Source organism: Streptomyces sp. NPDC002754, assembly GCF_053592315.1.
In genome coordinates, this window is record NZ_JBSFVM010000041.1 from 1 (window position 1) to 48,072 (window position 48,072).

The following is a 48,072-nucleotide window of genomic DNA, read 5'->3' on the forward strand; positions in this document are numbered from 1 at the left end:
ATGGTACTGCAGGGGGGACCCTGTGGGAGAGTAGGACGCCGCCGAACTAATTTTAAAAGGAAAGCCCGGGCCGGGATACGGTCCGGGCTTTTCTGTGTTTAGGGTGTCGTCGTGCACTGCGTTACGACGCCCCCGTAGGTCAGGCCTCCCGACACTGAGGGTAAAGTCAGGGGGCATCGTTGGTTCGTTCCCCACAGGAGGCCCCCGGGTGGAGGTCCAGGAGACCCGTGTTCAGACGGACAGGGTCCTCACCATCCCGAACATCCTCAGCATGGCGCGTCTCGTCGGCGTGCCCCTCTTCCTGTGGCTCATCCTGCGCCCTGAGTTCGGGGGCCCCAAGAGTGACGGCTGGGCGCTGCTCGTGCTGGCTCTCAGCGGCATCAGCGACTATCTCGACGGGAAGCTCGCGCGGCGCTGGAATCAGATCAGCAGCCTCGGCCGGCTGCTCGACCCGGCCGCTGACCGGCTCTACATTTTGTCCACGTTGGTGGGTTTGACGTGGCGTGACATTCTGCCCATTTGGTTGACCTCCGTACTTTTGGCCCGTGAACTGCTTCTTCTGGTGATGGTGGGGATCCTCAGGCGTCATGGCTATCCGCCGCCTCAGGTGAACTTCCTCGGGAAGGCGGCGACCTTCAACCTGATGTACGCGTTCCCCTTGCTGCTTCTCAGTGACGGAACGGGCTGGATCCACGAACTCGCTGCTATTTTCGGATGGGCGTTCGCCGGATGGGGTACGACGCTGTACTGGTGGGCAGGGATCCTCTACGTGGTTCAAGTCCGCCGGCTTGTCCGGGCGGACTCCATGGCCGATTGAGCTCGCCATTGCGTTGGCAGAGGCCAGATGGCCCGCCGTGACAAGCGCGGGCCATTCCCGGCGGGCGAAGTCGGCCAGACCGTCGTCTCTTCAAGGAGGACGCTTCCGACATGAAGGCCGTCGTGATGGCCGGAGGCGAAGGCACACGCCTTCGCCCCATGACCTCGAGTATGCCCAAGCCGCTCCTGCCTGTGGCCAACCGGCCGATCATGGAGCATGTGCTCAGGCTGCTCAAGCGGCATGGGCTCAGCGAGACCGTGGTCACCGTGCAGTTCCTGGCTTCACTCGTCAGGAACTACTTCGGGGACGGCGAAGAGCTGGGAATGGAGCTCACCTATGCCAATGAGGAGAAGCCACTCGGCACTGCCGGCAGCGTGAAAAACGCTGAGGAAGCGCTGAAGGACGACTCTTTCCTTGTCATCTCGGGTGACGCCCTTACCGATTTCGACCTCACCGATCTCATCGAATTCCACAAGGAGAAGGGCGCACTCGTCACCGTCTGTCTGACGCGTGTGCCCAATCCGCTGGAATTCGGCATCACCATCGTCGACGAGGAAGGGAAGGTCGAGCGCTTCCTCGAGAAGCCGACCTGGGGACAGGTCTTCTCGGACACGGTGAACACGGGCATCTACGTGATGGAACCCGAAGTCTTCGACTACGTGGAAGCCGATGTCCCGGTGGACTGGTCCGGGGATGTCTTCCCGCAGCTGATGAAGGAAGGCAAGCCCATCTACGGCTACGTGGCCGAGGGCTACTGGGAGGACGTCGGCACACACGAGAGCTATGTGAAGGCCCAGGCCGACGTCCTCGAAGGAAAGGTGGACGTCGAACTCGACGGGTTCGAGATCTCTCCCGGTGTGTGGGTGGCCGAGGGTGCTGAGGTGCACCCGGACGCCGTGCTGCGGGGACCGCTCTACATCGGCGACTACGCCAAGGTCGAAGCGGACGTGGAGATCCGGGAGCACACGGTCGTCGGTTCGAACGTCGTCGTGAAGAGCGGGGCCTTCCTGCACAAGGCGGTCCTGCACGACAACGTCTACATCGGGCGGCACTGCAATCTGCGGGGCTGCGTGGTCGGCAAGAACACCGACATCATGCGGGCCGCGCGGATCGAGGACGGCGCCGTCATCGGCGATGAGTGCCTCGTCGGTGAGGAATCGATCGTCCAGGGCAATGTGCGGGTCTACCCGTTCAAGACCGTCGAGGCCGGCGCCTTCGTCAACACGTCGGTCATCTGGGAGTCGCGCGGGCAGGCCCATCTGTTCGGGGCGCGGGGCGTCTCCGGGATCCTGAACGTCGAGATCACCCCGGAGCTGGCCGTGCGGCTCGCGGGGGCGTACGCGACGACGCTCAAGAAGGGGTCGACCGTCACGACCGCGCGCGACCACTCCCGTGGTGCGCGTGCGCTGAAGCGGGCCGTCATCTCCGCGCTCCAGGCCAGCGCCATGGACGTACGGGATCTGGAGAATGTGCCGCTGCCCGTGGCGCGGCAGCAGACGGCTCGGGGCAGTGCCGGCGGGATCATGATCCGTACGACGCCCGGGGTGCCGGACTCCGTCGACATCATGTTCTTCGACGAGCGTGGGGCGGATCTTTCCCAGGGCAGTCAGCGCAAGCTGGACCGGGTGTACGCGCGGCAGGAGTACCGCAGGGCGTTCCCAGGGGAGATCGGCGACCTGCACTTCCCGTCGAGCGTCTTCGACTCGTACACGGGGTCGCTGCTGCGGAACGTCGATACGACGGGAGTCGCGGAGGCCGGGCTGAAGGTCGTCGTCGATGCGTCGAACGGGAGTGCGGGGCTCGTGCTGCCCAGCCTGCTCGGGCGTCTCGGCGTCGACGCCCTGACGATCAACCCCGGGCTCGACGAGTCGCGGCCCACGGAGACCTCGGACGCCCGAAGGTCCGGGCTCGTACGCCTCGGGGAGATCGTGGCCTCGGCGCGGGCCGCGTTCGGGGTGCGGTTCGACCCGGTCGGTGAGCGGCTTTCGCTCGTCGACGAGAAGGGGCGGATCGTCGAGGACGACCGGGCGCTGCTCGTGATGCTCGATCTTGTCGCCGCGGAGCGCAGGAGCGGGCGGGTGGCGCTGCCCGTGACCACCACACGTATCGCCGAGCAGGTGGCCGCGTATCACGGGACGCAGGTCGAGTGGACGACGACGTCTCCCGACGACCTGACGCGCGTGGGGCGTGAGGACGGGACGATCTTCGGCGGGGACGGGCGGGCCGGGTTCATCATTCCCGAGTTCAGCAGTGTGTTCGATGGGGCCGCGGCCTTTGTGCGGCTCATCGGGCTCGTCGCCCGTACGCAGTTGACCCTCAGCCAGATCGACGCGCGGATTCCGAGGGCGCATGTGCTCAAGCGGGACCTCGCGACGCCGTGGGCCGTCAAGGGGCTCGTCATGCGCCGCGTCGTGGAGGAGGCGGGCGAGCGGTCCGTGGACACGACCGATGGCGTGCGGGTCGTCGAGGCCGACGGACGTTGGGTGATGGTGCTGCCCGACCCGGCCGAGGCCGTCACCCACCTGTGGGCCGAAGGGCCGGACGACGCCTCGGCGCAGCAGCTGCTCGACGAGTGGTCGGCGGTCGTGGACAGCGCCGGGCGCTGACCCGGACACCTGTTGCTCGACGTCCAATTCGGGCGTCGGGCGGCAGGTCAGTGGGGTCGTTGGGTGGCAGGGGCCACGACGTGCGACGATGTGCGGCATGCCGCAGCAGCCCCCCGAACGGAGCACTCCAGAGCGTCCTTCGCGCCTCGATGCCTCCATGTCGCTGCTGACCAACGTGATGGATCACAGCCTGGACGACGGGTACGCGGAGGCCACCGCGCGCAAAGAGGCGCTGGGGCAGAGTGGTTTGCCGAAGACGCTGCGGGCGAAGCTGGGGCTCGCCGCGGGTCTCGTGCTCGCCGCGCTCGTGGTGACGGTGGGTGCGGCGCAGGCCCGGGTCACCGCTCCGGTGGTGGCCAAGGAGCGCGAGGAGCTCATCGACCGCATCGACCAGGAGACCGAGTCCGCCGGCCAACTGGAGGACCAGGTCGACTCGCTGCGCGGGCGCGTGGGGGAGATGCAGCGCGAGGCGTTGAAGAAGCACGGGGGCGAGCAAGGGGAGTTGGCGGGGGTGCTCTCCGGTGCTGTCGCCGTGCACGGCCCCGGTGTGAAGCTCGTCGTCGACGACGCCAAGTCGGCCACTACCGGCGACGGGAGCGGGCCGCGCGAGAGCAACGGTTTCTCCGACACGGGCCGCGTACGCGACCGGGACATGCAGCGCGTCATGAACGGGCTGTGGCAGTCCGGCGCCGAGGCCATCAGCATCAACGGGCAGCGCCTCACCTCGCTGTCCGCGATCAGGGCCGCGGGTGACGCGATACTGGTCGACAACAAGCCGCTGGTGCCGCCGTACACGGTGCTGGCGGTGGGGGACGGGCAACGGCTGAGCACCCGGTTCCAGAACAGCCCTGATGGTCTCTATCTGCACGCGCTGCAGGAGAACTTCGGGGTCAGGACCAGTATTTCGGCTCAGGACGACATCGAGCTTCCTGCCGCACCCAGCGTGATCGTACGTACAGCACAGCCGAGAGCAGAGCAGAAGGGCACATCGTGATCGCCGTACTGGGCCTCGTCGTGGGAGTCGTGGTCGGTCTTTTCGTCCGGCCCGAGGTTCCGGCGGTCGTCGAGCCTTACCTTCCCATCGCCGTCGTCGCGGCGCTCGACGCGGTGTTCGGCGCGCTGCGCGCCATGTTGGACGGGATCTTCGACGACAAGGTGTTCGTCGTCTCGTTCCTGTCGAACGTCGTCGTGGCCGCGCTGATCGTCTTCCTGGGCGACAAGTTGGGCGTCGGCGCGCAGCTGTCGACCGGTGTCGTCGTGGTGCTGGGCATCCGCATCTTCTCCAACGCCGCCGCGATCCGGCGGCATGTGTTCCGGGCGTGAGGCCGATGAGCAACGACGAGAGCGCCGAGAACGCTGAGAGCGCCGAGAACCGCAAGCGCGTGCAACCGGACGACGAAGCCGAGCAGTTGCGCAAGGAACTGCCTGCCGAACTGCCCGCCGAGGTGCCGGCCAAGAAGCCGGACGACACGACGAAGGCGGAGGCGGAGCCCGAACCCGTAGAGCCGGAGCCGGTCGAAGCGGATGCCGGCGAGCCCGAACTGACCGGTCGGCAGCGGCTCGTGAAGGGTCTGTGGCCGCCGCGCGCGTCGCGTGCCCAACTCATCATGGCTGTGTTGCTGTGCGTCCTGGGGCTCGGGCTCGCCATCCAGGTGCGGTCCACCAGTGACAACAGCGCCCTGCGCGGTGCGCGTCAGGAAGATCTTGTTCGCATTCTCGATGAACTGGACGATCGAACTCAGCGTCTTGAGGATGAGAAGCAAGGACTCGTGGACCAGCGCACCGAGCTGGAGAGCAGTTCGGACCAGGCAAACGAGGCCCGCAAGCAGACGGCCGAGAAGCAGAAGCAGCTCGGCATTCTGGCGGGCACGACGGCCGCGCAGGGCCCCGGGATCACCATGACCGTCACCGACACGAAGGGGGCCGTGGAGCCGGACATGCTGCTCGACGCGGTCCAGGAGCTGCGCGCCGCAGGCGCGGAGGCGATCCAGGTGAATGATGTCCGCGTCGTGGCCAACACGTATCTGACGGACGGCAGTGGAGGGAAGGGGATCAGCGTGGACGGGCACGAGATCAGCCGGCCCTACCGGTTCAAGGTCATCGGCAAGCCGCAGGACCTGGAGCCGGCCCTGAACATTCCCGGGGGTGTGGTGCAGACGCTGGAGAAGGAGCAGGCCACGGTGGCCGTGAGCCGCTCGAACAACATCGTTGTGGATGCCTTGCGATCGGCGCAACGGCCTGATTACGCTCGGTCGTCCTCGGAGTGAAGCCGGGGGTGCATGGTGAATACCGTGCGAGGGCATGAGGTTGCGGGGGGTCGCCGCAGCAAGGGTGGTGTGCGTGGTGGAAACTGTTTGGCGGATACGGACGTTGTGAGGGTGTCCGTGTCATTGATGTACGCGATGTACGCCGATGTGTGCAGTCAGGGTTCGTCCTGCCCCACGGGCGGGTCTGTTTCGGTCAAGGGGAATCGCCCGTGAAGTTGTTTGGGAAGTTGTTCGGCAAGAGCGCGCGTGAGGACAACCGTCATCGCGCGTCGCGCCAGGGAGATGTGCCCGAGACCCAGGTGGGTGAGCGCCCCCTGTTCCGGGACGAGGTCGCCGGAGGCAATTCGGGCGAACAGGGCGCGTCGTCTGTTGACCCTGCCGGTTCCGGCCCCATAGGTTTCGGAGAACCGTCAACCTCAAGTACGGGTGGAGGGTTGACCCCCGATCCGTACGCGTCCCACGCCCCCGCGGGGCAGCCGCGGCAGGAGGATCCGTCCATGTCGGCCCTGGTGTGTACGAGGTGCGGAAACCGGAACGGCGAGAACAGCCGGTTCTGTTCCAACTGCGGTGCGCCGCTGCGTGGCGGTGCGGCGCCGGAGGGGCCGTCCGAGACGACGTCCACGATCTCCATCTCCGGCCTCGAGTCCTACGACCCGGAGGCGACGGGCCAGACGCAGCTTCCGGCGCTCTCGCCCGAGGCACAGGCGGCGGTCGACGCGCTGCCGCTGGGCTCGGCGCTCCTGGTGGTGCGGCGCGGTCCGAACTCGGGCAGCCGCTTCCTCCTGGACGGCGAACTGACCACCGCGGGGCGGCACCCGCAGAGCGACATCTTCCTGGACGACGTGACCGTCTCGCGTCGCCACGTGGAGTTCCGTCGCCTGCAGGACGGCTCGTTCACCGTCGCCGACGTCGGCAGCCTCAACGGCACGTATGTGAACCGTGAGCGCATCGACTCGGTGACGTTGAACAACGGTGACGAGGTGCAGATCGGCAAGTACCGGCTGGTGTTCTACGCGAGCCAGCGCGGTATCTGAACCGTCCGCGATCCTTCAGGAAGGTCCATGCTGCACACGACGAGTGGCGGTGCCCCAGGGGGCACCGCCACCACGGACAGTCGGCTGATGAGCATCGGCACCGTACTGAACGTGCTCCGAGAAGAGTTTCCCGAAGTCACCATCTCCAAGATCAGGTTCCTGGAGTCCGAAGGGCTCGTCGAGCCCCGGCGCACGCCGTCGGGCTACCGGAAGTTCAGCCCGGACGACGTCGAGCGGCTGGCCCATGTGCTGCGTATGCAGCGGGACCACTACCTGCCGCTGAAGGTCATCAAGGAGCAGCTCGACTCCCTGGAGCCGGGCGAGACGCTGTCCGTGCCCGCACCCGGGCGCTCCGGCGACGCGGAGGACGGTATCGACGTGCCGACGGCCGCGCGGATCGGCCGGGACGAATTGCTGGCCGCCGTCGGTGCCGAGGAGCAGGAGCTCGACGAATGGGAGTCCTACGGGCTCCTCACCCCGCTGCCCGATGGTGGCTACGACGCCTCCGCCGTGTCGGTCGCCGAGCTCATCGGCGAGCTGGCCCGGTTCGGGATCGGGCCGCGGCACCTGCGGGTCATGCGGGCCGCCGCCGACCGGGAGGCGGGCCTGGTGGACCAGGTGGTGGCCCCGCTGAAAGTGCACCGCAACCCGCAGACGCGGGCGCATGCCGAGGCCCGTGCCAAGGAGCTGGCGGGCCTCACCGTGAGGCTGCACTCGGCACTTGTGCAGACCGCTCTCGGGGTCCGTCTGCCCTGATCGTGGGCGCGGGTGAGTGCCGATGGCCCGGTCCTCGGTGGCTGCCCGACTACCCAAACCGACCGGGCACGTCCTAGGGTTGCTGTGTGAACGAGCTCGACGTCGTAGGTGTCCGGGTCGAAATGCCCTCCAACCAGCCGATCGTGCTCCTGCGTGAAGTGGGAGGCGACCGGTACCTCCCCATCTGGATCGGACCGGGGGAGGCGACCGCGATCGCCTTTGCCCAGCAGGGCATGGCGCCCGCGCGTCCGCTGACGCACGACCTTTTCAAGGATGTCCTTGAGGCGGTCGGCCAGGAGCTCACGGAAGTGCGCATCACGGACCTGCGCGAAGGCGTCTTCTACGCGGAGCTCGTGTTCGCGAGCGGGGTCGAGGTCAGCGCCCGCCCGTCGGACGCCATAGCCCTGGCGCTGCGCACCGGTACGCCGATCTTCGGCAGTGACGGGGTCCTGGATGACGCGGGGATCGCGATCCCCGACGAGCAGGAGGACGAGGTGGAGAAGTTCCGCGAGTTCCTCGACCAGATCTCTCCCGAGGACTTCGGCACCAACAGTCAGTGACCGCCTGTCCGGCGGCCGGCCTCGGTCGTCGAGCGGCGGCGCCCTCGGGACATTCGGCTAGCCTTTCCCGGCGGTGGGTCACGGGAAACCACTCTTAGGGTGATTATCACTCGGCGTGCCTAGTGTGGCGTTCGTTGACGCACCCCCCGTGACTGCCTACCGTCGACAAGGCAGGTCAATGAGGAGGTCGGCGTGAGAAGCAGCGGCGACGGTACGGCGACGGGCGGTCCGTACCTGTTTCACGGCAGCGCGGCCGATCACACTCCGCAGCGCCCGCAGGCCGTGCCTGCGGTGGCGGGGGAGAGCGGCTCGGCCGCTTCCGAGCAGTTGGGATACCGGGGGCCGACGGCATGTGCGGCGGCCGGCATCACCTACCGGCAGCTCGACTACTGGGCCAGGACCGGCCTTGTCGAACCCAGTGTGCGCTCCGCGTACGGATCGGGGACACAGCGGCTCTACAGCTTCCGGGACGTCGTCGTCCTCAAGGTCGTCAAGCGGTTCCTGGACACGGGCGTCTCGTTGCAGAACATCCGGGCGGCCGTGCAGCACCTGCGCGAGAGCGGAGTCCGGGATCTGGAGCGGATGACGCTGATGAGCGACGGCGCGACGGTGTACGAGTGCACGTCGCCGGACGAGGTGCACGATCTGCTCCAGGGCGGCCAGGGGGTCTTCGGGATCGCCGTGGGCGTGGTCTGGCGGGACGTGGACGCCGCGCTCTCGCAGCTGCACGGGGAGCGTGTGGACACCGGCGAGACGATCGTGCCGCCGAACGCCACGGACGAGCTCGCGAGGCGGCGGGGCAGGGCTGTGTGAGGTCCGTACCGCCGCGTTGTCAGTGGCGTAGGGCAGCATCGGTGATGTGAGAACCGCGCCCACGATCCTGCATCTCGACATGGATGCCTTCTACGCCTCTGCGGAGCAGGCGGCGAAGCCGAGCCTGCGCGGGAAAGCGGTCGTCGTGGGCGGGCTCGGTCCGCGCGGTGTGGTGGCCACGGCGTCGTACGAGGCGCGGAAGTTCGGGGTGCACTCGGCGATGCCGATGGGGCAGGCGCGCAGGCTCGCCCCGCATGCCGCCTATCTGGTGCCGCGTTTCCGGCTCTACCGGGAGATCAGCGAGCAGGTGATGGGGCTCCTCGGCGCCCTTTCGCCCCTCGTGGAGCCGCTGAGCCTGGACGAGGCGTTCGTCGATCTGGAGGCCGGTGAGGCGGCCTGGGACGCCGCTTCGGCGGAGGCCGTGGGGCACCGGCTGCGGGCCGACATCCGGCGCGTGACCGGTCTGACCGGGTCCGTGGGGATCGCCGCGTCCAAGATGCTCGCGAAGATCGGTTCCGAGGAGGCCAAGCCGGACGGTCTTGTGCTGATACGCCCAGGTACCGAGCGCGCGCTGCTCGGGCCGCAGTCCGTGCGGATCCTGCCCGGCGTCGGGCCCGCGACGGCGGATCATCTGCGGCGGGCCGGGATCCAGACCGTGGAGGAGATCGCGGGGGCCGGTGAGGACGAGCTGGTGCGACTCCTCGGCAAGGCGCACGGCAGCCACCTGTACGAGATGGCGCTCGCCCGCGACGAGCGGCCCGTCGTCGCCGAGCGGGACTCCAAGTCCGTATCGGTCGAGGACACGTACGACGTGGACATCCATGACCGGGTGCGGGTCCGGATGGAGGTGCGCAGGCTCGCGGGCCGGTGCGTGGAGCGGCTGAGAGCGGCCGATCGTTCGGGCCGGACCGTGGTGCTCAAGGTGCGGCGCTACGACTTCTCGACGCTGACGCGCTCCGAGACGCTGCGGGGGCCGACGGATGATCCCGGGGTGGTGCGGGAGGCCGCGGCGCGGCTGCTGGAGAGCGTCGACACGACCGGTGGCGTGCGCTTGCTGGGGGTCGGGGTCAGTGGGCTCGCCGACTTCACGCAGGAGGACTTGTTCGCGCAGTTCGCCGCCGCGGAGGAGGCCGCTGCCGAGGAGGCCGCCGCCGGAGAGCCAGAAGGGGACGCGGGGCCCGTCGAGTCCGTGGAGGCGGTCGAGCCCGAGCCGGTGCCTGTGGAGCGGAAGTGGCTGGCCGGGCACGATGTGCGGCATACCGAGTTCGGGCACGGGTGGGTGCAGGGGAGCGGGCTGGGGCGGGTGACCGTGCGGTTCGAGACGCCGTATGCGCGGGTGCGGGGGCGGGTGCGGACGTTCCGGGTCGACGATCCCGAGCTGGAGTCGGCGGATCCGTTGCCGCTCGTCGAAGCGGTCGAAGCCGTGGAAGGGGCCGAAGCCGTCGAAGAGGCCGAGGATCAGGTCGGGTCGTCCTCCGCGCCCGCGATCTTGCCGAACGTGACGTCGGGCGACTGAGGAGCCGTGATCTCCAGGCCGTAGTGGTGGTAGAGCTGGAGCTCCTGCTCCGGGGAGAGGTGGCGGCCCACGCCGAAGTCGGGGGAGTCCTTGATGAGTGAGCGCTCGAAGGGCACGTTCAGCGTGCCGTCCGTGAAGTCGCTGGGCTCGAGCGGTACGAAGGCGTCGCGGCTGAACAGGCCGGTTCGTATCGCGGCCCACTCCGGCACGCCCGTGGCGTCGTCCAGGTACACCTCGTCGATGGTGCCGATCTTGGCCCCGCTGCGGTCGAATGCCTTGCGGCCGATCAGATTGCGCGGATCGACATCGGTCTGCACGGGCCCTCCAACTGATCGCGATGATCGCAACTCGTCTGTAAACACTACGAAAGAGCACATTGTGGAAGGCGGCCACTCGGGGGCTCCGGCCACGTAGCCGCTGGTAGGCTGGCAGGCGGCTGCTGACCCCGTGCGGGAGAGTCTTCCGACGGTCGTCGGGGGCGCCGAAGGAGCAACTCCTCCCCGGAATCTCTCAGGCCCCTGTACCGCACGGACGAGGTCACTCTGGAAAGCAGAGCGGGGTGCACGGTTTCCGCTCTCACCGACGGTGCAAGCCGGTGTGTTCCGTGTTCTCGCGGGGTGGGCCGGTGAAGCTCTCAGGTTGAGATGACAGAGGGGGAGGCCGACCGGGTACCCGCGCCGTGGTGCCCCTCGCAGGTCGCAATGACCAGGAGGCCTCCGCCAATGACCGCCAACCGTATTCCGCTCTCCCAGTTGGAGCGAGGAATCCCCTTCGAGCAGCGCCACATCGGCCCCGATGACGCCGCTCAGGCCAAGATGCTCGCGCAGGTCGGCTACGGCTCGCTGGACGAGCTGACCGCGGCCGCGGTGCCCGATGTGATCAAGAGCGCCGAGGCGCTCGACCTTCCGGCCGCCCGCAGCGAGGCCGAGGTGCTCACCGAGCTGAAGTCCCTTGCGGAGCGCAATCAGGTGCTCGGCTCGATGATCGGCCTCGGCTACTACGGGACGTTCACACCGCCCGTCATCCTGCGCAACGTGATGGAGAACCCGTCCTGGTACACGGCGTACACGCCCTACCAGCCGGAGATCTCGCAGGGCCGCCTCGAGGCGCTGCTCAACTTCCAGACCATGGTCGCCGAGCTGACCGGCCTGCCCACCTCGGGCTCCTCGCTGCTCGACGAGGGCACCGCGGCCGCCGAGGCGATGGCCCTGTCGCGCCGCGTCGGCAAGGTCAAGAACGGTGTCTACGTCATCGACGCCGACGCCCTGCCGCAGACCATCGCCGTCATCGAGACGCGCGCCGAGCCGACCGGTGTCGAGATCGTCGTCGCCGACCTCGGGGAGGGCATTCCGGCCGAGGTCGCCGAGCGCGGCGTCGTGGGCGTGCTCGTGCAGTACCCCGGGGCCTCCGGCGCCGTGCGGGACATCAAGCCCGTGATCGACCAGGCGCACGAGCTGGGCGCCATCGTCACCGTCGCCGCCGACCTCCTCGCTCTGACATTGCTGACCTCGCCCGGTGACCTCGGCGCGGACATCGCCATCGGCACGACGCAGCGCTTCGGTGTGCCGATGGGCTTCGGCGGTCCGCACGCCGGATACATGGCCGTACGCGAGAAGTTCGCACGCTCCCTGCCGGGCCGCCTCGTCGGTGTCTCCGTCGACGCCGACGGCAACAAGGCGTACCGCCTCGCCCTGCAGACCCGCGAGCAGCACATCCGCCGCGAGAAGGCGACCAGCAACATCTGCACCGCGCAGGTGCTGCTCGCCGTCATGGCCGGCATGTACGCCGTGTACCACGGGCCCGAGGGCCTCAAGTCCATCGCACGGCGCACCCACCGATACGCCACCGTGCTCGCGGCGGGGCTCACCGCGGGCGGCGTCGAGGTCGTGCACGGCGCGTACTTCGACACCCTCACCGTGCGGGTGCCGGGCAAGGCAGCCGAGGTCGTCTCCGCCGCGCGCGAAGGCGGCGTGAACCTGCGCCTCGTGGACGCCGATCACACCTCGCTCGCCTGCGACGAGACCACCACGCGGGCCCAACTGGGCGCCGTATGGAGTGCATTCGGTGTCGAGGCGGACGTCGAGGCCCTGGACGCCGAGGCCGCGGACACGCTGCCGGGCGGCCTGCTGCGCGAGGACGACTACCTGACGCACCCCGTCTTCCACCAGTACCGCTCCGAGACGGCGATGCTGCGCTACCTGCGGGCGCTCGCCGACCGCGACTACGCGCTGGACCGCGGCATGATCCCGCTGGGCTCCTGCACGATGAAGCTCAACGCGACGACGGAGATGGAGCCGGTCACCTGGCCCGAGTTCGGCCAGCTGCACCCCTTCGCGCCCGCCGAGCAGGCGCAGGGCTACCTGACGCTCATCCGTGAGCTGGAGGAGCGGCTCGCCGAGGTCACCGGCTACGACAAGGTGTCGCTGCAACCGAACGCCGGTTCGCAGGGCGAGCTCGCCGGCCTGCTCGCCGTCCGCGGCTATCACCGGGCGAACGGCGACGAGCAGCGGACCGTCTGCCTCATCCCGTCCTCCGCGCACGGCACGAACGCGGCGAGCGCCGTGATGGCCGGCATGAAGGTCGTCGTCGTGAAGACCGCCGACGACGGCGAGGTCGACATCGAGGACCTGCGCACCAAGATTGAGCAGTACGCCGAGCAGCTCTCCGTCCTCATGATCACGTACCCGTCGACGCACGGCGTCTTCGAGGAGCACGTCGCCGACATCTGCGCCGCCGTGCACGACGCGGGCGGCCAGGTCTACGTCGACGGCGCCAACCTCAACGCGCTGGTGGGCCTCGCCAAGCCGGGCCGCTTCGGTGGCGACGTCTCGCACCTGAACCTGCACAAGACGTTCTGCATCCCGCACGGCGGCGGTGGTCCTGGCGTCGGCCCGGTGGGTGTGCGCGAGCACCTCGCGCCGTACCTGCCGAACCACCCGCTGCAGCCGGCCGCGGGCCCTGAGACGGGTGTCGGCCCGATCTCCGCGGCGCCCTGGGGCTCCGCCGGGATCCTGCCGATCTCCTGGGCGTACGTGCGGCTCATGGGTGGCGAGGGGCTGAAGCGGGCCACGCAGGTGGCGGTGCTTTCCGCGAACTACATTGCCAAGCGGCTCGAGCCGCACTTCCCGGTGCTCTACAACGGTCCGGGCGGGCTCGTCGCGCACGAGTGCATCATCGACCTGCGGCCGCTCAGCAAGGCGACGGGCGTGAGCATCGACGATGTCGCCAAGCGGCTCATCGACTACGGGTTCCACGCGCCGACCATGTCGTTCCCGGTCGCCGGGACGTTCATGATCGAGCCCACCGAGAGCGAGGACATCGGGGAACTCGACCGGTTCTGCGACGCGATGATCGCGATTCGCGGCGAGATCGAGCGGGTCGCCTCCGGCGAGTGGGCGGCCGAGGACAACCCGCTGCGGAACGCTCCGCACACGGCCGGGATGCTCGGCGGTGACTGGGAGCACGCGTACAGCCGGGAAGAAGGTGTCTTCCCGGCCGGGGTGGTCGCTTCGGAGAAGTACTGGCCGCCGGTGCGGCGCATCGACCAGGCGTTCGGCGACCGGAACCTCGTGTGTTCCTGCCCGCCGCTCGACGCCTACGAGGGCTGATCCACTCGGGACTGCGCGGCCGTCGGTCGCGCAGTCCTGCTCAGCCGATCCCTACGCCGCCGTCACCACGGTGCTCAGTGGGCGGTGCGGGGCGATGATCCTGCCACTGGGCAGCAGCTCGCCGGTGTCCTCGAAGAGCAGGACCCCGTTGCAGAGGAGGCTCCACCCCTGCTCGGGATGGTGAGCCACGGGGAACGCGGCTTCCCTGTCCTCGGATTCCGCTGTCGGGCAGGCTGGCTGGTGCTGGCACATGGATGGGATCTTTCGCTGCGAAGTGATCTCGATGACGTGGGCTGTACTGGCGGTGCTGGTGGTGCCTGTCGTGCTGCGGCTTGAAGGCTTGTTCATGGCCGCCCCCCGATTTCGTGAGTTCTGGAGCCCAGTGTTGCCCTGTGGGCGTCAATCCGCAGGGATTTCGTTGCAGCGGTCCTTATGGATTGGAGACGCATCACCCGTGCGGACGGTTCAGTCCAACTCCACTCTCCCTTCGGGTGGTTAGGAGTGGTCGGTACGGGCTAGTCCGCTCGGGCAGGGCTGTGCCCCGCGACCGGACGGCGGACGGTGCGGGGCACAGGCAGGGGCGACCGGGGCCGTCGGCGGGCCCCGGTCGGTCAGGCGAGCAGGCCGGCTGCGGTCGGGGCCGGTGTCAGACGGTGGGTGAGGACCGGCAGGAGCTCGGCCACCCGGTGCGGGCGGTACGGGGCGATGCCGGGCGGGGCGGGTGCCAGCGGGACGAGGATGTCGTCGGCCGCCGGCTGGCCGCTCGCCGGGTCGGCGGTGGGCTCGCGGTGCAGCCACAGCGTGAGCATGTAGAGCTCGGGCACCGACAGCAGCCGCGGCTGGTAGGCCTGGGGCAGCGACTCCGCCTGGCGCAGGGCCCGTTCGGTGGACCTGATGTAGGGGCCCTCGAAGAAGTGCGAGAAGGCCCAGCCGTCCGGAGTGAGCATGGTGTCGGCCGCCGCCACCGCGCGCTCTCCGCAGCGGATCAGGAAGCGCCAGCCGGTGAGGCGGGCCCTGGAAGGACCGGTGGTCTCGGTGATGTGGTCCAACACGTGGAGTGGCAGCGGGAGTTCGGGGGTGGCGGGTCCCTGCGCGGCGCGCAGGGACGGGGTGCGGGCCTCGCGGACGGCGGTGGGGGAACCGAGGGCCGTGAGGACACTGCGCAGGGCGGGCGCGGGAGCCGGTGGGACGTACAGCGGCATGGTGGGTCGCCTCTCATTCGACAGGCATGTGATGCGAGGGCGGTGCGGGACGAGCGGACGGCGCTGTCTGCTGCGGGTGCACAAGGGGTACACGGGACAGAGGGGGCGGGGGTCCGGTTCGAATCCGGGCCGCGGGCGCCAACTCTCGGTCTCGCCAGCGGAGTTTATACGATGCGTGTTCACGGGATGTTTCGCCTAGCACGCCGCCCGGATTTCGCAAGGAGCTATTCGGGCGCGGCTCCCCTGGGGTTTTGCGGCTATCCTCCCCATTTTCGAGGGGCCCGTCGTGCGTGACCTCGACGTCTTTCGTCCGAGCGGTCGGCGTGTTCTTGTCGGCGTTTATCACCAGGGCCGCATGCCACAGAATCCGCGGTCGGCCGCATGCCTGCGGAATGTGCCCGCGGGTAACCGCGTCGAGAGTACTGCTCCGTGGGTGCGCGCGGGGCGTTATGGATCACATTGCCGGGGCATCATCCACCGTGACACGCGGCCGGGACGGTGCATCAACGGGTCGCCCGTGCGAGGAGGGACGCTTCCATGGGGGAGAAGGTCGTTGCGGAGACGGTGGGGCTTGCCGATCCGCGGCGCTATCGGGAGAAGCTCAGGGAGTGCCTGGAGGGGTTCGGGCGACTGCTGGACGAGAAGCGGTTCGACCGTCCACAGAATCTCATGGGGCTCGAGATCGAGCTGAATCTCGCCGGGCCCGACGGGCTGCCGAGAATGATGAATGCGGAAGTTCTCGAGCGCATCGCGAGCCGTGATTTCCAGACCGAACTCGCGATGTTCAATCTCGAAGTCAACATTGCCCCGCACCGGATCGGCGGCCGTGTTCTCGATCAGCTCGCCGAGGAACTGCGCACGGGTCTCGGATATGCGCACCGGAAGGCGAACGAGGTCGACGCCGGCATCGTGATGATCGGCATTCTGCCGACGCTGAGCACGGACGACCTGGTCTCGGCGAACCTGTCGGACGGCGACCGCTACACCCTGCTCAACGACCGGATCGTGGCCGCGCGCGGCGAGGACTTCGCGCTCGACATCGCCGGCGTCGAGCGGCTGACCTGCACGTCCTCCTCGATAGCGCCCGAAGCGGCGTGCACCTCCGTGCAGTTGCACCTCCAGGTGACGCCGGGGCGTTTCGCCGATGTGTGGAACGCGGCGCAGGCCGTGGCCGCCGTGCAGATCGCGCTCGGCGCCAACTCGCCCTTCCTGTTCGGCCGCGAGCTGTGGCAGGAGTCGCGGCCCCCGCTGTTCCAGCAGTCCACGGACACCCGGCCGCCGGAGCTCGCGGCGCAGGGCGTGCGGCCGCGCACCTGGTTCGGCGAGCGCTGGATCGATTCCGCGTACGACCTCTTCGAGGAGAATCTGAGGTACTTCCCGCCGCTGCTGCCGATTCTCGACGCCGAGCGGCCGCTTGACGTCATCGCCAAGGGCGACACCCCGAGCCTCGCCGAACTCGTCCTGCACAACGGCACGGTGTACCGCTGGAACCGTCCCGTGTACGGCATCGCGGACGGTGTGCCTCACCTGCGCGTCGAGAACCGGGTGCTGCCCGCGGGGCCCACCGTCACGGACGTCATCGCCAACACCGCGTTCTACTACGGCGTTGTCCGTGCCCTCGCCGAGGAGTCCCGGCCGGTGTGGTCGCGCCTCCCCTTCGCCGCGGCCGCCCGCAACTTCGACACCGCCTGCCGGTACGGCATCGACGCGCGCCTGGAGTGGCCACGCAGGGGCCGGTTCGGCGGCACGGAGCGGGTGCCGGCCGTGAACCTCGTAAGGGACGAGCTGCTGCCGCTCGCGGCTGCCGGGCTCGATGCCTGGGGAGTCGAACCGGCGGACAGGGACCGGTACCTGGGAGTGATCGAGGAGCGGTGCCGACTGCGGATGAACGGCGCGGCGTGGCAGTCGGCGACGTATCACCGGGCCCTGGAGAGCGGTCTGGCGCGGGACGCGGCGCTCGCGGCGACCACGCGGCGGTACTGCGAGCTGATGCACCGGGGCGAGCCGGTGCACAACTGGCCGGTCGGGCTTCCGGAGCCGGCCGTTCCGCTGGGCTGAAGGGGCCCGGCCGACCCGCTCAGTTGCTCTTGGCGCCCGCCTCGATGATGGCCTTCAGGATGACCTGCTGGATGTCCGCCGGGTCGCTGACCTGGTGTCCTGAGCCGCCCGTCGCCTCGGCGACCTGCTCGACCTCCCGCTTGTCGGTGTCGGGCCCCACGGCGATGACGATCAACGGCACGGGGCGGTCGCGGTCGGTGAGGCCCCTGAGCTTCTTGATCAGGCTCTCGCGGGAGACCGACCCCTCGTCCTCATTGACGCCGTCCGTGACCACGACGACGGCGTTGAACCTGCCGCTCTTGTACGAGGACGTGGCCTCCTTGTAGGCCGCGAGCGTGGTGTCGTACAGGCCCGTCGCCCCGCCGGGCACCGGCTGCAGCGCGGTGAACGCGGCCGACAGGCGGTCGCGCCGGGTGCCGGAGCCGACGCGGTCGCCGAGGCGCTCGGTCGGCACGAGCTTCTTGTAGTCGCGGTCGCCGTCGAGGAACGTGGCGAACTCCCACAGGCCGATCTCGTCCTCCGGCGTGAACGTGGAGAGGGCCGCCAGCATCGACGCCTTCGTCACCTCCATGCGGGACTCGCCGCGGCTGGGCACGGTGTTCCCCATCGAGGCCGACGCGTCCACGACCGTCGTGATGCGGGCGCTCTGCACCGTGATCGTCCACATCCCGAGGGTCTCCTCGAGCTGCTCCTCGGTGGGTGCCTTGGCCGCCACGTGCGCGTACGGCTGCGGGGAGCGGCCGCCGGCCCGTGAGACGAGCTTCGCGGGGGACCGGCCGCTGTCCGTGCGGAAGCCGTGCCGCTCCAGGATCGAGCGGCCCTCGGGGGCGCCGAGCAGCGTCATGAAGCGGACGGCCGCCCGGCTCTCGTCGGTGCTCAGCCGGTCCTCGCCGACCAGGGAGAACGGGTAGTCGAGGGTGGGGGAGCCGTCCTTGGGGTAGAAGAGGTCGAGTGAACCCGCCTCGCCCGCTTCCTTGTTGTGCGCGTACGCGGCCTGCTCGGACAGGATCAGCGCCTCGTTGCGCTTGGGGTTGCCCTGCTCGGTGCCGGAGTCGTCGCGCGGCACCGTGTCCATGAGCTGGGCGTCGCTGTCGGACGTGCGCTGCGAGAGGCTCTTGGCCATGGAGGCGGCCTGTGTGCCGTCGTCCTTCTTGGACGTGGCGGCCAGCTTGGTCAGCGCGAGCAGTCCGCTGGCGCTGCGGGCGGGATCGGCGGCGCCCAGGCGCAGCTTGTCGTCCTGCATGGCGGCGCCCGTCAACTGGGCCCACGAGTAGGTCTTTCGCGGCCAGCCGAAGGACTTCGCGGCCGCGGGAACCATGCCCACGCCGATCGGTGAAGAGGCGATGTTGCCGGCCGGCGTGACCGCGGTGTTCGCGCCGCCCGTGGTGACGCGCTGGACCCAGATGTCCGAGTCCGGCACCCAGACCTGGAAGTCCGCGGCGCCCTTGCCCGCGCGCAGGGTGTCGGCGACCTTGTACGCGTCGCGCGCGGTGACGGCGACGTCGAGGCAGTTGCCGTCGGAGGTGAGCTTCTCGCGGCGGGCGTGGTCCGCCGCCTCGCGCAGCGCCGGGGCCATGTCGGGGGAGGCGACCACATCGAGATGGACCTCGTCCTCGCATCCGCTGTCGATGCCGAGCAGCTCGGGGCGGAACACCGCGACCGTGCCCGCCGCGGCCACCACGACGAGGGCGGTCGCGAGAGCCACGGTGCGCCCGCGCGAGCGGGGACGGGGTGCGGCGGTGGCCGGCCCGTACTCGTCGGGCATGCTGCTGTGACGTCCCATGGCGGTGGAGCCCCTCCCTGAGCCACAAAGGCAGTTGCGGTATAAGCGGTGGAACGGCGGAGGGGAGCCGTGCGCCGAATTGCGTCGCCTCGGCCCCCTCGGCCTGTCGCACGCGATCTTCGTACCTGCATTCGAGACCCTAGCGGGGCGCTGTGACGGATGCGGCGGGATTCATCAACTGGAGGCAGGTGTGCAGGTGCAGGCGGAGCCGATGCCCGGTTCTTCTCCCGAAGGACCGCTCTCACGGCGCTTTTTGCGGGACGAGACGCTGCTCGTTCTGGGGCTTTCGCTCGGTGCGAGCGGTGTGTCCGCACTCATCAGCTTCGTCGGCTCTGTCACGAAACCCGGCGGTCTCAAGGACCAGGCGGCGACCCTGAACGCCTCGGCGGCGCCCGGCCGTCCGTGGCTCGATCTCGCCTGGCAGCTGTTCGGCATCGCGAGCGCGCTCGTGCCGGTCGTGCTCGTCGCGCACTTCCTGCTCAGGGAGGGCGAGGGGATGCGCACGATCGGCTTCGACCGGAAGCGACCGTGGTTCGACACGGGCCGGGGCGCCGCGGTCGCCGCCGTCATCGGCAGTACGGGGATCGCCTTCTACCTCGCCGCACGGGGCCTCGGCTTCAACCTCACGGTGGTGCCGGAGGCGCTGCCCGACGTGTGGTGGAAGTACCCGGTGCTGATCCTCTCGGCGGTGCAGAACGCCGTACTGGAGGAGGTCATCGTCGTCGGGTATCTGCTGCGCAGGCTCGGGCAGTTGGGGTGGACGCCGGGGACGGCGCTCGTCGCGTCGTCCGTGCTGCGCGGCTCGTACCACCTCTATCAGGGCATTGGCGGGTTCTTCGGGAACCTCGCGATGGGTGTCGTCTTCGCCTTTCTGTACCGGCGGTGGGGGCGCGTCGGGCCACTGGTGGTGGCCCATTCCCTCTTGGACATCGGCGCGTTCGTCGGATACGCCGTGCTGGCGGGCAAGGTGGACTGGCTGCCCACCGCGTAGCCCCTGTCATGCGTGCAGTTCGCCCTCGATGGTCGTGACCGCGCGGCCGGTCAGGAGGGTGCGCTCACCGCGCAGGGCGACCCGTACGAGACCGCTGCGGGCGGAGGCCTGCAGGCCGGTCAGCTCCTCGCGGCCCAGGCGCGCCGCCCAGAACGGGGCGAGCGCCGTGTGTGCGCTCCCGGTCACCGGGTCCTCGTCGACGCCGAGGCCCGGGAAGAAGCAGCGCGACACGAAGTCGTAGCCCCGGGAGGGGTCCTCGGCGCGGGCGGTGGCGATGATGCCGCGCCGGGATAGGCCCACGAGCCCCTTGAGGTCGGGATCGAGCGCCCGCACGGTCTTCTCGTCGGCGAGCTCCACGATCAGGTCGCCGACGGACGGCCCCGTGTCGTGGACGGAGAGCGGCTCGGCGCCGAGGGCCTCGGCGAGCCCCGCGGGGGCCGGCTCCTCGGTGAGCGGCGCCGTCGGGAAGTCGAGCGTGAGCGAGCCGTCCTCGCCGGGCGTCGCCACGAGCACACCGCAGCGCGTCGCGAACCGTACGGGGCCGCGCGTCATCCCGGTGGAATGCAGTACGTGGGCGGTGGCCAGGGTCGCGTGCCCGCACATGTCGACCTCGGCGGCCGGCGTGAACCAGCGCAGCGCCCAGTCGGCATCGCCGCCCTCGGGCAGCCGGTGCGCGAAGGCGGTCTCCGCGTGGTTGACCTCAAGGGCGACGCTCTGCAGCCAGGCGTCGTCAGGGAAGGCGTCCAGGAGCAGGACACCGGCGGGGTTGCCGGCGAAGGGCCGGTCGGTGAAGGCGTCGACGATACGAATGCGCATGTCAGAGACGGTAGTTGAGGGCACTGACAATCGGCCAAGGCCAATCGGGCGCGGCCGGCCTGAATCCCGGAGGTACTCGGGGCTCGCCATCCGAACAGTCCCGATATATCGTTGAGGCATCGCGATCGGTTTATGATCGCGTTCAGCGAAAACCGCGATCAGTTGTGAAAGGACTGATTCTCATGCGTAACCACGGACATGAACACGGACACGGAAATTTCGGCCCCGGCCACCAGGGCAGGGGTGGATTCGAGCGCGGCGGCTTCGAGGGTCGGCGTGCGGCGTTCGGGCCCTTCGGGCCCGGCTTCGGCGGCCCTGGCGGCCCCGGCCCCTGGGGGCGTGGCGGTCGTGGTGGCGGGCCTCGCGGACGGGCGCGGCGCGGTGACGTGCGTGCCTCGATCCTGGCCCTGCTGCAGGACCGCCCGATGCACGGCTACGAGATGATCCAGGAGATCGCCGAGCGCAGCGGCGGCGCGTGGAAGCCGAGCCCCGGCTCGGTCTACCCGACGCTGCAACTGCTCGAGGACGAGGGTCTGATCGCCAGCGCGAGCGAGGGTGGCAAGAAGCTCTTCTCGCTCACCGACGACGGCCGTACCGCCGCCGAAGAGGGGCCCGACGCCCCTTGGGAGGAGGCCGGTCGCGGCGTCGACTGGGAGGCCATGAACGAGATCCGGACGGCAAGCTTCGGACTCATGGAGGCCTTCGGTCAGGTCTGGAAGACCGGCAGCAAGGATCAGCGCGACAAGGCGATCTCCGTCATCAATGACGCGCGCAAGAAGCTGTACCTGATCCTCGCCGACGAGGACTGAGTCCCGTGCGGGCCAGGACAGGCCGCAGAGCACGGAAGAGGCGTCCCGAACCACCTACAGGTGCGGGGCGCCTCTTCGCGTACGTACGTAGTGCGTACCTACGTAGTGCGTACGAAGGGTCAGGTCACGAGCCCGTTCAGCTTGCGCAGTGACTCGTCGAGCGCGGCCGTCGCCGAGTCCTTGAGCTTGCCCGCCATCAGCGAGACCGCCGCACCGGTGAAGACGCCCTTGATGCGGGCCGTGGTCGCGTCGCCGTCCGGCGCGAGCGAGTAGTGCATGAACAGGTTCACGCCCATCGGGCCCTTGCCCCTGATGGCGAACGTGCGGGCGGTCTCGAGCTCCTCGATGGTCCAGGTGACCTCGGCGGGGAAGCCCATCAGCTTCATGTTCTCCTCGAACTGTCCGCCCACCTCCAGCAAGGCGGGCCCGCCTTTCGGGAAGTCGGTGTGGGTGGCGTTCCACTTCCCGTACGAAGAGAAGTCGGTGAGCTGCGCCCAGACCTTCTCCGCGGGTGCTTCCATGTGTGCTTCCGCGCTGACTTCGGCCATGCGGCCACCCCTTTGAGTCGAGAGCCATGACGGGCTTCGATGTCGCGTCGTCGCGGAAAGTAGCCGCCTGGCCTCGAACATTCAATACTGATGACCCGTCAGTTCCGGGCGGGGGTGACCCGGCGCCTGCGGGATCCCCTCGGGGGTCGATGGTTCGATCTCATCCGTAAGGAGGAGATGTTCTTGATCAGTGCCCAACTTGTGTCGGACAAAAGAATGCTCCTCACCGTGGATGTTCCTTTCGACCGGTCCTGATGGGGTTACGTATGTGCATAGTTCAACCCCACCCGAGGCCGATGCCCAGCTGAGTGACGAGCTCGCGGCGGTCGTCGCGGGCGCTCGGCGGCGCGCGGTCCGGGATGGGGACCGGCAGGTCGACACCGCGCACCTGCTGCACTCCCTCCTCGAGACGGATCCCGACGTGCGTGCCGCGTTCCCGGAAGGCGCGCAGGTGGCGCGGCTGCTCGGCTATCTCGTCCAGCGCAGCATCGGTTACGGGCTGCGCTGGCAGGGCTCGGTGGAGGACTCCGGAGCCGTCCCCCTCGTAAGCTCCGCCCCCGGCTGGTCGCCCGTCGCGGCCGCCGCGATGGAGGCCGGCGTCGAGCGGGCCGTGGCGCGCGGGGAGAAGCGGGCGCGCGGCGTCGACGTACTGGCCGCGCTCACGGCGGACGCGGAGTGCCGGGCGGTCGAGGTGCTCGGGCGGGCGGGCGTCGATGTGGAGGGGCTGCGCCGGCGGCTCGACTGACACGACCGGAGTCCATCCCGTGAGACAGGGGTCAACGGGGATGACGGTCCTGACGCGCCCTGCCATGATGTGCCGGTGCGCGAGTCAATGGGGTCTTCGGGGAAGCAGGCAACCCGCGGGCGCGGCATGGGACTGGGCCTCGCCCTCCTCTCCGCGCTCGCGTTCGGCGGTTCCGGGGTGGCGGCCAAGCCACTGATCGAGGCGGGGCTCGACCCGCTCCACGTGGTGTGGCTGCGCGTCGCGGGCGGCGCCCTGGTCATGCTGCCGGTCGCCTGGCGGCATCGCGCGCTCGTGCTGCGCAGGCCCGCTCTGCTGGCCGGGTTCGGGCTTCTCGCGGTGGCGGGCGTGCAGGCCTGCTACTTCGCCGCGATCTCCCGCATTCCCGTCGGTGTCGCCCTGCTCATCGAGTACTTGGCGCCCGCGCTCGTACTCGGCTGGGTCCGTTTCGTGCAGCGCAAGCCCGTGACACGCGCGGCCGCGCTCGGCGTCGTGCTCGCCGTGGCCGGACTCGCCTGTGTCGTCGAGGTGTGGTCCGGGCTCGGCTTCGACGCGCTCGGACTGCTGCTCGCGCTCGGCGCGGCCTGCTGTCAGGTCGGCTATTTCGTGCTGTCCGACCACGGTGGTGACGCGGCCGAGTCCGGTGCCGAGGTGCCCGACCCGGTCGGCGTGATCGCGTACGGGCTACTCATCGGCACCGTGCTGCTCACCGTCATCGCCCGCCCCTGGGGGATGGACTGGTCGGTGCTCGCGGGCAGTGCCTCCATGGACGGTACGGCGGTGCCCGCGTGGTTGCTGCTGTGCTGGATCGTGCTGCTCGCCACGGTCGTCGCGTACCTCACCGGCGTGGTGTCGGTGCGCCTTCTCTCGCCTCAGGTGGCGGGGGTTGTGGCCTGCCTGGAGGCGGTCGTCGCGACCGTCCTCGCCTGGGTGATGCTCGGGGAGCACCTGTCCGGGCCGCAGTTGTTCGGCGGGGCGTTGGTCCTGGTCGGGGCGCTCATCGCACAGTCGTCGCGGCCGACTGCGACGCCGCCGACCCCGTCCGACGACGCGCCGGAAAACGCGTTGTCGCGCTCCGGCGGGGCTGTTTAGGGTGCCGGACATGTACGCACGCGCACTCGTCCTTCCGCCCCCGGCCGTCTGAGGGCTGCCCGGCCGTCGTGGCCGGGACCGGTTCGTCCGGGGACTTCGCCACTGTGGGGCCGCCACCTGAAGGTGCCGGTCGCAGCCGTGCTGCCTGAAGTGCTCCCCGGCGCCGTGCTTGCCCTGCCGCGGGCGGCGCTTCCCGGAGGGACTCGGCCGTCCCCTCACGACGGTCCGTGTTCCTGGCCCCCTCCCGGCTTCCGGCGGAGGGCCGTTCTCCGTGGAGTGTCACGTGTCGCGTGTCGTCAAAGCGGGCGCAGTCGCGCCTGCTGATTCTGCTTCTGGGTCTGTATCCGGGCCCGTACGTCAACTGCCGGTCGCCCGCGGCCTGGTGTATCTGGTCGTCGCCGGTGCCGCCTGGGGCACCGCGGGCGCCGCCGCATCGCTCGTGTTCCGGGCCGGCGACCTGGGGCCGGGCGCCCTGTCGTTCTGGCGCTGTGTCGGCGGGCTCCTGCTGCTCGTCGCCGTGCGCTGCGCGCTGCGGCGCAGGCCCACGCCCGTGTCGTACGAGACGCGGGGCCGCAAGGCCGTCCGGCTCGGTGTGCTCGGGCTTTCGCTGGCCGTGTTCCAGACCGCCTACTTCGCCGCGGTGCAGGCGACCGGGCTCGCCGTCGGCACCGTGGTCACGCTCGGCGCGGGGCCCGTGCTCATCGCGGTGGGGGCGCGCGTGCTGCTCGGGGAGCGGCTCGGCGTGGGCGGGCTGCTGTCCGTGGCCGGGGCGCTCGGCGGGCTCGGCGTCCTCGTCCTCGGGGGTGGCGGGGCGGCGGTGCGGCCGCTCGGGGTGGTGTGGGCGCTGCTGTCGGCGGCCGGGTACGCCGTGCTGACGCTGCTCACGCGGTGGTTCGGGCGGCACGGCGGGGGAGGGAACGGGCTCGGCACGACCGTGGGCACGTTCGCGGTCGCCTCGCTCGCGCTGCTGCCGCTCGGCGCGGTCGAGGGCCTGGTGCCGCACACCGGCCACCACCTCGCCGTGCTCGGCCTGTTGGCGTACATCGCCACCGTGCCGACCGCGCTCGCGTACGCCCTGTACTTCGCGGGCGCCGCGGTCGTGCGCTCCGCCACCGTGTCCGTGATCATGCTGCTCGAACCGGTCAGCGCCGCCGTCATCGCGGTCACCCTGCTCGGCGAGGACCTCACGGTGGCGACGGTCGCGGGCACCGCCCTGATGCTGGCGGCCGTGACGGGCCTCGCCGCGGCGGAGGCCCGGTCGGGCGCCTGAGCCCCTACGCGGGTTGGTGACGCCGCCGTCGCTGCGTGGCGAGGGCGGCGGCGTCGCGCGGGTCGCCGCGCCCGGCGAGGCCCGCCGCGATGTTGTCCTGGACCTCCTCGGGCTTGTGCCCCGCGTACTTGAACTTGGCCCGTACGTCGGTCACTTCGAGGAGCAGGCCCCGGATACCCGGCAGCATCCGGCCGTACGGGGCCTCGTCCGCCGCCACCGGCACCGAGAGGCCGGGCGGCTGGAAGTGGCCCACCTGCCGGTTCAGGAGTTCGGCCTTCTCCTGTGGATCGTCCACCACGCGCGCGGTGCAGCGGAGTTGGACGGCGGCGTAGACGCTGGTCGGTGTGCCGTGTTCCGGCGGGACGTCGGGCGGCGCCTGCCACGGGCCCGGCACGAACGCGTAGTCGTCGACGACGCTCAGCAGTACCTCCGGGTTGGCGTCGAGCGCGGACCACAGGGGGTTGGGGCGGGCGAGGTGGGCGACCACCTCGCCGTACGCGCCCGGACCTTCGGGGTCGTACGCGAAGTGCATGGGTTGTACGAAAGGCGGGTCGCCGTCGAGGCCGTTGACGGCGAGCTGGCCGAAGTCGTGGGCGGCGAGCCACTGTTGCCACTCGGCCGTGTCGCGCGCCGCGTCCCAGGGGTGGATCAGCATCACAGCCCCTTGAGGTACGGCGGGACGTCGATGCCGTCGGCGAGGTCGTCCGAGGGGAGCAGCTCCCCGTAGCCGCGCTGGACCGGGACCACGCCCGCCCAGTGCGGCAGGTCCATGTCCTCCGGCTCGTCGTTCGGACCGCCCTCGCGGACCTTCGCCGAGACCTCGGAGAGGTCGATGCGGAGCACGGCCGTCGCAGCGAGCTCCTTGGCGTTCGCGGCCCGCGAGTCGGCGGCGCGACCCTCCACCACGTGGTCCACGATCGCGTCCAGGGCGAGCCGCTTCTCCTCGGCGTCCGTGACCTGGTGCGCCGTGCCGTGCACCACCACGGAGCGGTAGTTGATGGAGTGGTGGAAGGCGGAGCGGGCGAGGACCAGGCCGTCCACGTGGGTCACGGTCACGCAGACCGGCAGGCCGGGCTCCTGCCACTCCTTGTCGCCCGCCATGCGCAGCGGGCGCGATCCGGTGGAGCCATGGACGTAGAGATGGTGGCCGACACGGGCGTACAGCGTGGGCAGCACGACGGGGGCGCCGTCGCGGATGAAGCCGAGATGGCAGAGGTAGGTCTCGTCGAGTATCGAGTGCACCAGGGCGTGGTCGTACGCCGCGCGCTCCTTGGCGCGGGTCGGGGTCGTGCGCTCCGTGGGCGCGTAGGAGGCGGCTGACTGTTCCTGGGCGACGCTCATGTTGCGAACTCCATTGCACTAGTACATACTGCTGTTTGTGCTAGGAGAGTATCGGATCAGCGGGCGCGGCGCAGCAGAGATCCGCGCCAGCGTCGAGCGTGGGGTCATCGCCGGGGACCTGGAACCGGGCCAACTGCTGCCGCCCATGCGGGAGTTGGCGGAACAGCTCAGGGTGAACCCGAATACGGTCGCGGCCGCGTACCGGTCGCTGCGTGAGCGCGGAGTCATCGAGACGGCCGGGCGGCGCGGCAGCCGTGTGCGCCCGAAACCGGTCATCACCGCGCGCGAGGCCATCCGTGTGGACGTGCCGGAGGGGGTGCGGAACGTGTCGGACGGCAATCCCGACACCGCCCTGCTGCCCTCGCTGGTGGAGGCGTTCACGGCGGCCGCGGGTGTCGCCGACAAAGGGCCGGTGCTGTACGGGGACGACTCCCTGGAGCCGGGCCTCGCGCACCGCGCGCGTGCCGACCTCGATGCGGACGGGGTGCCGGACGGGCCCGTCGCCGTGACATCCGGTTCGCTCGACGCCATCGAGCGGGTGCTCGCCGTGCACCTCAAGCAGGGGGACGCGGTCGCCGTGGAGGATCCCGGCTGGGGCAGCATGCTCGACCTCGTACCCGCGCTCGGGCTGCGTACGGTGCCGGTCGGGGTGGACGACGAGGGACCGCTGCCGGACGACGTCGAGCGGGCGCTGGCCGCGGGGGTCCGGGCGATCGTGGTGACGGACCGGGCACAGAATCCGACCGGGGCCGCGGTGGGTTCGGGCCGGGCGGAGGCGCTGCGCGCGATCCTGGGCGCGTATCCGGAGGTCCTGCTCATCGAGGACGACCACGGCCACGGCATCGTCGACCTGCCGCTGCACCCGCTCGCCGGGGCCACGCGGCAGTGGGCGTTCGTCCGTTCCGTGGCCAAGGCGTACGGGCCCGACCTGCGGCTCGCCGTGCTCACGGGGGACGCCGGCACGGTCGACCGGGTGCGCGGGCGGCAGCGGCTCGGTCCGGGCTGGGTCAGCCGCATCACGCAGCGGGCGGTGGCAGGGCTCTGGGAGGCCGGGGCGGTGGACGCGGTGGCCGTCGCGGGCTCGTACGGGGAGCGGCGTGACGCGCTGGTCGCTGCGCTGGCCGAGCGGGGGGTGGTGGCGCACGGGCGCAGCGGGATGAACGTGTGGGTGCCGGTGCCGGACGAGACCGGGGCGGTGGCGCGGCTGCTGCACGCCGGGTGGGCGGTGGCGCCGGGGGCGCGGTTCCGGATGGAGGCCGATCCGGGGGTACGGATCACCGTGTCCCGGTTGGGGGTGGGGGAGATCGGTGAGGTGGCGGACGCGGTGGCGGCGGCGGTGAGGTCGGGCCCGCGGAGGCGTTACGCGTGACAGTGGCGCCGGGGCTGGGCCCGTGGTTTTCGTTGCGCGGCACCGGGGTGCCGCCTTGCCCACCCTGCCGCCCAAGGCGGGATGTGGCCGACCGCATGCCCAGGTGGCGGGTGAGCATTTCAAGCCCCTGCGGCGATTGAGCAGCGGGGTCCGGGGCGGAGCCCCGTGGTGTGGGGAGGCGTCGCGGCGCTACCCCCGGGCCCGCCTGCGCGACTGCGTAAGTGCCGCTCCCGCCAAGACGATCGCCGCGCCGATCGGGGTCGACCAGGACAGGGACTCGCCGAGGACCGCGACGCCCGCCGCCGTGGCGATGACCGGGACGAAGTACGTGACCATTTGCGCGGTCGTCGGACCGACCTCCGCCACGAGTCCGTACTGGATGAGGAACGCCACACCCGTGCCGAGCGCCCCCAGCGCCGCGATCGCCAGCAGCGGGCCCATGGCGAAGCGGGTCGGCCAGGACGTGAACAGCGGGGTGACGAGCGCCAGTTGGGCGGTGGCGAGCAACAGCTGGCCCCCGATCATCGACACATTCGACTCACCCGTGTTCGCGAGCGTGCGGCGGACGTAGATCCAGCCGATCGGGTAGCAGAGCGAGGCCAGTAGCGCCATCGCCGTGCCCGCCACGTCCAGGCCGTGGAAGCCCTGCCACACGCCGAGCACGGTCAGGACGCCGAGGAATCCGATGCCGAGGCCCGCGACCCGACGCCGCGTGGGCCGGTCCTCGGAGAGCGCGACCAGCGAGAGCGCCATGCCCCACAGCGGCGACGTCGCGTTGCAGATCCCGGCGAGTGTCGACGGGATCGTCTCCTCGGCGAACGCGAAGAGCGAGAACGGCAGCGCGTTCAGGAAGAGCGCCGCGACCGCCAAATGCCCCCAGGTGCGCGCCCCGCGGGGCAGTCGCTGACGCTTCACGATCATGGCCACGACCAGGACCGCCGCGCCGAACAGCAGCCGCCCGAGCGTGACCTGGAACGGCGCGAAGCCCTCCGTGCCCACCTTGATGAGCAGGAAGCTGAAGCCCCAGATGAGGGCGAGCACACCGAAGCGGATGCGCCAGTCGAGGCCGGGCCGCGCGATGGGGGCGGAGGACGGAGCCGCAGTGGCTCGGGAAGCGGTCTTCGTGCTCATGGGGTCCAGATTGGCTTCGACGTCTTCGTAGCACAAGCGAGATTGCTTTCCGAGTACCGATTAGCATTACTTACATGTTGAACCTGGAGCGCCTGCGGGTCCTGGATGCCCTGGCCCGGCACGGATCGGTGAGCGGTGCGGCCGAGGGGCTGCACGTCACGACGTCCGCCGTCTCGCAACAGATGGCCAAGCTGGAGCGCGAGGCGGGACAGCAGCTGCTCGCCAAGCGCGGGCGCGGCGTGCGGCTCACCGACGCGGGCCGGCTGCTCGCCGAGCACGCGGCGCGCATCCTGTCGCAGGTCGAGCTGGCGCAGTCCGACCTGGAGGCGCAGCGCGGGCAGGTGGTGGGGGAGCTGCGGCTGTCCGCGTTCCCGACGGCCGCCCGCGGGTTGTTCCCCCGTGCGCTCGCCGCACTGCGCACCGAGCACCCGCAACTGCGCGTACGGTCACAGGAGTTGGAGCCCGAGGCCGCGGTGGCCGGGGTGATCCGCGGGGATCTCGATCTCGCCGTCGTGCTGGACTGGTACAACAAGCCGATGCCCCTGCCGGAGGGCCTGGTCAAGGCGGGCATCCTCGATGATCCGACCGATATCGCCATGCCCGCCGACCACCCCCTCGCCGATCGCCGTGAGGTCGACCTCACCGATTTCGCCGACGACGAGTGGATCACCTGGGGCGGCGGCGAGTTCTGTGACCAGTGGCTTATGTTCACGCTGCGGGCCAAGGGCGTTGAGCCGCAGATCGCCCACCGTGCGGCGGAGACGCACACCCAACTTGCGCTGGTGGCAGCGGGGTTGGGCGTCTGCGTGGTCCCGCTGCTCGGTCGCGACCCGATGCCCGAGGGGGTGGCGACGGTGCCGGTGCGGCAGAAGGTGCGGCGTCATGTGTACGTCGTGTGGCGTGCGGACGCGGATCGGCGGCCCTCGATTCGTGCGGCGGTGCGGGCGCTTCAGAAGGTGGGGGCGGATCTCGGGCGGCTCGCCGAAGGGTGAGGTCACCGTCACGGGGCTCCGCCCCGGACCCCGCGCCTCAAACGCCGGCGAGGCTGGAATGCTCAAGCGCTGGCGGGGCTGGAAAAACTCAAGCGTCGGCGGGACTGGAAAGGCTCAAGCGCCGGCTGGGCCGGAAAGGTCAATCGTCGGCGGGGCTCTACATGGTCAGTTTCCGGAAGTCCCACGACGCGATCTTGTCCGGAGTGAGTCGCGCCCACGCGTGCCGGCCGTCGTAGACCATCTCGGTCAATCCGAAGTTCTTGTGCGCGAACAGCCGCTCGGGGGCGTCGAGTTCGGGGCATGCCTCGCCCGTGCGCGGGCTCTCGCCGACGAACTCGATGCGCCCGGACAGCTCGACGCCGCGCAGCTCCCCGTACTCCTCGCCCGCGTCGACCACCACCGCCACCCGGCCGTCGGCGCGAAAGTCGGCCCAACGGCGGCTGCGGGACAGCGAGTACAGCCACAGAGATGTGCCGTCCCAGGCGAACCAGAGCGGGCTGACGTGCGGCGTGCCGTCCGCGGCCACCGTGGCGACGCGGCAGGTGCGCTGCTCGGCGAGGAACGCGTCGCGCTCCTCGGGCGACATCATGATCTTCCGGCCGCGGCGCTGCGTGGCGGTGGTCATCAGGGCTCCCTTGTCCGGCATCCGAGGCGCGCCCCGGCGCGCCTGACGTGACATCAGGAACGCAGCATGCGGCCTCTTCCCTGTACACGCAATGGTGGCTACCCTCCAGCAGCCCGGAGAAGCAGCCGATATCCGTACGGGACAGGGGGCGCGGTCGTGCCGTCGCACGAGAAGCACGAGAAGCGCGAGAAGCACGAGGAGCACGAACGGCGCGAGAAGCGCGCGAAGCGCGGGGAACTGGCCGAGCTGCTCGAACCCGCGAGCACCGTACTGCTGACCGTCGAGTGCCAGCAGGGCGTCGTCGGCGCCGACAGCGCCCTTCCCGAACTCGCGGAAGAGGCACGGGCGTCGGGGGCCCTCGCCAACGTGGCGCGACTGGTCGCCGCCGCCCACGAGAGCGGGGTCCAGGTCCTGCACGCCGTCGCGGAGCGGCGCCCGGACGGCCGCGGGGCCAACCGCAACGCCCGCCTCTTCCGCGCGACCGAGCGCCTTCCGGTGAAGCAGCTCTCGGGCACCGATGCCGTCCGCGTAGCTCCGCCCGTCGAAGTCGCGGACGAGGACCTCGTCGTACGCCGTTTGCACGGGCTCTCACCGATCGCCGGGACCGACGTGGATCCGCTGCTGCGCAATCTCGGCTGCCGGACGCTCGTCGTCACCGGTGTCTCCGCCAACGTAGCCATCCCGAACGCCGTGTTCGACGCCGTGAACCTCGGCTACACGGTGGTCGTGCCACGGGACGCCATCGCGGGGGTACCGGCCGACTACACCCCCGCGATGATCGACAACACGCTCGCCCTTGTCGCCACCGTGACGGCGACGCCGGACGTGCTCGACGCGTGGAAGCGTCGTTAGCTGCACAGGGCTTGCCCGATCGGGCCTACGCGAGCTCGATCGAGTCGCCGCTGACCTTGAGCTGCCTCTCCTCCAGGGGTTGCGTGGCCGGTGGGTGCGACACGCTGCCGTCCTTGATGGAGAACTTGCTGCCGTGGCACGGGCAGTCGATGGTGCCGCCCGCCACCTTGCTCACCTTGCAGCCCTGGTGCGTGCAGATGTTGGTGAACGCCTTGAACTGGCCCGAGGCCGGCTGCGTCACCACCACCCCCGCATCCGCGAAGATCTTTCCACCGCCCTCCGGGATGTCCGAGGTCTTGGCGATCGCCTGGCCTTTCTTCTCGCTCTTCTTCTCGCCGCCGCCCGACGACGCGTTGCCCGCGGGCTGTGACGTGTCCTCGTCCGAGCTGCCGCACGCGCTCAGCGCCGCGGCGATCCCCGCGGCGCCGGCCACCGTGACGACGGTGCGGCGCGACGGGACGTGGCTCGTGGGGGCGGGCTCCTGCGAAGCGGTCATGAGGTGAAGGTCCCTTCATCGGAGGGTCGGTTCGAGGGGACGTACTGGATCCCGTGGGGGTTTTCCTGAGGTACGTACGGTGATCCCTGGACGTTCAACGCCATCCTGATCCCATAACCTGGGCGCGTGCTCACCGAGGTCACCGTGACCCGCTATGTCACCCCTTTGAGGGAAGGTGGGTCGCTACGGGAAGAGGCTCCGGGCCAGTAGGCCGAGTCCGACGGCCAGAACCACCAGCGCCGTCAGGACCGTTCCGTACGGGGCGAATCGACGCAGCGCGGGCAGCCGGCGTTCGCCGATGACGGCGAGCCGGTTGCCGCCTCCAGCGAGCAGCAGGCCCGCCGCGGTGAGGGTCAGGGCCATGCCGACCCCGTAGCCGAAGACCAGTAGCACGCCGAACGACGTCCGGCTCAGGGCGACCGCTCCGAGCAGCACGACGAGCGCCGACGGGCTGGGCACGAGGCCCCCCGCCAGGCCCACGCCGAGGAGCGCGGCGAAGCCTGTGCGGCGTCGTTTTCCAGCGTGCTCGTGCTCGTGCTCATCGTGGTCGTGCCCGTGCGTATGACCATGTCCGTGACCGTGGCTGTGATGGTGCAGGCCGGTGGGGCGGTGGCCGGCGCGGAGGGCTCGTACGGCGGTCACCGCCAGCCAGGTGCCGATGAGTGCGATCACGGCGCCGCTGATCGCGCCGAGGCCGCCCAGGAGTTGTTCGCCGAGGAAGCTGCCGGAGGCGGTCAGGACGAGGCCCACCACGAGGACGCCCGCCGTGTGCGTCGCGGTCACCGTCGCTCCGACGGCGAGGGCCGCCCGGACGCCGCCCTCGCGTCGGGCGAGACAGGCGGCGACCGCCAGCTTGGCGTGGCCGGGGAGGGCCGCGTGGCCCGCGCCGAGCAGCAGGGTGAGGAGGACGGCGAGGAGGCCGACGGGGAGGGTGAGGTCGCGGCCCGTGGTGAGGGCGGTGAGCCGGTTCTCCAGGGCGGGGAAGAGGACGGCGTCGCGGACGAGTGCGGGGGCGGCCGCAGGGTGTTGAGTGCCCTGGTCCGCGCCGGGTCCCGCGACTTCCGCTGCGGCGGGTTCGCTGTGCAGCCGGGCCTCGACGGTGTCGAGCGGGTCGCTGGCCGCGGTCGCCGGGTAGTCGCGCAGGGCGCCGCTGGTGCTGGTGGCGGGAACGGAGGAGTCCGTGAGCCGCACCCCGGAGCCGGTGGCGGTGATCTCCTTCCAGCCGGTGCGGGCCGCGTCGGCCGCCGAGGCGAAGGTCAGGTCCGCGGGTCCGCTCAGGTCGGCGTCGGCGTTCAGGGTGCAGGTCAGCCGGGCGATGGGCAGTCCGGCCGCGCCTTTGCCGAAGGTGAGGGAGGACTCGGCCGCCTTCCAGGTCAGCGCCCGCCCGTCGAGTGCGGCCCGGGTGGTGCGGGCCAGGCCGGCGCAGCGGTCCGCGGCGCGGGCGACCGCCTCTGCCTTCGAGATCCGGCCGTCGCGGTCGGTGTCGACCGTGTCGTGGTCCTGTGCGGTGGGGATCTCCGCGGTGTCGACGACGGCCGTGTCGACGAGCCGGCCGGGGGTCAGACGCAGTCCGTCGTAGTGGTTGACGCTGAAGTTGCCCAGTGGGTGGGCGTGTGCGGCCGGGGCCGCGCAGAGGGCCAGCAGCAGGGCTGCGAGCAGGGCCGTCGCGGCGGCGACGGCGGGGTGTGAACGGTTCATCGACTGCTCTCAACTGCCGGGCGGTACCGCTCTCGTCGCGGGGTGCTCACCGCGCGAGCAGAGCGGCCGCCCGGGGTGCGTGGTAGGCGGAGAAGTGGGGGTTGCGGTCGAGTGCCGCGCGCAGGTGGGTGGCGGCGTCGGGGTTGTCCAGGGCCGCTTCGATCGCCCCTCTGTGGTACTGGAACAGCGGGTTGTCCCAGCCGGTTCTGGCGGCCCTGCGCGCGTGGGCGAGTGCCTCCTTGTCCTGTCCCGCCCGGTGCAGGGCCCAGCCGAGCGCGTCGTCGACGATGACGCCGCGGGACTGTTCCGCCTCGTGGCTCAGCAGCTTCACGGCGACGGCGGGGTCCGCGTGGTCGGCCGCGTACAGGGCGAGGTGCGGGTCGACGGGTCCGCCTGCCGCCTGTGTCATGCGCAGCTGCGCGTCGAGCGCGGCCCGCGCGGCGGCGATCCCTGGATCGTCGCGGTCGTTCTGCTCCCGCAGTTCGAGGGATTCGACGAGGAACTGCGGTGCGGGTGTGCGCTCCACGAGCCGGTCGTAGAGCTTGAGGGCTTGCGCGGTGCGGCCCTGTGCGGCCCGGACGCGGGCGAGTCCGGATGTGGCGTACGGATGGTCGGGTACGAGGTCGAGCGCGCGCCGGAAGTGGCCTTCCGCGCGCGGGATGTCACCGGCGGACCAGGCGAGTTCGCCGCTGCGGGACTCCGCGAAGGCACTCTCGTCGGGGGTGGACGCGCTCTCCAGGGCGCGGTCCAGGGCGATGGCCGCGTCGCGTTCCCTGCCGTGCGTCTCCAGGTCGTAGGCGGCTCTGCTGTACGCGGCGGAGCCGGGTGCCAGGTCGAGGAGGCGCTGGACGGCGGTGCGGGCGGCCGGGTAGTGGCCGAGCTGGATCTCGGCGTCGGCGAGCACCGCGTATCCGTCGGGCCGGTCGGGGGCCATGCGCGTGCTGCGCAGGCCCTGGGCGCGGCCCGCTGTGAAGTCGTGCCGTGCGTTGGCGAGTTGGCCGAGACCGGTCACGGCCGCGTAGTTCTCTTCGCTGCGCAGGTCGAGCGAGCGGTGCAGGGCCTTGTCCGCGGCGTCGAGGCGGCCTGCGTCCAGGGTGGTGCGGGCCGCTTCGATCTGGGCGGTGCCGAGCCGGGACCAGCTCGTGGGGTCGTCGGGGTGGCGTTCTGTGGCGTCGCGGGCGGTGCGCACCGCGCCGGCGGCGGGGAGGTCCCTGCCGCCGGACGCGACTGCTCCGGCGCGTGGTGCGCCGCCGGGCGTGCTGTCGTCGGGTCCCAGTGCGAGGAGCCCGACGACGCACGCGGCGACGGCGACCACGGCGCCGGGCGCGCTGAGGAGTCGTCTCACAGGACCGCGTGGGGAACGTTTAGGTACGGGAACGTGCCCTGGGCGTCGGCCGGTTGTAGCTTGGCGACGGGCTTGGGCAGGAGCCCTTCCGCGGACCGGCCACCGGGCTCACCCTCGAGCATCCGGATGAGCGGCGGGTCGATGACGTCGTTGATGCGACGGCCGTTGGGGAAGCCCTGCTTGTCCCCTTCGATGACGCCGTACTTGTTCGGGCCGGCCGTGACGGGGGTGGTGAGGTTGAGCCGCAGTTCCTCCGCGAGGGCGATGCGCGAGGGGTCGGCGTCCGCGTTCATGGTGTGCGTGTTGAGGTCGAAGCCGAACTTGGAGCCGTTGTCCTTGCCGATGCCCTTGAGGAAGAGGGCCTGGATGTCCTTGCGCGGGGTGGCGGGCGCCTTGAATCCCTGCGCGGTCTCGATGCGGTGGGGCGGCGCCGGGTCGAGCGTGGCGGCCAGGTAGTCCTTCTCGTACTGGTCGTCCTTGGGCTCGCGCCGCTGGAAGCGGTCCTCGGGGCCGCCGGGCTTGGCCAGGCCGATGGTGGTGCCGTAGATGCTGAAGGCGGTGTGCGGGTTTCCGTTGCGGGAGACCTGCCGGTAGGTGGGGGCCTGCTTCTCGAGGCTCTTGTCGAGGTCGGCGCCGGGCCGGGAGACGGTCGACCAGACGCCGACGACCGGGTTGCGCCGCGGGTCGCCCTTGAGGGCGATCTCGTCCTTGGGTACCTGGACGACCAGGCTGTTGACGTTCATCGCCGACAGCGGCTGGGCGTCGGGCAGCCAGCCGGGCACGGGACCTGCCGTGCCGACGGTGAAGAGGCCGAAGACCTGGGTGTCGGCCTTGAAGGCCTCGGCCGACTGGGCGGCCACGGTCCGGCCGCCGCTGGGCAGTTGGCGGGTGGCCTCCGCGCGCAGGCCGGCGTAGTCGGGCATCAGGGTCCGGCCGACGTGGGTGGGGGCCGCGATGCCGTCGACGAGCTTCTCGGTCCCGGCCCTGTCGCCTGTACGGACCCGCTCCAGGGTGTACTTCTGACGGACGCCGAGCGACCGGTCCTCCAGTGAACGCACCGGCAGCGGACCGACCTTGGGGCCCATGCCGAAGGGGCGCCGGTCGTCGTTGCGGAAGGTCCAGCGGTACGTCGTGTCGGGTGCGCCGTCGCCGTCGGCGTCGGTGTGGATCTCGTACCGGGCGCCGGTCGCGAAGGGGTAGTCGACCAGCGCGTTGCCCGGGTTGCCGGGGAGTTGGAAGGGGCGCACGTTCGCGATGAGCGTGACCATGTCGGTGTCGTCGGGGCTGGTGAAGGCGTAGACGTCGGTGATGTCGGCGGGCGAGTCCGTGATGGACGAGGGCGCGTCGATGTGGCCGCCGGCCCGGCTGCTGCCGGTGAAGGGGCCGGACAGCGAGGCGACGCTCAGTGCGGTGAGCGTCGTGGCGAGCAGGGCGAGCCGTCGTCGGGAGGGTCTGTTGACGGTTCGGCTGATGGGTCGTGGCACGGGGCGCTCCATTGCGTACGAGGAGTGGGGCGCCCAGACTTGCGGCCTGGATGATCTTGAATCCACCTGAGGGCGCGAAGTCCGTCCAGTCGCGTGATCGTTTTCAGGTAGGTGGCGTAACCGGCCCCTCGCCGCCTTTCAATTTGGTGCAAATCTATGCATCACTTGCCATACCCAAACGAACCGTTCCGGGCGGCCTCCTGCGTGCCTTCTGCATGCTTTTCCGCATGCAGTACTTCCAGGGAGATCGAGAAACCCCTGCTCAGTGCGCATCTACTGGTACGCGGCGGTACGTGAAGGGGCTGCGGGCGCTCGGCCCGCAACCATCATTCAGAGAAAAGGGACCCTCTATGCGTATGCACAGAATCCGACGTTCCGCCGCTGTCGCCGTCGCCGCGGCACTGGCCCTCCCGCTCGGCCTCGCCTCCGCCTCGGCCGCCCCGGCGGACGCCCCTCGGTCGGCGGCCGTGCAGGCCGACCCGTTCCCGGGCGTGTACATCTCCCCGTGGGGCGACGCGGACGTCGCCATCAGCGACGAGACGTGGGACTGGCTGGACCGTGAGGGCTTCACGCTCGACGCCATCAGCCCGTTCAAGATGGACGCGGACAAGCGCGGCTTCAGCATGCCGATCGGTTCGACCGCCGGTGACGGCCTCGACTCGAAGGGCCGCATCTTCTACCCGGGTGGCCTGAACCTCCACCACGCCCGGTCGGGCAAGACGTTCACCCTCAAGCCGACCTACATCCGCGTGATGCCGACGCCCGGCTACTCCGCCGGCGTCTCCGTCGACGGGAAGGTCATCGACGACGAGGTCATGGTGGCCGAGACCACGGCCCGCGAGGCCCTCGTGGGTGCCCGCCCCAGCCCGACCGGCTTCCGCCTGGAGAAGGTGCCGTTCCGCGTCACGAAGGAGCTCTCCGACCTCTTCACCGAGCAGACCGGGCGCCCCGGCCCCCGCGTCGGCAGCCTCTTCGGCACGCTGACGCCGCACTTCGACTATGTCCCCACCGGCCCCCAGTCCCCGACCGGCTTCCCCAGCCTCTGAACCGACCGACTCTCCAGGAGAGTTGACACCCACGACGGGCTCGGCGACGACGGTCGCCGGGCCCGTCGTCAGCGGCGACACTCGTCCCCTGCTGTCACGCTTCGTTACGATGCTCCTTTCCGCCCCTCCCGCTAGAGGGCGCTCAAGGCGTCGATGACGCCCTCTGCCAGTGCGATCTCATCTGTCAGGGGGTGGTCCTCGGCGACCATCGGCAGGGACTTCCCCGCGATCCGGAACGCTTCCGCGACCGGAGCCTGGGGAAGCTCGTTCCCGCGAAGCCGCAATGCGCGTACGGCTCCCAGGAGTTCGCAGGCCAGCACAGTCCGGTACGCGGTGACCGCTGCCGATGTGCTGTGTGCCGCCTGCGCCGAGAAGCTCGCGTGGTCCTCCAGCCCGCGGGAAATGACCGCGGTGCCCAGGGTGACCGGGGATGCGGCGTGACGGAGCTGGCTGAGTGCGTCGTGAGTGACGTACTCGAGAATCATGATTCCGGAGCTGCCGGGCGGCCCAGCGGAAAGGAAGGGTGACAGGCCGGTCAGGTTCGGCTCCACCAGGTTGCTCAGCCGCGCCGCAGACAATTCGGCGACGTGGTGGAGCGCCGCACGCAGGTGGTCGAGGGTGAGGGCAAGGTAGGCCGTGGAGAAGTGTCCGTGGTGGTAGACGTTCTCCGTTTTGAGGTCGATCAGAGGGTTCTCGGCGGCGGCGTTGAGGTCGGTGGTCAGTACCTGTTCCAGCGCGTCGAGCGCGTCCAGGGCCGGACCCTGGACCTGGGGGAAGGCGCGCAGGCCGAAGGGGTCCTGCAGTCGCCGCCCGGGTTGCGGTTCGCCGTCGGCCCACAGGACTCGCCGCATTTCGGTTGCACAGCGCATGCTGCCCGGGTGCGGGCGCTGCGCGTGGACGCGTTCGGAGAGTGCTTCGGGCGAGCCGTCGAGGGCGCAGTGGGAGAGTGCGGCAACAAGGTGGCTGGCGTGCAGCAGCTCCTTGAGGTCGTGCCAGACCATCACGGACTTCGCGAGGGTCACGGCGTTGCTTGAGATGAAGGCGAGGGCGTCACCGGGGCTGATGGGTACCGCAGTGAGACCTCCCTCCGCCCAGGGCTGTCGGCCTGCGAGGGTCAGTCCGATCTCCGCCAGGGAGCTGAGGTCGCCGGTACCGATGGCACCGCGGGAGTGGACGCGAGGGAGGGCACCGGTGTGCAGGGACTCTTCCAGTGCGTCAAGGAGGCGGGGATGGACACCGCTACCGGCCGCGGCGAGCTGGTTCAGCCGGATCAGTAGGATGGCGCGCACGGTGGCGGCCGGGAGGAGCTCTCCGGTGCCGCCGGCGTGGCTGCTCAGCAGGCGCAGACCGTGCTGGTCGGCGGAGTCCGGATCCACGACTTCGTGCCGGTTGGCGCCGACGCCGGTCGTGCGACCGTAGACGGCCCGCTTTTCCCCGATGTCCCGTGCAAGAACGTAGGTCTCATCTGCCCTCTTCCGGGCCGTGGCGTCGAGCTCGACGGAGGTGGCACGCCGTGCGGCGCGGATGACGTCGGCGCAGCTCAGGTGCTGACCGTCGATGAGTATGCGGTCGCTGGTGATCGCCATCAACCCCTTGACATAGAAGTATTCACGCTTGAGGCTTCATGAAATCGTTCATTCAAATGTTTCGCAAGGCTCAGGAGGACGCCGTGGAGCAACCGCCGTCTGTGGAAGTGGCCGAGCCACCGGGCATCGGGGCAGCGACGGGTTCTGAGACCGAAACGACCCTTGATGACGCCCCGCTGAACCGCTTCCACCTCAAGATCACGGCGCTCACCTTCGGCGCGAACTTCTCGGACGGCTACCACCTGGGCATCATCGGCATCGCACTGACGCTCATCGCGCCGCAGATGCACCTCGGGCCTGTCTGGCAGGGCCTGCTCGGCGCCTCGGCACTCATCGGCATCTTCGCCGGCAGCATCGTGCTGGGCTGGGCCGCGGACCGATGGGGACGCCAGCTGCTGTACACGCTCGACTTCCTCCTCATCGCCGTCGCCTCCGTCGCCCAGTTCTTCGTCACCGGACCGACCGAGCTGTTCGTGCTCCGCCTCCTGATCGGATTCGGAATCGGCGCGGACTACGCGCTGGGTCCCACGCTGGTCGCCGAGTTCTGCCCGCGCCGCTACCGCGGCGGCTTCCTCGCCTCGCTCACCGCGATGTGGACGATCGGCTACATCGCGGCGTACTTCATCGGCAATTACGTGATCGGGTTCGGCGGGGACAGCTGGCGCTGGCTGCTGGCCAGCAGCGCGCTGCCCGCCGTCTTCGTCCTCCTCATGCGCATCGGGACACCCGAGTCGCCGCGCTGGCTCATCAGCAAGGGGCGGATCGAGGAAGCGAAGACCGTCGTCGCCAAATACATAGGCCCGAACATCGACATCTCGGGCCTCCTGACCCGGGGGCAGGCCGAAGAGTCCTACGACTACCGCGAGCTGTTCCGCCGCCGCTATCGCCGCAACACCCTCTTCGGTGTTCTGTACTACAACTGTCAGGTCATCCCGTACTTCGCCATCTACACGTTCCTGCCCGTCGTGATGGTGCGGGTGGGGCTGGCTGACGAGGAGTTCCTCAGTAACGGTCTGCTCAACCTGTTCCTGCTGCTGGGCGGGCTGATCGGGCTGTGGTTCGTGGCCCGTTTCACGCGGCGGGGCTTCCTCATCACCTCGTTCTTCGTGATGGCGCTTGCCCTCGGTGTGATCGGGGTGTGGCCCGACGCGCCGACGCTGCTGCTGTTCCCGCTGTTCCTCGTGTTCACCTTCACGATGTCGGCATCCTCCAACCTCGATCAGGTCTATCCCCCGGAGCTCTTCCCCACTCAGGTCCGCAGCTCGGGGGTGGGCCTGCTCAACGGACTCAGCCGCGTGGGTTCCGCGATCGGAACGTTCCTGCTCCCGATGAGCCTCTCGGCGTTCGGCTTCTCCGCCTCCATGATTGCCCTCACAACGCTGCTGGTACTGGGAGCCGTGGTGTCGTTGGCCTGGGCGCCCGAGACCAAGAACGCCCATCTGGACTGACTTCAGGTCTGTGGTGGCCCAAAGCCCGGCCCCCATCGGGTACGTCGTCTTCGAGCCCGTCCGTCGCCTGGCCCCTGGCAACGGGCGGGCTGAAGTATGAGCCAGGGAGGTGCCACCGAATCCGCAGCTGTGACGGGGCGTGGTCAGTCGGAAGTGGACGGTTTGCCGCGGCCCTGCTCCTGCGATGTCATTGCGGCCTCGGCCTCGGCCTTCGCCTTGTTCACCGCGGCGGCGGCCTGCTTGGCGACCTCGTCAGCTGCCGCGGATGCGTTGGTCTTCGGACTCGACTCGATCTCCGGAGTCGCGACATGGTCCGCAGTGCCTTCGGCGTCGTCGGCATCGGCGTCCGCGGGCTTCACGTTCTTGGGCAGCCCCATCTCGGAGTGGTCACCGAAGGCGCTGGAGACCGAGCGCACTGCTTCGGTCAGTTCTCCGGGGATCACCCAGAACGTGTTGTTCTCGCTCTTCGCCAGGTGCGGCAGCGTCTCGAGGTACTTGTAGGCCAGAATCTTGGGGTCGGCGTTGTTTCGATGGACGGCCTGGAAGACGCGCTCCACCGCCTTCGCCTCGCCGTCCGCCCGCAGGATCATGGCCTGCTGCGTGCCCTGTGCCTCCAGGATGTCCTTCTGCTTCGTGCCCTCTGCGGTCAGGATCTTGGACTGCCGTTCCCCTTCGGCGTGGAGGATGGCGGCGCGCTTGTCGCGCTCGGCGCGCATCTGCTTCTCCATCGCCTCCTTGATCGTGTTCGGCGGGTCGATGGCTTTGATCTCGACGCGGTTGACGCGGATGCCCCACTTGCCGGTGGCATCGTCGAGGACAGTGCGGAGCCGTGTGTTGATCTCCTCGCGAGAGGTGAGTGTCTCCTCCAGGTCCATGCTGCCGATGACATTGCGCAGCGTGGTCACAGTGAGTTGATCGATCGCCTGCAGGTAATTGGCGACCTCGTAGGCCGCCGACCTCGGGTCGGTGATCTGGTAGTAGAGCACGGTGTCGATGTTCACCACGAGGTTGTCCTCGGTGATGACCGGACTGGGGTCGGACGAATACACCTGTTCGCGCACGTCCAGTTTGGTGTTGACCCGGTCCGCTACTGGCAGTACGAGGTTCAGGCCGGGCTGCAGCGTTCGGCGATAGCGGCCGAACCGTTCGATGTTGTAACGGCGGGCCTGTGGCACGATCCGGACGGAGGTGACCACGAGGAAGATGACGACGATGGCCGCCACCAGAATGGGGATGACTACTGGGTCCACGATTTCCTCCGTCGTTGGGAGTCAGCCGGTCATGGAAGGAGATCGCGGGGATAGACCACGGCTGTCGCGCCCTCGATCTCCATGACATCGACCATTGCTCCTGCGGGGATGACTTGGGTTTCATCGAGGGTGCGAGCGGACCAATCCTCGCCGGAGAGTTTGATCAGGCCGCGAGTCGCGGTGACTTCCTGCATGACTTCGGCGCACTTTCCGATCAGTGCGTCGGTGCCCTCCTTTATGAGGGGAGACTGTGCAAGGTGGCGCATAGCAACCGGCCGTACGAGGAAGAGGCCCGCTGCCGCGGAAACTCCGAGTGCTACGAGTTGGCCCAGCAGGCCGACACCCACTCCGGCGACCACGGCAGTAACCAGCGCAGCGCCTGCCAACAGTCCGCAGACCAGGGCCAGCGTGAAGAACTCCGCGGCACCGAGCCCCAGCGCAACGAGCAGCCAGACGAACCATGGCATGGCGATCAGCCTCCCTCGGCGGGATCTATACACAACGCTACCGGTTCGCACATCAGACAGAACAGATTGGACCGGCAGGGAGTCAGGACGCCGGTGGTTCACTGCCGCGGTGGATGCGTACGCCTGCTGTGTGCGTTCGCCGCAGGGGAGGGGAAGCGGAGAGGGAACAGCTGCCTCCCCCGACCCGTCGTGCAGCGCGTTCCCGACCGGCGTGGAGAGCACTACCGGCTGCGGGCGCTCGTTGCACTCTCGCACCGCAACCAACCCGCTGGCCGCGTCCTCAACCTCGCGGGTCAGTACACGTGAGCTGGACCTCCGACCGCCCCCGCTTCGAGCAGCCCGGTCCGCGCGACTCGCAGGACGAGGCGGCACCGGTCGGGACATGACGCCGGGGGTTTGCAGACGCGGGCAGCCGGAGCGTTCCACTCCAAGCAGGCGCGCGGACAGTCAGACGGCCGCGGCGCTGACTCCGATGATTTTTCCGTAGCGGACCGCGTCTGGCATCACGCGGTGGCAATAGGCCTCGGCCCGGCCGCCGCTGCAGCCACGCCGGAACGGGTAGCGCCATCCGCACGACCTGCCATTCCGCCTCCGTCATGTCCGAGCCGGAACCCGCACTACGGTCCGGCCCGTCCGCAGCATTCCGGAACCTGTGCGCAAGACAATCGCAGGGCGACACGCGGGAGTTGGACGGGACGCACGTGGTTACGCAAGATTGTGAAAAAGGGGCCTCCTCGGTGCTTTTGAGCTTCGCAACTCCGAGCTACCGAGAGGCCCCTCCTTCATGAGCCGACACCTCAGCGATCACCCGATCCAGAACCCAGTTCGACGATCACGCCCGCCGAACGGTATGCGGATGACTTCTTGGATTTGCACTCCCTCGGGCCCGCGGGGCGGGGTCAGTGTGTGGCCAGTAGGCGTGTGTACTCGTGGCGCCAGGGGTGTGCTTCTTCCAGTTGGGCGCTGAGTGCGATGAGTGTGGCCTCGTCCGCGGGCCGTCCTGCCAGCGAGACGCCGACCGGGGTCCCGGTGTGGGGCGTCCAGTACAGAGGGAGGCTGACTACCGGCTGGCCTGTCATGTTGTAGGGGCTGGTGAACGCGCTGAAGGCGCTCTGGCGGTGGAGGTTCACCAACGGGTCGCCCGACTCGTCGAAGTGCTCGATCGACTGCGGCAGTGTCGCCAGGGTCGGGGTCAGTACGGCGTCATAGTCCTGCGTTGCGCTTACTGCGGCGCGAGACGAGCGGTGCATTGCGGTCAGCGCGGCTGCGAATGTCTCGCCGCTCACTCCGCGTCCGTACTCCCGCCAGGCCCGCGTCACCGGCCGCAGCAGCGCCTCTTGTTCGGCGTCGAGGGCATGGCCGAGGGACTGCACGCCCCATGCCGTCACGAAGTGCTCGCTGATCTCGGGACTGAAGGGTGTGGGGATGTCCTCCACGGTGTGCCCGAGGCGTTCCAGGAGGTGGGAGGCGTGTTCCCAGGCGGCCAGGCACTGCGGGTCCACGGTCATGCCCTGCGCGGCAGGTGTCGCGTACCTGCCGATGCGCAGTCTGCGTGGGGGGCGGTCCGCGTGGCCGAGGAAAGATTCGCCGGATGGCAGCGGGGCTGCCCAGTGGGGGTCGCCGGGTTCGGGCCCTGCCAGGATGTCGAGCAGTGCGGCCGCGTCGCGCACCGAGCGTGCCAGGGGGCCCTGCACGGACAGGCCGGTCGTCTCGGCGCCGGCCGGCCCGGAACTGACACGGCCACGTGAGGGCTTGATGCCGAACAGTCCGCACACGCTCGCCGGGATGCGGATCGAGCCGCCACCGTCGCTGGCGTGGGCGACGGGCACCAGGCCGAGTGCCACCGCGACGGCCGAGCCCCCGCTCGACCCGCCGGCCGACAGGGCCGGGTTCCAAGGGTTGCGGGCTGGTCCCACGATGTCGTTGTCGGTGTAGCAACAGCATCCGAATTCAGGGGTGTTGGTCTTTCCGAGGCTGATCGTGCCGGCGTTCCGCAGGCGCGTCACGCTGTGCGCGTCGAGGGTCGGCACCCGCGACGCGAATGCCTTCGAGCCGAACGTGGTGGTCACACCTGCCGTGTCCACCAGGTCCTTGACGGCTGTCGGGACCCCGAACAGTGCAGAGGTGTCCCGGTGTGCGGCGGGCGTGGCGTCGGCGTGCGCCGCGGTGGCCAGTGCTGCCTCGTTCGTGCGGGTGATGAACGCGCCGAACTGTTTGTCGTGGGCGTCGGCGCGCTCGATGTGATGACGTACCAGGTCCACGGCGGAGACCTGGCCCGCGCGGACGGCGGCGGCCTGCTCCAGCGCGGTCAGTGCGTGCAGCTCGGTGGGGGCGCTCATGCGCGGGCACCTTCTTCCTCTTTGCTGTGCATCTCGGACATCTGGCGGGCCACGGCCTCTTCGTGGTCGGTGAGGTCCCGCTTTGCGTCCCGTGGCCGCCACCGGCCCGACATGACGAACACGAACGGCAGGAACAGTGCCTGCCCGCCCAGGCACACCCACCACCAGGCCTGCCACTGGCCCGGGGTGTCGGCAGCGGCCTGCTCGACCTCGGCTCCGTGTTCGCTGAGCGCCTTCAGCTGCGGTGCCGCCTTCTGTACGGTCCGCAATCCGGCGGCACCGACCTCGTCCTGCGCGCGCGCCTGCAGGGTCGGAGGTACCTTTCCCGGTGCGTACGCGTCTAGTTGGGCGAACAGCTTCGGGTGGGCAGCGCGGACCTTCAGCGCGGGAGCCGCCTGTACGGAGGCCTGCTTGACCTCGGCGCCGTGCTCGATGAGCGGGGTCGCCGAGTGCACGATGAGCGGCAGCAGGGCAGCGGAGAGGGCGACCGTGATCCGCACGACCCAGCCCCAGATCGCCAGCCCGGTCGCCGTGGCCGCTGGGTTGTGCCGCTCGACGGTCTCGGTGAAACTCGCCATCCATGGCGAGTAGGCGACACCACTGGTCACCCCGATCCCCACGACGATGAGGGCGAACGTGTAGTAGCCGGTGCCCGGTTGGGTGGCGCGCAGGGCGAACGCCGCGGTGAAGCCGATCGAACCGAGTGCGCCGAGGAGCATGAACGGCTTGCGTACCCGCAGCCGATCGGACAGCAGCCCCGCCACCACCAGCGACACCGCGTTGGCCCCCCAGTACCAGTTGAGCAGGGCGTTCGCGCGCTGCGGTGTGTAGCCGAACGTGGTCGAGAAGTAGAGCACGAAGTTGCCGACGGCCGCGTAGTACAGCAGGAGGTACAGGCTGATAGCGACCGCCGAGCCGATCACGTCCAGGCGCATCATCTGCCGCCACTGCCCGTGCAGCGCCGCCTGTGTGTCGATGCCCTTGGCACGCGCCTCGACCAGCGCACGGTCACGCAGGCTCACCATGATCTGGTCGCGCAGTGCCGGCGCGAGCTCTCGCAGCCCGAACAACGCGACGACGAACAGCACGAGCCCGCTGATCCCGGCGAAGCGGATTTCGTCCTGCCAGTTCGTTCCGCCGCCGTAGGTGCGGGAGGTCACCGCGGTGACGACGAGACTGCCGATGATCGGTCCCATGGTCCAGTAACCCATCGCGGAAGCGCGGCCGAGCTGCGGCGAGAAGTCACGGATCAGCGCCGGGGTCGCCACCAGGATCATGCCCTCGACGAGCGCGACGGCGCAGTATCCGAGCAGGTAGCTCATCTTGTCCGGCGCGTGCGGCAGTGCGAATGTGGTGAGCAGACCGACCACGAGCAGGCCGTAGACCACGATGTTGGCCCGTCCCCACCGGTCGGCGAGGCCCGCCGCCAGCGAGGCGAAGGCACCCACGGCGTTCGCTGCGACCGAGATGTACACGAAGTACCGGAGCGACATGTCGTACTCGCCGATGATGGCGGTCGACACCGCGTACTGCACGTAGAGCTGGTAGTAGAGAATGATCGTGACGGCCACCACGATCCCCAAGTACCAGTAGCGCGGCAGGCGTTCGGGATACCGGTTGAGCCGCCGGTTGCCGAGTCGGCGCAGGACCGATCCCCGCGCTGTGGTACTCGGGTGCTGCGCCGCCGCAGGCGTGATCGACACCGTGCCTCCCAGTCCGGTTTCCGTGAACCCACGGCATGTCACTGTGCGCGTGGAGTGGCCCGACGGTAGTACCGACTGGTTGGTATGGGGAAGAGGCCGGAGCCGAGAAGAGTCGCGACGGACCAGCTGGGCCGAGTGCCCGGGGTCCTGCCCGCGATTCGCGTGGACCGGGCGGTCGCGTTGTTCAGTCGATGTCACCCCGGGACGTGCCCATCTTCAGGCCGGCGATCCAGTTGATGGAGGCGGTGCTGGTGTCTGCGCCGAAGTGGGTGCCCCAGCGTGGCTTGTTGCCCAGGTCGTCCCAGGTTTGGGCGTCGGCGCGGGAGCCGTCCTTGTAGACGGACAAGGTGCCCTGCCCCGCGGAGTTGGTGTTCTGGTCGTTGGTGCCGTTGGACTTCCACGGGTATACGGTCTGTGCGTTGCTGGTCTTGGTCATGGAGTCCCAGCCGAACCAGTACGTGCTGTTGTTCCTGGACGTGTACTCGCCTGTCGAGGTGCGCACGCCGTGTCCTTCACAACGCGCCGTGCCGATGGGCTTGTTGAACTTGAAGAACGTGCCGTGTCCGTCGTTCCAGTTGCCCGTCGTGACGCTGCCGGGGCCGTCGCGCAGTGTGTTGGTGAGGACGCCGGCGCCCTGGGAGGCGTCGCCGTCCCAGATGGCGGAGGCGTGCGCGGGGGAGACGCAGAACGTGAGGGCGCAGCCGGCGGCGGCCGCCGCGGTGGTGACGACCTTGCATGGGGTGCTGCGTTCGTCGCAGATCAGGTGGTGTTTGCTGCCCGTCTTCCGTCGGTCGACTGGCGACGGACCAGTGTCGGCGCCCCCTTCTTTTCGCGCGGATGTGGGAGCCGTCCACGCACGCGCGGGACCGGTCGAGTTCGCCGGCCGCGTTCAGCTTGGTGAGCAGGATGCGGTGCAGTTGGCCGAAGACCCCAGCCTGCCGCCAGCGCTCCAGGCGCCGCCAACAGGTCTGTCCGGAACCGAACTCCGGCTCCAGTGAAAGGAGTTGTCAGGCCATGTCGTCGTGCAGGACGTACAGGATGCTCTGCAGACACAGCCGGTCCGCCGTCGGCCGCGGACCCGGCGACTTCTCCGGCCAGGGCGGCGGCAGCGGCTCGATCAGCGCCCACAAGTCCTCGTCCACGATCCACGGCCGGGTGCTCACATCCTCCCGAACGGCGGAACCGTCACGTCGGTCACGCCGGACCAGGGCACTTCAACAAGATCAAAATACGAGCTCGTAGGACTCGGTCTCATGCTGCAACCGTCCTTGGAGTGACTGGTTGCCAGGCTGTTCGCCGACCTGGGCATGGATGGGGATCTTGGTGATGTCAGGGCGTAACGGGGAGGCTAGCGGGGTGTCGCGAGTACGTCCCGGAGTACGTTCGCGAGCGTGACGCGGGCCAGTTCGTGTCTCAGGGTCTCCTCGATGCCCTCGTAGACGTTCTGCATCGCCGGCTGGATGCCGTGACCCACCACGCATCCCTGGTCCGGGGTGGTGCGGTGCATGGCGAACAGTGGGCCGGGTTCCACTGCCTCGTACACGTCGAGCAGGGTCATCGACTCCAGCTCGCGTGCCAGCGACCAGCCCGCGCCCACGCCCCGCCGGGACTC

General features: G+C 69.7%; 44 protein-coding genes and 1 riboswitch. Of the genes, 22 read left to right on the plus strand and 22 right to left on the minus strand.

Annotated elements, in window-relative coordinates; all coding sequences use genetic code 11:
• Window positions 1-208: 208 nt before the first annotated feature.
• The 10 genes from ACWD2L_RS37675 (at window position 209) to ACWD2L_RS37720 (ending at window position 10,369) form a co-directional block, all read left to right on the plus strand.
• Complete coding sequence (locus ACWD2L_RS37675; protein ID WP_266722026.1) at window positions 209-817, plus strand: CDP-alcohol phosphatidyltransferase family protein; 609 nt, start codon at window positions 209-211, stop codon at window positions 815-817.
• A 110-nt stretch (window positions 818-927) separates the two neighbouring features.
• Window positions 928-3,423 carry a mannose-1-phosphate guanyltransferase gene (locus ACWD2L_RS37680; RefSeq protein WP_351339042.1) on the plus strand — a complete coding sequence of 832 codons (2,496 nt, stop codon included), beginning with the start codon at window positions 928-930 and terminating at the stop codon, window positions 3,421-3,423.
• Between the two features lie 88 nt (window positions 3,424-3,511).
• Window positions 3,512-4,417, plus strand: a complete 906-nt coding sequence (locus ACWD2L_RS37685) for a DUF881 domain-containing protein (protein WP_351339044.1) — start codon at window positions 3,512-3,514, stop codon at window positions 4,415-4,417.
• Window positions 4,414-4,746: a small basic family protein gene (locus tag ACWD2L_RS37690; protein WP_266722032.1), complete on the plus strand. Its 333-nt coding sequence runs from the start codon at window positions 4,414-4,416 to the stop codon at window positions 4,744-4,746. Before ACWD2L_RS37685 ends, ACWD2L_RS37690 begins: the two co-directional genes overlap by 4 nt.
• A gap of 5 nt (window positions 4,747-4,751) precedes the next feature.
• Window positions 4,752-5,690: a DUF881 domain-containing protein gene (locus tag ACWD2L_RS37695; RefSeq protein ID WP_351339047.1), complete on the plus strand. Its 939-nt coding sequence runs from the start codon at window positions 4,752-4,754 to the stop codon at window positions 5,688-5,690.
• Between the two features lie 122 nt (window positions 5,691-5,812).
• The gene (locus ACWD2L_RS37700; RefSeq protein WP_351339125.1) at window positions 5,813-6,724 is read left to right on the plus strand and encodes an FHA domain-containing protein; all 912 of its coding nucleotides are present in this window, start codon (window positions 5,813-5,815) and stop codon (window positions 6,722-6,724) included.
• Window positions 6,725-6,751: 27 nt separating this feature from the next.
• Window positions 6,752-7,480 carry a transcriptional regulator FtsR gene (gene ftsR, locus ACWD2L_RS37705; RefSeq protein WP_351339049.1) on the plus strand — a complete coding sequence of 243 codons (729 nt, stop codon included), beginning with the start codon at window positions 6,752-6,754 and terminating at the stop codon, window positions 7,478-7,480.
• 86 nt (window positions 7,481-7,566) lie between these two features.
• A complete protein-coding gene (locus tag ACWD2L_RS37710) occupies window positions 7,567-8,040 on the plus strand; it encodes a bifunctional nuclease family protein (RefSeq protein WP_005475662.1) in 474 nt (157 codons plus the stop codon).
• A 192-nt stretch (window positions 8,041-8,232) separates the two neighbouring features.
• Complete coding sequence (locus ACWD2L_RS37715) at window positions 8,233-8,853, plus strand: MerR family transcriptional regulator (RefSeq protein WP_351339052.1); 621 nt, start codon at window positions 8,233-8,235, stop codon at window positions 8,851-8,853.
• 46 nt (window positions 8,854-8,899) lie between these two features.
• Complete coding sequence (locus ACWD2L_RS37720) at window positions 8,900-10,369, plus strand: DNA polymerase IV (RefSeq protein ID WP_351339055.1); 1,470 nt, start codon at window positions 8,900-8,902, stop codon at window positions 10,367-10,369.
• Here ACWD2L_RS37720 and ACWD2L_RS37725 read toward each other — a convergent pair.
• A complete protein-coding gene (locus tag ACWD2L_RS37725) occupies window positions 10,312-10,686 on the minus strand; it encodes a PRC-barrel domain-containing protein (RefSeq protein ID WP_351339057.1) in 375 nt (124 codons plus the stop codon). The genes ACWD2L_RS37720 and ACWD2L_RS37725 overlap by 58 nt on opposite strands.
• Window positions 10,687-10,809: 123 nt before the next feature.
• Window positions 10,810-10,905, plus strand: a riboswitch (glycine riboswitch).
• A gap of 186 nt (window positions 10,906-11,091) precedes the next feature.
• Here ACWD2L_RS37725 and gcvP point away from each other — a divergent pair.
• Window positions 11,092-13,977, plus strand: a complete 2,886-nt coding sequence (gcvP, locus tag ACWD2L_RS37730) for an aminomethyl-transferring glycine dehydrogenase (RefSeq protein ID WP_351339059.1) — start codon at window positions 11,092-11,094, stop codon at window positions 13,975-13,977.
• A 51-nt stretch (window positions 13,978-14,028) separates the two neighbouring features.
• Here the strand turns inward: gcvP and ACWD2L_RS37735 are convergent, their stop codons facing one another.
• The gene (locus ACWD2L_RS37735) at window positions 14,029-14,229 is read right to left on the minus strand and encodes a DUF5999 family protein (RefSeq protein WP_351339062.1); all 201 of its coding nucleotides are present in this window, start codon (window positions 14,227-14,229) and stop codon (window positions 14,029-14,031) included.
• Between the two features lie 359 nt (window positions 14,230-14,588).
• A complete protein-coding gene (locus ACWD2L_RS37740; protein WP_351339065.1) occupies window positions 14,589-15,179 on the minus strand; it encodes a hypothetical protein in 591 nt (196 codons plus the stop codon).
• Window positions 15,180-15,716: 537 nt separating this feature from the next.
• Between ACWD2L_RS37740 and ACWD2L_RS37745 the strand changes: the two genes are divergently transcribed.
• Window positions 15,717-17,237, plus strand: coding sequence for a glutamate-cysteine ligase family protein (locus ACWD2L_RS37745; protein WP_351339067.1), 1,521 nt, complete (start codon window positions 15,717-15,719; stop codon window positions 17,235-17,237).
• Between the two features lie 19 nt (window positions 17,238-17,256).
• Here ACWD2L_RS37745 and ACWD2L_RS37750 read toward each other — a convergent pair whose 3' ends face one another.
• Complete coding sequence (locus ACWD2L_RS37750) at window positions 17,257-19,020, minus strand: substrate-binding and VWA domain-containing protein (RefSeq protein WP_351339069.1); 1,764 nt, start codon at window positions 19,018-19,020, stop codon at window positions 17,257-17,259.
• A 211-nt stretch (window positions 19,021-19,231) separates the two neighbouring features.
• Here ACWD2L_RS37750 and ACWD2L_RS37755 point away from each other — a divergent pair, with 211 nt between their 5' ends.
• A complete protein-coding gene (locus ACWD2L_RS37755; protein WP_351339127.1) occupies window positions 19,232-20,011 on the plus strand; it encodes a CPBP family intramembrane glutamic endopeptidase in 780 nt (259 codons plus the stop codon).
• A 6-nt stretch (window positions 20,012-20,017) separates the two neighbouring features.
• Here the strand turns inward: ACWD2L_RS37755 and ACWD2L_RS37760 are convergent, their stop codons facing one another.
• The gene (locus tag ACWD2L_RS37760; protein ID WP_351339072.1) at window positions 20,018-20,827 is read right to left on the minus strand and encodes a PhzF family phenazine biosynthesis protein; all 810 of its coding nucleotides are present in this window, start codon (window positions 20,825-20,827) and stop codon (window positions 20,018-20,020) included.
• Window positions 20,828-21,009: 182 nt separating this feature from the next.
• Between ACWD2L_RS37760 and ACWD2L_RS37765 the strand changes: the two genes are divergently transcribed.
• Window positions 21,010-21,636 carry a PadR family transcriptional regulator gene (locus ACWD2L_RS37765; protein ID WP_351339075.1) on the plus strand — a complete coding sequence of 209 codons (627 nt, stop codon included), beginning with the start codon at window positions 21,010-21,012 and terminating at the stop codon, window positions 21,634-21,636.
• A 119-nt stretch (window positions 21,637-21,755) separates the two neighbouring features.
• Here ACWD2L_RS37765 and ACWD2L_RS37770 read toward each other — a convergent pair whose 3' ends face one another.
• On the minus strand, window positions 21,756-22,184 hold the full coding sequence (locus ACWD2L_RS37770) for a type II toxin-antitoxin system Rv0910 family toxin (RefSeq protein WP_351339078.1): 429 nt from the start codon (window positions 22,182-22,184) through the stop codon (window positions 21,756-21,758).
• A 232-nt stretch (window positions 22,185-22,416) separates the two neighbouring features.
• Between ACWD2L_RS37770 and ACWD2L_RS37775 the strand changes: the two genes are divergently transcribed.
• The 3 genes from ACWD2L_RS37775 to ACWD2L_RS37785 all read left to right on the plus strand — a co-directional run bounded on the left by ACWD2L_RS37775 (window position 22,417) and on the right by ACWD2L_RS37785 (window position 25,288).
• A complete protein-coding gene (locus ACWD2L_RS37775; protein ID WP_451193369.1) occupies window positions 22,417-22,929 on the plus strand; it encodes a Clp protease N-terminal domain-containing protein in 513 nt (170 codons plus the stop codon).
• 87 nt (window positions 22,930-23,016) lie between these two features.
• Window positions 23,017-24,018 carry an EamA family transporter gene (locus ACWD2L_RS37780; RefSeq protein WP_351339130.1) on the plus strand — a complete coding sequence of 334 codons (1,002 nt, stop codon included), beginning with the start codon at window positions 23,017-23,019 and terminating at the stop codon, window positions 24,016-24,018.
• Between the two features lie 361 nt (window positions 24,019-24,379).
• Window positions 24,380-25,288, plus strand: coding sequence for a DMT family transporter (locus tag ACWD2L_RS37785; protein ID WP_351339133.1), 909 nt, complete (start codon window positions 24,380-24,382; stop codon window positions 25,286-25,288).
• Window positions 25,289-25,292: 4 nt separating this feature from the next.
• Here the strand turns inward: ACWD2L_RS37785 and ACWD2L_RS37790 are convergent, their stop codons facing one another.
• Both ACWD2L_RS37790 and ACWD2L_RS37795 read right to left on the minus strand, forming a co-directional pair.
• Window positions 25,293-25,943 (minus strand): FMN-binding negative transcriptional regulator, encoded by a 651-nt coding sequence (locus tag ACWD2L_RS37790; protein WP_351339082.1) that lies wholly within the window; start codon window positions 25,941-25,943, stop codon window positions 25,293-25,295.
• On the minus strand, window positions 25,943-26,629 hold the full coding sequence (locus ACWD2L_RS37795) for a pyridoxamine 5'-phosphate oxidase family protein (protein ID WP_351339085.1): 687 nt from the start codon (window positions 26,627-26,629) through the stop codon (window positions 25,943-25,945). Before ACWD2L_RS37795 ends, ACWD2L_RS37790 begins: the two co-directional genes overlap by 1 nt.
• A gap of 37 nt (window positions 26,630-26,666) precedes the next feature.
• Here ACWD2L_RS37795 and ACWD2L_RS37800 point away from each other — a divergent pair, with 37 nt between their 5' ends.
• On the plus strand, window positions 26,667-27,998 hold the full coding sequence (locus ACWD2L_RS37800; RefSeq protein WP_351339087.1) for an aminotransferase class I/II-fold pyridoxal phosphate-dependent enzyme: 1,332 nt from the start codon (window positions 26,667-26,669) through the stop codon (window positions 27,996-27,998).
• A gap of 189 nt (window positions 27,999-28,187) precedes the next feature.
• Here the strand turns inward: ACWD2L_RS37800 and ACWD2L_RS37805 are convergent, their stop codons facing one another.
• Window positions 28,188-29,129: a DMT family transporter gene (locus ACWD2L_RS37805; protein WP_351339089.1), complete on the minus strand. Its 942-nt coding sequence runs from the start codon at window positions 29,127-29,129 to the stop codon at window positions 28,188-28,190.
• 74 nt (window positions 29,130-29,203) lie between these two features.
• On the opposite strand from ACWD2L_RS37805, the gene ACWD2L_RS37810 reads away from it, so the two are divergent.
• Entirely contained in the window at window positions 29,204-30,121 is a 918-nt protein-coding gene (locus tag ACWD2L_RS37810; RefSeq protein ID WP_351339092.1) for a LysR family transcriptional regulator, read from the plus strand.
• A gap of 157 nt (window positions 30,122-30,278) precedes the next feature.
• Here the strand turns inward: ACWD2L_RS37810 and ACWD2L_RS37815 are convergent, their stop codons facing one another.
• The gene (locus ACWD2L_RS37815; protein ID WP_351339094.1) at window positions 30,279-30,746 is read right to left on the minus strand and encodes a pyridoxamine 5'-phosphate oxidase family protein; all 468 of its coding nucleotides are present in this window, start codon (window positions 30,744-30,746) and stop codon (window positions 30,279-30,281) included.
• A gap of 156 nt (window positions 30,747-30,902) precedes the next feature.
• Here ACWD2L_RS37815 and ACWD2L_RS37820 point away from each other — a divergent pair, with 156 nt between their 5' ends.
• Window positions 30,903-31,598: a cysteine hydrolase gene (locus ACWD2L_RS37820; RefSeq protein ID WP_451193375.1), complete on the plus strand. Its 696-nt coding sequence runs from the start codon at window positions 30,903-30,905 to the stop codon at window positions 31,596-31,598.
• A gap of 25 nt (window positions 31,599-31,623) precedes the next feature.
• Here ACWD2L_RS37820 and ACWD2L_RS37825 read toward each other — a convergent pair whose 3' ends face one another.
• From ACWD2L_RS37825 to ACWD2L_RS37840, 4 genes are all read right to left on the minus strand, one after another.
• Entirely contained in the window at window positions 31,624-32,094 is a 471-nt protein-coding gene (locus ACWD2L_RS37825) for a Rieske (2Fe-2S) protein (RefSeq protein ID WP_351339096.1), read from the minus strand.
• 183 nt (window positions 32,095-32,277) lie between these two features.
• A complete protein-coding gene (locus ACWD2L_RS37830) occupies window positions 32,278-33,792 on the minus strand; it encodes a nickel transporter (RefSeq protein ID WP_351339098.1) in 1,515 nt (504 codons plus the stop codon).
• 46 nt (window positions 33,793-33,838) lie between these two features.
• Entirely contained in the window at window positions 33,839-35,137 is a 1,299-nt protein-coding gene (locus ACWD2L_RS37835; protein WP_351339100.1) for a tetratricopeptide repeat protein, read from the minus strand.
• Window positions 35,134-36,621 carry a DUF4331 domain-containing protein gene (locus tag ACWD2L_RS37840; protein WP_351339103.1) on the minus strand — a complete coding sequence of 496 codons (1,488 nt, stop codon included), beginning with the start codon at window positions 36,619-36,621 and terminating at the stop codon, window positions 35,134-35,136. Before ACWD2L_RS37840 ends, ACWD2L_RS37835 begins: the two co-directional genes overlap by 4 nt.
• 356 nt (window positions 36,622-36,977) lie before the next feature.
• Here ACWD2L_RS37840 and ACWD2L_RS37845 point away from each other — a divergent pair, with 356 nt between their 5' ends.
• Window positions 36,978-37,667 (plus strand): hypothetical protein, encoded by a 690-nt coding sequence (locus ACWD2L_RS37845; protein WP_351339104.1) that lies wholly within the window; start codon window positions 36,978-36,980, stop codon window positions 37,665-37,667.
• Window positions 37,668-37,798: 131 nt separating this feature from the next.
• Here ACWD2L_RS37845 and ACWD2L_RS37850 read toward each other — a convergent pair whose 3' ends face one another.
• The gene (locus ACWD2L_RS37850) at window positions 37,799-39,253 is read right to left on the minus strand and encodes an aromatic amino acid ammonia-lyase (protein WP_351339107.1); all 1,455 of its coding nucleotides are present in this window, start codon (window positions 39,251-39,253) and stop codon (window positions 37,799-37,801) included.
• An 83-nt stretch (window positions 39,254-39,336) separates the two neighbouring features.
• Between ACWD2L_RS37850 and ACWD2L_RS37855 the strand changes: the two genes are divergently transcribed.
• The gene (locus ACWD2L_RS37855; protein ID WP_351339108.1) at window positions 39,337-40,701 is read left to right on the plus strand and encodes an MFS transporter; all 1,365 of its coding nucleotides are present in this window, start codon (window positions 39,337-39,339) and stop codon (window positions 40,699-40,701) included.
• A 143-nt stretch (window positions 40,702-40,844) separates the two neighbouring features.
• Here ACWD2L_RS37855 and ACWD2L_RS37860 read toward each other — a convergent pair whose 3' ends face one another.
• The 7 genes from ACWD2L_RS37860 to ACWD2L_RS37890 all read right to left on the minus strand — a co-directional run.
• Window positions 40,845-41,951, minus strand: a complete 1,107-nt coding sequence (locus tag ACWD2L_RS37860; protein ID WP_351339110.1) for an SPFH domain-containing protein — start codon at window positions 41,949-41,951, stop codon at window positions 40,845-40,847.
• Window positions 41,952-41,980: 29 nt separating this feature from the next.
• Window positions 41,981-42,418 (minus strand): NfeD family protein, encoded by a 438-nt coding sequence (locus tag ACWD2L_RS37865; protein ID WP_451193381.1) that lies wholly within the window; start codon window positions 42,416-42,418, stop codon window positions 41,981-41,983.
• Between the two features lie 899 nt (window positions 42,419-43,317).
• Complete coding sequence (locus ACWD2L_RS37870) at window positions 43,318-44,757, minus strand: amidase (RefSeq protein WP_351339114.1); 1,440 nt, start codon at window positions 44,755-44,757, stop codon at window positions 43,318-43,320.
• A complete protein-coding gene (locus ACWD2L_RS37875; protein WP_351339117.1) occupies window positions 44,754-46,460 on the minus strand; it encodes an MFS transporter in 1,707 nt (568 codons plus the stop codon). The genes ACWD2L_RS37870 and ACWD2L_RS37875 overlap by 4 nt, the downstream gene beginning before the upstream one ends.
• A 184-nt stretch (window positions 46,461-46,644) precedes the next feature.
• A complete protein-coding gene (locus tag ACWD2L_RS37880) occupies window positions 46,645-46,962 on the minus strand; it encodes a hypothetical protein (protein ID WP_351339120.1) in 318 nt (105 codons plus the stop codon).
• Window positions 46,963-47,467: 505 nt separating this feature from the next.
• A complete protein-coding gene (locus tag ACWD2L_RS37885) occupies window positions 47,468-47,623 on the minus strand; it encodes a hypothetical protein (protein WP_351339122.1) in 156 nt (51 codons plus the stop codon).
• A gap of 185 nt (window positions 47,624-47,808) precedes the next feature.
• Window positions 47,809-48,072, minus strand: a 264-nt coding sequence (locus ACWD2L_RS37890; protein ID WP_451193385.1) for an Rrf2 family transcriptional regulator, incomplete at its 5' end; no start/stop codon positions are given.

Excerpts from the sequence above, each read along its gene's own strand:
- ACWD2L_RS37680 (WP_351339042.1), top strand. The coding sequence starts at position 928 with ATGAAGGCCGTCGTGATGGCCGGAGGCGAAGGCACACGCCTTCGCCCC.
- ACWD2L_RS37685 (WP_351339044.1), top strand. The coding sequence starts at position 3,512 with ATGTGCGGCATGCCGCAGCAGCCCCCCGAACGGAGCACTCCAGAGCGT.
- ACWD2L_RS37695 (WP_351339047.1), top strand. The coding sequence starts at position 4,752 with ATGAGCAACGACGAGAGCGCCGAGAACGCTGAGAGCGCCGAGAACCGC.
- ftsR (WP_351339049.1), top strand. The coding sequence starts at position 6,752 with ATGCTGCACACGACGAGTGGCGGTGCCCCAGGGGGCACCGCCACCACG.
- gcvP (WP_351339059.1), top strand. The coding sequence starts at position 11,092 with ATGACCGCCAACCGTATTCCGCTCTCCCAGTTGGAGCGAGGAATCCCC.
- ACWD2L_RS37735 (WP_351339062.1), bottom strand. The coding sequence starts at position 14,229 with ATGTGCCAGCACCAGCCAGCCTGCCCGACAGCGGAATCCGAGGACAGG.
- ACWD2L_RS37740 (WP_351339065.1), bottom strand. The coding sequence starts at position 15,179 with ATGCCGCTGTACGTCCCACCGGCTCCCGCGCCCGCCCTGCGCAGTGTC.
- ACWD2L_RS37745 (WP_351339067.1), top strand. The coding sequence starts at position 15,717 with ATGGGGGAGAAGGTCGTTGCGGAGACGGTGGGGCTTGCCGATCCGCGG.
- ACWD2L_RS37750 (WP_351339069.1), bottom strand. The coding sequence starts at position 19,020 with ATGGGACGTCACAGCAGCATGCCCGACGAGTACGGGCCGGCCACCGCC.
- ACWD2L_RS37755 (WP_351339127.1), top strand. The coding sequence starts at position 19,232 with ATGCCCGGTTCTTCTCCCGAAGGACCGCTCTCACGGCGCTTTTTGCGG.
- ACWD2L_RS37760 (WP_351339072.1), bottom strand. The coding sequence starts at position 20,827 with ATGCGCATTCGTATCGTCGACGCCTTCACCGACCGGCCCTTCGCCGGC.
- ACWD2L_RS37765 (WP_351339075.1), top strand. The coding sequence starts at position 21,010 with ATGCGTAACCACGGACATGAACACGGACACGGAAATTTCGGCCCCGGC.
- ACWD2L_RS37770 (WP_351339078.1), bottom strand. The coding sequence starts at position 22,184 with ATGGCCGAAGTCAGCGCGGAAGCACACATGGAAGCACCCGCGGAGAAG.
- ACWD2L_RS37775 (WP_451193369.1), top strand. The coding sequence starts at position 22,417 with ATGTTCCTTTCGACCGGTCCTGATGGGGTTACGTATGTGCATAGTTCA.
- ACWD2L_RS37780 (WP_351339130.1), top strand. The coding sequence starts at position 23,017 with ATGGGGTCTTCGGGGAAGCAGGCAACCCGCGGGCGCGGCATGGGACTG.
- ACWD2L_RS37790 (WP_351339082.1), bottom strand. The coding sequence starts at position 25,943 with ATGCTGATCCACCCCTGGGACGCGGCGCGCGACACGGCCGAGTGGCAA.
- ACWD2L_RS37795 (WP_351339085.1), bottom strand. The coding sequence starts at position 26,629 with ATGAGCGTCGCCCAGGAACAGTCAGCCGCCTCCTACGCGCCCACGGAG.
- ACWD2L_RS37805 (WP_351339089.1), bottom strand. The coding sequence starts at position 29,129 with ATGAGCACGAAGACCGCTTCCCGAGCCACTGCGGCTCCGTCCTCCGCC.
- ACWD2L_RS37810 (WP_351339092.1), top strand. The coding sequence starts at position 29,204 with ATGTTGAACCTGGAGCGCCTGCGGGTCCTGGATGCCCTGGCCCGGCAC.
- ACWD2L_RS37815 (WP_351339094.1), bottom strand. The coding sequence starts at position 30,746 with ATGACCACCGCCACGCAGCGCCGCGGCCGGAAGATCATGATGTCGCCC.
- ACWD2L_RS37825 (WP_351339096.1), bottom strand. The coding sequence starts at position 32,094 with ATGACCGCTTCGCAGGAGCCCGCCCCCACGAGCCACGTCCCGTCGCGC.
- ACWD2L_RS37830 (WP_351339098.1), bottom strand. The coding sequence starts at position 33,792 with ATGAACCGTTCACACCCCGCCGTCGCCGCCGCGACGGCCCTGCTCGCA.
- ACWD2L_RS37845 (WP_351339104.1), top strand. The coding sequence starts at position 36,978 with ATGCACAGAATCCGACGTTCCGCCGCTGTCGCCGTCGCCGCGGCACTG.
- ACWD2L_RS37850 (WP_351339107.1), bottom strand. The coding sequence starts at position 39,253 with ATGGCGATCACCAGCGACCGCATACTCATCGACGGTCAGCACCTGAGC.
- ACWD2L_RS37865 (WP_451193381.1), bottom strand. The coding sequence starts at position 42,418 with ATGCCATGGTTCGTCTGGCTGCTCGTTGCGCTGGGGCTCGGTGCCGCG.
- ACWD2L_RS37870 (WP_351339114.1), bottom strand. The coding sequence starts at position 44,757 with ATGAGCGCCCCCACCGAGCTGCACGCACTGACCGCGCTGGAGCAGGCC.